Annotated in this window: 49 protein-coding genes (2 of these 49 cut by a window edge); 20 read left to right on the top strand and 29 right to left on the bottom strand. The window is 32.2% G+C overall.

The annotated features are described in order from the left end of the window. Window positions 1-2,484: the 5' portion of a hypothetical protein gene (locus ACXR6G_RS11570; protein WP_458361590.1), read on the bottom strand. Its footprint begins 567 nt before the window's first position; only the first 2,484 of its 3,051 coding nucleotides appear in the window; it begins with the start codon at window positions 2,482-2,484; its stop codon lies off the left edge, out of view. Window positions 2,485-3,437: 953 nt separating this feature from the next. Between ACXR6G_RS11570 and ACXR6G_RS11565 the strand changes: the two genes are divergently transcribed. Further along, window positions 3,438-3,767 carry a hypothetical protein gene (locus tag ACXR6G_RS11565; RefSeq protein WP_458361589.1) on the top strand — a complete coding sequence of 110 codons (330 nt, stop codon included), beginning with the start codon at window positions 3,438-3,440 and terminating at the stop codon, window positions 3,765-3,767. A 386-nt stretch (window positions 3,768-4,153) separates the two neighbouring features. Further along, a complete protein-coding gene (locus ACXR6G_RS11560; RefSeq protein ID WP_458361588.1) occupies window positions 4,154-5,437 on the top strand; it encodes a hypothetical protein in 1,284 nt (427 codons plus the stop codon). Between the two features lie 217 nt (window positions 5,438-5,654). Here ACXR6G_RS11560 and ACXR6G_RS11555 read toward each other — a convergent pair whose 3' ends face one another. The 5 genes from ACXR6G_RS11555 to ACXR6G_RS11535 form a co-directional block, all read right to left on the bottom strand. After that, the gene (locus tag ACXR6G_RS11555) at window positions 5,655-6,263 is read right to left on the bottom strand and encodes a hypothetical protein (RefSeq protein ID WP_458361587.1); all 609 of its coding nucleotides are present in this window, start codon (window positions 6,261-6,263) and stop codon (window positions 5,655-5,657) included. A 138-nt stretch (window positions 6,264-6,401) separates the two neighbouring features. Next, window positions 6,402-6,974: a hypothetical protein gene (locus ACXR6G_RS11550; RefSeq protein WP_458361586.1), complete on the bottom strand. Its 573-nt coding sequence runs from the start codon at window positions 6,972-6,974 to the stop codon at window positions 6,402-6,404. A 154-nt stretch (window positions 6,975-7,128) separates the two neighbouring features. Beyond that, entirely contained in the window at window positions 7,129-7,584 is a 456-nt protein-coding gene (locus ACXR6G_RS11545) for a hypothetical protein (protein ID WP_458361585.1), read from the bottom strand. An 85-nt stretch (window positions 7,585-7,669) separates the two neighbouring features. Then, complete coding sequence (locus ACXR6G_RS11540) at window positions 7,670-10,735, bottom strand: DEAD/DEAH box helicase (protein WP_458361584.1); 3,066 nt, start codon at window positions 10,733-10,735, stop codon at window positions 7,670-7,672. Window positions 10,736-11,671: 936 nt separating this feature from the next. Then, window positions 11,672-12,235 (bottom strand): tyrosine-type recombinase/integrase, encoded by a 564-nt coding sequence (locus tag ACXR6G_RS11535; protein WP_458361583.1) that lies wholly within the window; start codon window positions 12,233-12,235, stop codon window positions 11,672-11,674. A gap of 554 nt (window positions 12,236-12,789) precedes the next feature. Between ACXR6G_RS11535 and ACXR6G_RS11530 the strand changes: the two genes are divergently transcribed. The 5 genes from ACXR6G_RS11530 to ACXR6G_RS11510 all read left to right on the top strand — a co-directional run bounded on the left by ACXR6G_RS11530 (window position 12,790) and on the right by ACXR6G_RS11510 (window position 16,162). Then, window positions 12,790-13,158 (top strand): hypothetical protein, encoded by a 369-nt coding sequence (locus tag ACXR6G_RS11530; protein WP_458361582.1) that lies wholly within the window; start codon window positions 12,790-12,792, stop codon window positions 13,156-13,158. Window positions 13,159-13,550: 392 nt separating this feature from the next. Further along, entirely contained in the window at window positions 13,551-14,198 is a 648-nt protein-coding gene (locus tag ACXR6G_RS11525) for a hypothetical protein (RefSeq protein ID WP_458361581.1), read from the top strand. After that, window positions 14,179-14,964: a hypothetical protein gene (locus tag ACXR6G_RS11520; protein ID WP_458361580.1), complete on the top strand. Its 786-nt coding sequence runs from the start codon at window positions 14,179-14,181 to the stop codon at window positions 14,962-14,964. The genes ACXR6G_RS11525 and ACXR6G_RS11520 overlap by 20 nt, the downstream gene beginning before the upstream one ends. 55 nt (window positions 14,965-15,019) lie before the next feature. Further along, window positions 15,020-15,595, top strand: a complete 576-nt coding sequence (locus ACXR6G_RS11515) for a hypothetical protein (protein WP_458361579.1) — start codon at window positions 15,020-15,022, stop codon at window positions 15,593-15,595. Between the two features lie 69 nt (window positions 15,596-15,664). Then, window positions 15,665-16,162 carry a hypothetical protein gene (locus ACXR6G_RS11510; RefSeq protein WP_458361578.1) on the top strand — a complete coding sequence of 166 codons (498 nt, stop codon included), beginning with the start codon at window positions 15,665-15,667 and terminating at the stop codon, window positions 16,160-16,162. 169 nt (window positions 16,163-16,331) lie between these two features. On the opposite strand, the gene ACXR6G_RS11505 is transcribed toward ACXR6G_RS11510, so the two are convergent. From ACXR6G_RS11505 to ACXR6G_RS11470, 8 genes are all read right to left on the bottom strand, one after another. After that, window positions 16,332-16,808 (bottom strand): hypothetical protein, encoded by a 477-nt coding sequence (locus ACXR6G_RS11505; protein WP_458361577.1) that lies wholly within the window; start codon window positions 16,806-16,808, stop codon window positions 16,332-16,334. 617 nt (window positions 16,809-17,425) lie between these two features. Continuing rightward, entirely contained in the window at window positions 17,426-19,702 is a 2,277-nt protein-coding gene (locus tag ACXR6G_RS11500) for a ThiF family adenylyltransferase (protein WP_458361576.1), read from the bottom strand. Continuing rightward, window positions 19,692-20,861: a hypothetical protein gene (locus ACXR6G_RS11495; protein ID WP_458361575.1), complete on the bottom strand. Its 1,170-nt coding sequence runs from the start codon at window positions 20,859-20,861 to the stop codon at window positions 19,692-19,694. The genes ACXR6G_RS11500 and ACXR6G_RS11495 overlap by 11 nt, the downstream gene beginning before the upstream one ends. Window positions 20,862-21,763: 902 nt before the next feature. Beyond that, window positions 21,764-22,573, bottom strand: a complete 810-nt coding sequence (locus tag ACXR6G_RS11490; RefSeq protein WP_458361574.1) for a hypothetical protein — start codon at window positions 22,571-22,573, stop codon at window positions 21,764-21,766. A gap of 84 nt (window positions 22,574-22,657) precedes the next feature. Beyond that, window positions 22,658-24,790: a DEAD/DEAH box helicase gene (locus tag ACXR6G_RS11485; protein WP_458361573.1), complete on the bottom strand. Its 2,133-nt coding sequence runs from the start codon at window positions 24,788-24,790 to the stop codon at window positions 22,658-22,660. After that, window positions 24,790-26,103: an ATP-binding protein gene (locus ACXR6G_RS11480; RefSeq protein WP_458361572.1), complete on the bottom strand. Its 1,314-nt coding sequence runs from the start codon at window positions 26,101-26,103 to the stop codon at window positions 24,790-24,792. Before ACXR6G_RS11480 ends, ACXR6G_RS11485 begins: the two co-directional genes overlap by 1 nt. Before the next feature lie 11 nt (window positions 26,104-26,114). After that, window positions 26,115-28,691, bottom strand: a complete 2,577-nt coding sequence (locus tag ACXR6G_RS11475; RefSeq protein WP_458361571.1) for a tellurite resistance TerB C-terminal domain-containing protein — start codon at window positions 28,689-28,691, stop codon at window positions 26,115-26,117. A 522-nt stretch (window positions 28,692-29,213) separates the two neighbouring features. Beyond that, the gene (locus ACXR6G_RS11470) at window positions 29,214-30,773 is read right to left on the bottom strand and encodes a phage integrase SAM-like domain-containing protein (RefSeq protein ID WP_458361570.1); all 1,560 of its coding nucleotides are present in this window, start codon (window positions 30,771-30,773) and stop codon (window positions 29,214-29,216) included. A 267-nt stretch (window positions 30,774-31,040) separates the two neighbouring features. Here ACXR6G_RS11470 and ACXR6G_RS11465 point away from each other — a divergent pair, with 267 nt between their 5' ends. From ACXR6G_RS11465 to ACXR6G_RS11450, 4 genes are all read left to right on the top strand, one after another. Then, on the top strand, window positions 31,041-31,367 hold the full coding sequence (locus tag ACXR6G_RS11465) for an ArsR/SmtB family transcription factor (RefSeq protein WP_458361569.1): 327 nt from the start codon (window positions 31,041-31,043) through the stop codon (window positions 31,365-31,367). Between the two features lie 34 nt (window positions 31,368-31,401). Beyond that, window positions 31,402-31,824 (top strand): arsenate reductase ArsC, encoded by a 423-nt coding sequence (locus ACXR6G_RS11460; protein WP_458361568.1) that lies wholly within the window; start codon window positions 31,402-31,404, stop codon window positions 31,822-31,824. A 71-nt stretch (window positions 31,825-31,895) separates the two neighbouring features. Next, entirely contained in the window at window positions 31,896-32,975 is a 1,080-nt protein-coding gene (gene arsB, locus ACXR6G_RS11455) for an ACR3 family arsenite efflux transporter (protein ID WP_458361567.1), read from the top strand. 272 nt (window positions 32,976-33,247) lie between these two features. After that, window positions 33,248-33,778 carry an NADPH-dependent FMN reductase gene (locus ACXR6G_RS11450; protein WP_458361566.1) on the top strand — a complete coding sequence of 177 codons (531 nt, stop codon included), beginning with the start codon at window positions 33,248-33,250 and terminating at the stop codon, window positions 33,776-33,778. Between the two features lie 62 nt (window positions 33,779-33,840). On the opposite strand, the gene ACXR6G_RS11445 is transcribed toward ACXR6G_RS11450, so the two are convergent. Both ACXR6G_RS11445 and ACXR6G_RS11440 read right to left on the bottom strand, forming a co-directional pair. Continuing rightward, complete coding sequence (locus tag ACXR6G_RS11445) at window positions 33,841-35,262, bottom strand: flotillin family protein (protein WP_458361565.1); 1,422 nt, start codon at window positions 35,260-35,262, stop codon at window positions 33,841-33,843. Between the two features lie 23 nt (window positions 35,263-35,285). Continuing rightward, window positions 35,286-35,876, bottom strand: coding sequence for a hypothetical protein (locus ACXR6G_RS11440; RefSeq protein WP_458361564.1), 591 nt, complete (start codon window positions 35,874-35,876; stop codon window positions 35,286-35,288). Between the two features lie 471 nt (window positions 35,877-36,347). Between ACXR6G_RS11440 and ACXR6G_RS11435 the strand changes: the two genes are divergently transcribed. Further along, window positions 36,348-37,052: an SIMPL domain-containing protein gene (locus tag ACXR6G_RS11435; protein WP_458361563.1), complete on the top strand. Its 705-nt coding sequence runs from the start codon at window positions 36,348-36,350 to the stop codon at window positions 37,050-37,052. Between the two features lie 266 nt (window positions 37,053-37,318). Continuing rightward, window positions 37,319-38,593: a hypothetical protein gene (locus ACXR6G_RS11430; RefSeq protein WP_458361562.1), complete on the top strand. Its 1,275-nt coding sequence runs from the start codon at window positions 37,319-37,321 to the stop codon at window positions 38,591-38,593. A 113-nt stretch (window positions 38,594-38,706) separates the two neighbouring features. On the opposite strand, the gene ACXR6G_RS11425 is transcribed toward ACXR6G_RS11430, so the two are convergent. Then, window positions 38,707-38,850 (bottom strand): hypothetical protein, encoded by a 144-nt coding sequence (locus ACXR6G_RS11425; protein WP_458361561.1) that lies wholly within the window; start codon window positions 38,848-38,850, stop codon window positions 38,707-38,709. A 264-nt stretch (window positions 38,851-39,114) separates the two neighbouring features. Between ACXR6G_RS11425 and ACXR6G_RS11420 the strand changes: the two genes are divergently transcribed. The 3 genes from ACXR6G_RS11420 to ACXR6G_RS11410 all read left to right on the top strand — a co-directional run bounded on the left by ACXR6G_RS11420 (window position 39,115) and on the right by ACXR6G_RS11410 (window position 41,948). After that, a complete protein-coding gene (locus ACXR6G_RS11420; protein ID WP_458361560.1) occupies window positions 39,115-39,957 on the top strand; it encodes a hypothetical protein in 843 nt (280 codons plus the stop codon). 386 nt (window positions 39,958-40,343) lie between these two features. Further along, window positions 40,344-41,078: a lysophospholipid acyltransferase family protein gene (locus tag ACXR6G_RS11415; protein ID WP_458361559.1), complete on the top strand. Its 735-nt coding sequence runs from the start codon at window positions 40,344-40,346 to the stop codon at window positions 41,076-41,078. Window positions 41,079-41,090: 12 nt separating this feature from the next. Then, window positions 41,091-41,948, top strand: coding sequence for a patatin-like phospholipase family protein (locus tag ACXR6G_RS11410; RefSeq protein ID WP_458361558.1), 858 nt, complete (start codon window positions 41,091-41,093; stop codon window positions 41,946-41,948). A 60-nt stretch (window positions 41,949-42,008) separates the two neighbouring features. Here the strand turns inward: ACXR6G_RS11410 and rplS are convergent, their stop codons facing one another. From rplS to ACXR6G_RS11385, 5 genes are all read right to left on the bottom strand, one after another. Next, window positions 42,009-42,356, bottom strand: a complete 348-nt coding sequence (gene rplS / locus ACXR6G_RS11405) for a 50S ribosomal protein L19 (protein WP_458361557.1) — start codon at window positions 42,354-42,356, stop codon at window positions 42,009-42,011. 194 nt (window positions 42,357-42,550) lie between these two features. Continuing rightward, window positions 42,551-43,555 carry a dihydroorotate dehydrogenase-like protein gene (locus ACXR6G_RS11400; RefSeq protein ID WP_458361556.1) on the bottom strand — a complete coding sequence of 335 codons (1,005 nt, stop codon included), beginning with the start codon at window positions 43,553-43,555 and terminating at the stop codon, window positions 42,551-42,553. Window positions 43,556-43,693: 138 nt separating this feature from the next. Next, on the bottom strand, window positions 43,694-44,356 hold the full coding sequence (locus ACXR6G_RS11395; protein ID WP_458361555.1) for a YggS family pyridoxal phosphate-dependent enzyme: 663 nt from the start codon (window positions 44,354-44,356) through the stop codon (window positions 43,694-43,696). 147 nt (window positions 44,357-44,503) lie between these two features. Continuing rightward, window positions 44,504-45,205, bottom strand: a complete 702-nt coding sequence (locus ACXR6G_RS11390; RefSeq protein WP_458361554.1) for a response regulator transcription factor — start codon at window positions 45,203-45,205, stop codon at window positions 44,504-44,506. A gap of 4 nt (window positions 45,206-45,209) precedes the next feature. Then, window positions 45,210-46,442 carry a sensor histidine kinase gene (locus ACXR6G_RS11385; RefSeq protein WP_458361553.1) on the bottom strand — a complete coding sequence of 411 codons (1,233 nt, stop codon included), beginning with the start codon at window positions 46,440-46,442 and terminating at the stop codon, window positions 45,210-45,212. A 243-nt stretch (window positions 46,443-46,685) separates the two neighbouring features. Between ACXR6G_RS11385 and ACXR6G_RS11380 the strand changes: the two genes are divergently transcribed. Then, window positions 46,686-47,042: a hypothetical protein gene (locus ACXR6G_RS11380; protein WP_458361552.1), complete on the top strand. Its 357-nt coding sequence runs from the start codon at window positions 46,686-46,688 to the stop codon at window positions 47,040-47,042. Between the two features lie 75 nt (window positions 47,043-47,117). Here ACXR6G_RS11380 and ACXR6G_RS11375 read toward each other — a convergent pair whose 3' ends face one another. The 7 genes from ACXR6G_RS11375 to ACXR6G_RS11345 all read right to left on the bottom strand — a co-directional run bounded on the left by ACXR6G_RS11375 (window position 47,118) and on the right by ACXR6G_RS11345 (window position 53,745). Further along, window positions 47,118-47,738: a rhodanese-like domain-containing protein gene (locus ACXR6G_RS11375; protein WP_458361551.1), complete on the bottom strand. Its 621-nt coding sequence runs from the start codon at window positions 47,736-47,738 to the stop codon at window positions 47,118-47,120. A gap of 76 nt (window positions 47,739-47,814) precedes the next feature. Next, complete coding sequence (locus tag ACXR6G_RS11370) at window positions 47,815-48,405, bottom strand: YeeE/YedE thiosulfate transporter family protein (protein ID WP_458361550.1); 591 nt, start codon at window positions 48,403-48,405, stop codon at window positions 47,815-47,817. Between the two features lie 73 nt (window positions 48,406-48,478). Then, entirely contained in the window at window positions 48,479-49,000 is a 522-nt protein-coding gene (locus ACXR6G_RS11365; RefSeq protein WP_458361549.1) for a YeeE/YedE thiosulfate transporter family protein, read from the bottom strand. Window positions 49,001-49,065: 65 nt separating this feature from the next. Next, on the bottom strand, window positions 49,066-50,007 hold the full coding sequence (nrfD, locus tag ACXR6G_RS11360; RefSeq protein ID WP_458361548.1) for an NrfD/PsrC family molybdoenzyme membrane anchor subunit: 942 nt from the start codon (window positions 50,005-50,007) through the stop codon (window positions 49,066-49,068). A 20-nt stretch (window positions 50,008-50,027) separates the two neighbouring features. Continuing rightward, entirely contained in the window at window positions 50,028-50,561 is a 534-nt protein-coding gene (locus ACXR6G_RS11355) for a 4Fe-4S dicluster domain-containing protein (RefSeq protein ID WP_458361547.1), read from the bottom strand. A gap of 3 nt (window positions 50,562-50,564) precedes the next feature. Beyond that, window positions 50,565-52,799 carry a molybdopterin-containing oxidoreductase family protein gene (locus ACXR6G_RS11350; RefSeq protein WP_458361546.1) on the bottom strand — a complete coding sequence of 745 codons (2,235 nt, stop codon included), beginning with the start codon at window positions 52,797-52,799 and terminating at the stop codon, window positions 50,565-50,567. A gap of 370 nt (window positions 52,800-53,169) precedes the next feature. Then, window positions 53,170-53,745: a molybdenum cofactor guanylyltransferase gene (locus ACXR6G_RS11345; RefSeq protein WP_458361545.1), complete on the bottom strand. Its 576-nt coding sequence runs from the start codon at window positions 53,743-53,745 to the stop codon at window positions 53,170-53,172. 231 nt (window positions 53,746-53,976) lie between these two features. Between ACXR6G_RS11345 and msrA the strand changes: the two genes are divergently transcribed. From msrA to ACXR6G_RS11330, 3 genes are all read left to right on the top strand, one after another. Continuing rightward, window positions 53,977-54,591, top strand: coding sequence for a peptide-methionine (S)-S-oxide reductase MsrA (msrA, locus tag ACXR6G_RS11340; RefSeq protein WP_458361544.1), 615 nt, complete (start codon window positions 53,977-53,979; stop codon window positions 54,589-54,591). 157 nt (window positions 54,592-54,748) lie between these two features. Then, complete coding sequence (locus tag ACXR6G_RS11335; RefSeq protein ID WP_458361543.1) at window positions 54,749-55,327, top strand: tetratricopeptide repeat protein; 579 nt, start codon at window positions 54,749-54,751, stop codon at window positions 55,325-55,327. A 323-nt stretch (window positions 55,328-55,650) separates the two neighbouring features. Further along, window positions 55,651-57,671: the 5' portion of a Periplasmic ligand-binding sensor domain-containing protein gene (locus tag ACXR6G_RS11330; protein WP_458361542.1), read on the top strand. Its footprint extends 262 nt past the window's final position; the window shows 2,021 of its 2,283 coding nt (coding positions 1-2,021); the start codon lies at window positions 55,651-55,653; its stop codon lies beyond the right edge, outside the window.

Here is a 57,671-nt window from a genome sequence, read left to right as displayed (position 1 = left end):
ATGTGAAAAAAATAGTTGGTATTCCAATTCTTCGAAGGTTCGATTTGCAATATTCAGATTATATGACTGAGGATTGAATTCAGGGCTCGTAATTCGAGTTTGGTAATCTGTAAGCTTCAAGATATTGTATGAAAATTTAGGTCTTAAAAAGGTAGCGTGCTTACCTGATGACAAATTAAAGGGTAAAGTCACCGAATTTTCCCACTCCAGTTGTTTCCATTCTGTAATAAGGGGTAAAACATTTTCTTCTTCCGTATTGATATTTTCGCGTTTCCCAAAATAAGCAAATGAGGCTTTACCATATTCTAATTTCGAATTGAAGATAGGAAAGAAGCGCTGGTAGGATAAATTCAAATAGAACTGCCCATTATCAAAGCCTTCCTCCTTTTTATAGCCTACGGTCGTAAAAAAGGTATTCAGTAGATTCTGACTTGATGCTGAAATACCAATATCCATAGTTCCCTCGTCCGGAGAAACAAATAAGGGTGCCCATGAATGAAAATTAAAGGTATGTGCCAATCGTGAATAAGGTTCAACTTGCCACTGATCTAGCATAGTCGTATCAGGCTGTAGCTTTTCACCCAACTGATCAGATAATTGCTCAGCCAAAGTGAATTCAGCCTGCTTCCCTTCTTTCTCTTTCCACATACAGCTATTTAAATCGAGCTTTACAGGTTTATAACCATCTGAGGAATAGTCAGAATAATACAAATTGTTTTCAGATTGATGATAATAAGGATCTCTGGCTCCAAAACGTGAAGATGTCAATTGTGAAATCTGTTCACTCTCCCAGTCATAAGCAAAGACATTATCAATCCCCGTGTGTGATGAAGTAAAGAATACATGCTTATCACTAACTTTAGGTTGAGAAATATTTGTTTTACCTGCTTGATACAAGTCCCTTCTTTTTTCTGTTGCAAGATCGATCTCAACTAGTTTTTTTTCACCCTTAGCTTGTACGATCAACACAAGCGTCTGATCATTCTTTGCCCATTGTGGTGTCATGAAAAACTCATGTTCTTTCGCAGCAATTCTATGGATATGCTTACCGGTATCTTCATCAATAATCAGAAGGGCACTCTCCCCTTTTGAATCCACTTCAACAGTCAGTATTTTTTTCCCATCAGTAGAAAAAACAGGTGCAAAACAATTGTTCTTTAGCTTGTATTTTCTTTTGGTTCCTGATTGAAGGTTATATGTTACCAATACAGCCTTATTAGCGTGTTGCCAACGAATGTGTGCCTGAGATTCTGACCACAACAACTTATTGTTCTTATAATCAAAGCCTGTTCTGTAGTCAAAACCGGGAACAAAGATCTCTTTTTCTTCACCATTGGCATCAAGTTTTACAAAGCTCAAAGCATCCGCCAAGCCCCTTTTCATAAGCAATAAATCAGCGTGATTATCAAGATGAGGGAAACGATAATTTGTAAAGACAGCTTTCTTATCAATCAGAGATTCTGTCTGAGTTTTTTGATTCTTAGAATCCTGAACCTGCCATTCCCATTTCAATTCTGACATGACGTCGGCATAAAGCATTAGTTTGCCATCCTTATGCGTATTCAATTCTTTGACCTCACTCCAATCAAGATTTTCAACTTTATAGTCAGCCTTCAAATAAGCGTCCTGTTTTTTCTTCATTTCCTGAAAGAAAGCCTCCCTTTTATTCATCATTCCCAGTTTGATACCAGACGAAAAGCAATTGATTTTCATAGGTACTTCGCCAATCTTTTCCAGAGTCATATTCCATAAATCATCTCCATAGTGGACACGAGATTTTCCAACCAAATAGTAGCCTAAGGTGTATCTATTGGGAACAAAATCCTTATATGACCCTAGGGCAGCTTTATCGTAAGTATAAGCACCCTTTTCAAGCAGTTGAGCTCTCAATTCCTGTTCAAACTCAGCACTTCGACCTCTTCCCGATTCACTCAAAGCCGTTTCTGCACAAACTGCATCGCCCTCCATAAACCAGGGCGGCAAATACAAACCAAGAACCAAAGCTGTTCCCTGCTGGCCTAAAAAGGCATTCATCACGCGAGTAAAACCCCGTTCAAGTTTATCGATTTGGATGATATGACGGTATTCGTGCGTTGCCAAATGATCGAGCCAAGACTGCGTATCATCATTTTGAGGAGGTGTTGCATAAAGTTCCATGCGTTTAGGTGCCCAGGCCACCAAACCATTGGAAGTTGCAGATTGGGTATGAAGGATCACAGAAAATTTCTTAGGCGTATGATTTAAATCCTTTCCTCCTTTTTGTTTCAGATCCTGAAATAAAGCAGCTAAATACCTGGCCTTAACTTCATATCCTGCTGGAAAGACAATACGAAAATCAGCCGTATTAATCTGTTTCCACTTGGTACTTGCAGGATCTTGTCCGGTACTAAAATACTGAGCAAAAGAGGCTGATGCTAGTAACATCAGCAATATATATGAGAAAATACGTTTCATATCCAATCGATAAGATTTATTAAGAAGCATAAGATACTTGCTTTTCTTTAAATGACAATACGCTCCTTATCAGACATTGGCTCTTCAGCTTGGGAATTTCAACAATTAATAAAATTAACATTTCATTAAAAATTTACACATGCTTGCATACATGACTATCAAACTGTTAACAACTCCAAGATGTCCATTGTTAACAGCATTGTTAATAATTATATTGCGATTTAAGTCAAAATTAATAATTTAAAACAAAAAAAAAGAGAGCTTCTAAGACTCTCTTTTTTTCCTGATATATGAGAATACTAATCTTCTATTTAAGCTCATATAATTGGCTTTGAAGCTCAACTTTCCTATCTACTATTCTACCTTTCTCTATTTGTTTCACACCCTCAAAACCACGTTTAAAAGTTTGTTGACTAGCAACAACCTAAACAAAGTTTCATAAACTGTAGCAATACCTATATATCAACGCATTAACGTTAGGGATAAATGTTAAACACACATAACATAACAACATTGCTCACGCACTGCTCACGTTGTAAAATTAAAAAACACCCCATTTAGAGGTGTTTTTCCGAGAATATTAAAAAAAACAATCTTATAATCCTATTAATTTATTCTACAATTCCTCCATTCTCTGTTTAATTCTATCTTTTTCTTGTTCTGCTACAGTTGTAACACAGATTCAAAAGTTTATTAAAGCATTCTAGATTTCTATCACATACATCAACATTCTGGTCAAACTTGTAAGACAATGTGTTTTATGACTATTTATGAAAGCTGCTTTTTACGCTATTTATATATGCCGAATTACTTATCTTCTAGAAATGCTTTTAAATTTTCATTGTTTTCTATCCTTTCAGGTACTTTCTATTGATTCCTTAAAATAGCCAATTTTATTCCTTTTTCTTAATTGATTTAAATAATTATATAAAATACAACATGGTGTTTTATATTTATTTAGTTAAATTTGAAATAAAATGAATATGGAAGTAGAATACCTTTTAAGCGAAGATGATTTATACATCTATCGAGATGAAATCGGACAAGTAATAAGACAACATATGCAATATGTATATGGTGAACTCCTAAGCAACAAACTTAGATATAGAGATAGAAAAGAAATAAGGGTATGGAGAGGTTATATTATTGATAATACAAATATGTTTGCAGCATGCATTCTCAAACTCAAAAAAATGATTGAGAAATATCCTTTAATTAAAGAAGATTTACAAGACAGAATAGAACAAGTACGAGAATACATGCAAGATGAAAATAAAGCAGTAGAAGACATTGATAAATGTTGGTTTATTTAATTTTTTTTCAAATACCACTACAATTTCATATAACTAAAAAACAACTAACCTCAGCTTTTGCTGGGGTTTTGTATGTTATAAAGGAATGGTATCACACAGGTAGTTAATCTAACCATTCCAACGTGCTAGTTTGCGGGCAAGTATAGACAAGCTTTGCAATTATAGTGCAAGATGAGTGCATAAACTTTAAATTTTATCATTTACAATAAGATATTACCCTCCCCATTTTTAAGAATTCTACATTCAGTAGCAAATTGTTACAACACCTATCAAAACTTACCACATTTATATTAATTCTTGTTAAACCAACAACTTGACAAACTTGACAGTCTATATATCATATTTTAATAATTATATTTATCACCTCTAAACAATAAACTATAATTATGAAAAAACTGGTTTACCTATTACTATTTTCAATTTCACTTTTTAGTTGTAGTAAAAGTTCGAATAATGAACCGAAAGATGAACAACTCTTTGATGTGAGTTTTAATGTTTCAGCATTCAAACAGGATATCACTAATATGAAGAGTTTAGAACCTCTGAGTGAAGCTATTGAAATTTTGACATATTTTGTATTCAATGAAAATGATGAATTCTTATATTATAAAGAATTTCACTATTCGAATGAGAATTTTGGAAATATAAACGACAAGTTACCAGAAGGGACTTATAATATCATCTTTTTCGGTCATAATGGGTATTATATAAATGAAGATGATGATGATTTTTTCCAAGGTGATGACGAAAACCAACCAACTATAATATATGAAGATGGTTATTCTTTCAAAGATTCATTTCATAAAAAGATAACTATTAATATACCAGATGATAACATTGACATGTCAGTTTCTTTAGATAGGGTTGTTGGTAAGCTTGAAGTAGTTTTCACAGATAATATGCCTAGCGAAATAAAAAATTTGGAATATACACTTACAGGAACATATTTTGGGCTTGACCTTTATGATACTTCACCATTCCATCAAGAATCTAAGGTTGTTACTGAATATATTGGCGATGATGATAAAGGTAAGCCTAATTATAAGCTAGAACTTTATTCGTTTGTTGAAAGTTCAAATGCAATTAATTGTTCAATTACCATCAAGTGTTTTGATATAGACAATAATGTAATCGCAAGCAAGAACATTACTAATATTGATATTTTTCGAAATAAAATCACACGCTTAAGTGGAGAAATGTTTTCATCAACAAAGGATAATGAAAATAATTTCACTTTGACTGTAGATACAGATTGGTCAGAAATTATCGAGAAAGGATTCGAAAATGGTGAAGGTGGTAAAGACGAAACAGCACCTACTGTTACTTTTACTAGCCCAAGTACAAATGCTGCTTCACCTACTACGATTACAGCTGGTCAAACTATCACCTTTAGTGGTACGGTAAGTGATAATCAAACAATGAAATTAATTGCATTCAGTAATCTTGTACAGAAAACAAAGTCGGTAAGTGAATTTCTCCAAGATTTTAATGAAAAGCTAAATGCCAAGAAACCTAATTCTGCATCTGTTTTAGATAAGTCAGAATTAAATGTAGATTTCTCTATTGAAACTTTAGCAGGCTCACCTGCTGGTGAATACACTTTAACTTGCACTGTTATTGATAATTCAGATAATCCTACAACAAAGACATTTTATATCAAGGTTGAGTAGAACTAAAATACAATACTAACAATAACCATTCAAGCTTATCAATCACCTACCAAAAACATAACAACAAAGCCACTCAATATGAGTGGCTTTTATTATATTTTGAAATCACCCATACTTTCATCGAGGTTTTCTAATTGGGTAAATATTTAGAAACTTCTGACCAGAACTCTTGGAGTGACTTTTAATTTGGGTGTGGACTAGCTCATGAACAATGCAATCAAGAAATGTAAGAACGTATACGAGAACCTCTTATATGTTTTATTAAATTAACTAATAATCGCTCCTTCGTATTATCCGCCAAATTTTCCGTAAATCCTCTAATAAGACCAATAAACTCTTCCAAACCATCAATCTTATAATCAAACTCAACTGGATAATAAGCGAATCGAAGCCTTGCGATATCATCAAACATCAATATTTTAACACCATCAATTTCTCCATATTTAAATTTGCAATTCTTTTTTTCTTCTTCTACAGAATATTCTGGCTTCAACAAAATATCTAAGTGTTTTGTTTTAGATGAGACTTTCTCATAAATCAAATCTACAAGATAAAACTCCCCATTTTCTATAACCATATTAAAATTTAAACATTTACTATTAATATCAAAACCACCTTTTACCGTATGCCGAAATCGAACTTTAGCATCATTATAATCATCAACTTCCCTACCTAAACAATCAAACAAACCATCTAATTTTGAAATATAGTCAGTTATTGAATACCCTTTTAGCGAACAAGGTTCATTAGCTTTTACTTCTTTCCATTTCTTATCAATTTCTTTTTGTAATTGACCCTCATTTACTCTATCTACTTTAATCTTCATAATTTTCTTATTTTATTTATTTAAACATTTACCTACTTATATGATTTTAAAAGTGAAAAGTTTATTTTAAATTTCAGTTTTATATGAAAAAAGAGTAATTGGAATACCAATCACTCTCTAAAACAATCAAATACACTATTATTTATTTTTGAAATTCTCAAATTTTATTATCATATCTGTACAAGATGTTTCGTCACCACCCATATAAGGTATCAGCTCATCTTCAGACACACTTGTCTTTAATATTTCCAAATCGAGATTAAAGATGCATAACAACCAATCGAAATGAATTATGATGAATTCTATTTTTCCCCACAAAAATAAAAATCTAGCATCTTCAGAAAATTCTTCAACTATGGACATTGTATCATGATATTCCACATCACCAACAATAGCCTTAAAAAGAGTGTAAAGTGAATATTTAGTAACACCTAGATTCCTCAGCCTCCTTTGTATGAGTGATAAATAATCAATGGCAAAAAACTCTATAATTTGAAGCAAACTTATTGCTGTATCTTCATCATCACACTTTCCTCCCAGCCTCATAATGATATTTTCTAAATCAAGGAACATCTCTGTCCTCAACACCTCAACTATCTCATCTCGTGTCACATTCTCCAATATCCTCCTGTCAAATATTTTCTCAAGTATTGGAGTTCCCAATGTTTTATCTCCTGTTTCTATACTAAAACCAATCAAATCTTTATTCATAATATCTTTTCTCTTATATATAAATCTTACAAGTACCCATACTCGATTTTTAATAAAAAAACACGAAAAACCCACACTTTTAGTAGTGTGGGTTTTGTTCTAAATTATTATTCATTGGGAAGAATTATTTATACTTTATATTTCATTTATCACTTTAGATATTGAAGTATTTATTAAGCTTATATCTTCTCTCATCATACTTCTCTTTTATTCGCATCTTTAATGTTGCATTATCATTTTTTACAATTATTGGACTAAACTTGAAAATATCATAAAGCTGACTATCTGAGATATTAAAACAATAACCTTGGGATGATAAAATCTTAAATACATGATTAGTTGTATTTATACAGCATTGTTTCATATTAGAATCCCAATCTCTATCCATATTATCATCTAGTAAATAATTATTCAAATCAGCTAAAACATCCTTCAACAAGATGTCTATTGTAACTGTTTTCTTACTAATTGACCTACGACCATGACAACCATATTTACTCTCATATAACCTTCGCTCAATAGCTAAATCTGGTTTTAAAATGTAATTAACTTGGTATTCCTCCTCCTCATTTTTATCGTAATTTAAGTCTAATAAATTTTCATATTTCATTTCATTTATGTTGTTTTTTTATTCTAACGTGTACACTTCGTCTATATATTCTAAAGTAAAATAGAGGAAGTGTACATGTTAGATTTTAATTAAGTCTTTCAGAAAGATTAATTAATTCACTTACTCGAGTACTCACACCACAAACACTTTTTCGACACTTTTTAATATATCTTGGCATTTTAGACAAATACAAATCAACACTTCTACGCTCAACAGTCAACTCATAATCTTTAACCCCTAGATTCAGCTCTATCAACATTTTATTATTACTCTTTAAATATGACATAACTTCATCTGCATCAACACAGGCAAATACGCTCTTTTTATTTCTATGCTTGATGAATAGTTTATTCTGAATTACCATATTAATAAACTTCTCTTGCCTATTATACAACTCCAAGTCAAGCCCAGCCAGCTCAGTTCTATTAACACATGAGCCTATGTTTTGATATGATAAATTTTTAGTGATAAGCTTATATGCTGAATTTGTTGATGTAGCTTTATCCACGTCACCACCTAACTCGATTAACTCATTGTAACGCTTACATAGTAATACAAATTGACTATAATTATCTTCAATTACTTTAAAATCTTCATCACTTATACAATGTGGGTTAGATGAATGGTCTTCATTATTAAATAATGATGAAACTTCTTCATCAATATCAAATTGATTACGCTTTGTAAATTCTTTTTGCACACTATACATACTAGTAATTACGTCCCTATTAGCAATAAATATATTCTCTATTCGTTCGTCTTTGACAAATTTATCATGTTCTTCATCTTCTTTGATAAAACTCTTAAATAGCGTGAAGTAATATCCTAAAGAATAGTCAAATACATCGCTACAATTCATATAATATTGCTGAAAATATTTATTATAAGCATCAAGTTTAAACTTGTCATAATTAACAACGTAATCTCCACCATTATACTTTAATAGATATTCGTGTTTCATATAACTTCTATTGCTATTTGCCTTATGGTGTTTATTAACCCTAACACATAAGTTTTCAGCTTTATTCAATCTATCATCCTCAATGAGGTTCTGCAAACAATCATATTGTAATTCTCTATCTGATAAGCCATTTCTACCACGAGCAATAAGATAAATATTCAAACCTTTTACTTTTCTAAACCTGCATGATAGTTGATATAATTCAGAAGGTGACAAGGACTTGTCTTCCATAATTATCAAATCGTCCCATTTTTCATTATTAAAGTTTAGACCCTCTGATACATACCTAGTAACTAGATAATGGTTATCTTTCAAATATTGATTACGTAACACCTCTTTAGTTTCCTTCTTATTTTTAACTTGTCTGTTTAAATAAGAAAAATTAATATGAGGAAATGAAGCTGCAAAATTCTTACTTCTGCTCACATCATTCAGGAATATCATCTGCTTTCTATCTTTGTTAATCAACTCTTTTAGTGCTGCGGTTTGACTTTTGCGAATTATTATATTTAAGGTTTGTTTAACCTTATCCTCCTTTATCATATTAAGATAGTAATAGTCATGTTCTCCAATTAAGTAGGCTTCAGGTGTAGCACTTGTAAAGATTGTTTTAACACCTCTGAGTCTATTACTTATAATAGTATCAGAATAAAAAACCAAATTTTGAATCTCATCAATAATGACCAGCTCTACATCAGCACCATATCGCAACTTTGGGGTGCTTGATAATATTAGGACTTTATCATCTTTATTAAAGTTCTCTTTCTTATAAGTTTTACTATCATAATTAGAGACTATTTTAATGTCTTTAAATTCTTCAAGTTCTTCGATAATATATTTTTGCTGTTCTAATAAAGAATTCTTTGGTATCACAAAAGCAATTCTACTCAACCCATCCTTGAATTTATATGAGATGTATTTCTGGATTAAAGTTGTTTTTCCACTACCTGCATCACTTTTAAATACTACATTATCATGTTTATCAAATATGGTAAAAAGCTCTTCTTGTTGTTCTTCTTTACCAACAAACTCGTTATATTCAATTATTTCATCATATTCATTTTTGAAAAAATCACATTCAACTGTATCTATATCCACAGTAGGAACATAGCCATAACACTTTGAAAAGATTTGATGAAGAGGAACTACATAGTTATACCTCGTTTTATTTACATATTCTTTAAAGTTATCTAGACTAGTCTTCTCTTTCTTTCTACTATTACCACAATAATATTTCTTAAAAAGCTTATAATAACTCTTTAAATACTCTCTATCGAGGTGTTGTAAAGAAGGATATAAGTCATAGAGATAGTGACCCATAACTTCTTTAATAGCTTTTTCAAACTGCATCCATTCATCACCTCTTTCATTATGAATTTCAGTAATGTGTTTAAAGAACGCTTCAGAATATTTATTATTTAATTTTAAAACATCTTTATCATCACTATTTAAATAAGTTTTATTGCTGTTTTTATTGATTTCATTAAATACCAATTTCTCATCAAACTCCCCTCTGAGAACCTTAGCCATACTGTTGATATAGAAATGCGTACCATTGCTACTAAAAGTACCTTGTGTCAGCTTATTCCCACAGCCATCTAAGTAATCAATAGACTTATTGTCATAGAATTTGAGACCATATTTTTGTAAATACGATAAAAGAACTTTGAAATTCTGTTGATGTATACCCTCTGCTAGTAATGTGTTCACATCATCACCATCTAAATAATCCACATAGGTTTGAGACACAACAGAGAATATAGCTTTTAGTCCTGTACCACTTTGAGAATAATCAAGGTACAGACAGCATTCATCAGATTTTAATTGTTCATACACTTGTTTTAAAGCGTCATCTAACGTCTTAGCATTAGTATCCTTAAGCAATTGATTTTGAACATCAACAGCTTCTTTTTTAACATCTAAATCGAACATTATCGAGTTAGGTAAATAGAAGTATTCTTTTGATTTCCCAAGAATTCCATCTAATGATTTAATAGGATTTATCACTATTAAATTTCTCGTATTCTTATTTTCTTCACTTATATCTGACTGAATAATATAGTCTTCTAACTCTTCTAGTTTGAGAGTTTTAGTACAACTTTTATCAGTACAGTTCTTGTAATAATAAAAGTCTTGGTCTGCTCTGAACTGTTGTGTGAACAGCTCATCATTAATAATTTTGTATTGCATTCATAATTGTTATTTTTTTAGGGCAGATTTGTGAGAGCTGCTATTTTTATATATTATAAAAGGAGCCTTTTGTTTACGTTTTCATTAATTATTCTTATTAGATTTTATCTATTCATTATTATTCTTAATAGATTCTAACAATGGTCGACCATATGGTAATAAAAAAAGGCAGCTTATAAGGCTGCCTTTTTATTCACAAATTTTCCTAAAAAAATAACAAAACCAATGTCTTGTTAATCGGTATAGCATGCTTGCATTTTCAAGCAACTTATCTAAAAATATTATATAAACTATCGAGTGTGGTTTTAGTACAGTTTCGATATACTATATATTAAAATCGGGGTGTGTAGTTTATGCAATTGGTAAGTTTTTTTTAATAAAATATCAGATATAATTGTCTATGAATAATCCTAACATGTACACTTCGTCTATATATTCTAAAGTAAAATAGAGGAAGTGTACACGTTAGAGTAAATGATGAACTTAAAGAAAACAAGAATCTTAATAATATAATATTTAGAGCTTTCAAACTTTTCAAAAACATGCCACATAATGATATATAGAATTAAAGTTTTTAAGTAATTCATATTTTTTAAAATTAAAAACTAATATTAAATTATTAAAATGACCTGCTTCTAGAAGGCAGGTCTAATATTTTAAAATCCTTAATTATTATTAGAAATATTAATAAACATTCCTAAATATCCAAAGTAGATTTTAATTGGGTTTCATTAGTTTCTAGGAGAATTAGCAAATTGTGTTTATCTGTGGTCAATAGTTATATTGAATCTACCAATAAACATTATAAGAACATTATCAAAGGATTTTCATGTTGATGAAATTAACCTGTCGACTATGATAAACGAATTGAATAACAATATTAAGTATTTATATTTCATTTAGTAAATTGAAACTTTACTTGTTCAGCAAACTCATTTATAGAGTTAGATATACGTTTGATATTTCTTCTTGACGAATACCTAGATAACGCCTTGTAATTGCTGTAGATGAATGATTTAGTATATCACTCAACAAAACCAAACTAGCTTCACTCTCATTGTTATTTTGATAGACACGTCTAGAGAACGTCTTCCTTAAAGATGTTGAACTTATATTAAGCTTTTTTGATTTGAATATTTGTTTTAGTAATACGTTTATACTTTGTAATTTAAAAACGCAGCCTTTTTGGGATACGAAAATATAGTTATCACTTTTGACCCCTCTATTATTAGTAATTTCTAATAATTTTGAATATGCTTTAGTTACATTTTCATTCAGGGTTATAATTCTTTTCTTGCCAGTTTTCTGCTCATTTAACACAAGCTCACCCATCTGAATAGCTGAGTGTTTAATCGATAATAAATCGCCACCTCTTAAACCAACGTTGATGGATGCTATAATGAAAAAAGCGATTACACATTTGTTACTATCTGGTGATAATAACTTCTTGCCAACATTTAGAGCTTGGTCGAATTCTAAATAATCTGATGTTATATTCATATCTAATTCCTTTTTGATTTAAATCAAACTTACACCAAATCATCTTCAATAACCAGGCTATCAGAACGTTAATGAAGATTATTTAAAAAGAAACATGATTAAACTAATCGTATAGTCCTCATATTTAGCACCATTCGTAATAAATCTTCAATAATGTTATTATTGAAGATTTTAGGTTTTATCCAATTCCGAAGAGTTAGATGAACTAATTAAGTATGAATAGAATATTTTAAATTATTAAACACACTAAAATTCGACTTAAACAGACATGAATAAATTTTACTTCACACATATTTTAATTTAGAATCACTAAAAGAAGTGTAATTATTATTTATGTTATTAATAATTTAACTTTTCTCTAAAAAATAACACTCAGATTTTAAACAGCTTAAGCTTCAAGCTTTATTTAGATTAGTTCTTAAGAAGCTAACTTGAATAACAATTTTTAAATTATTAAAAGCTTCACAAGACACTTACTTGCAATTCATTACAAATATCCTTTACTTTACATAGCAATTAACAAAAATTTCAAAATAAAATTAGATTAACATATTATGATACAAAAAGGTTTCTTGAAATTAATAACAAGAACTTATTTCGATGCTGGGAAAATAAGTTTTGAGGAATTCAACAAAAACATTGCTGATAAAGTTAAGAAAACAGACCCATTTTGGAATCAAAGAGATATTTTTGATGATTCGCAGGTACATATCTTTATCCATGAAATTATTACAACAACCAATTTCACATTAAAAGATATTAACAATGATGCTTATTTATATGGAACAAAAGTGGTTAAAGAGAAAATTGAATGTCTCCATAATAATTATGAATATAAATATCTATTAAAACACTTAGAACCATGTGATAGAAGAAAAAATAAACTATTAAATAATTTACCTGAATTAGAATCAGAAAAATAACTTAGATATGATAGAAACAATAATTGGGTCTCTATGATTGAAGCAGATAAAGAGATTCCAAATACTACGAAAAATTGAATATTACGATTAACTTATTGCAAAAATCAATCACTAACAATCTCCTCTAGCATTCTCCTCTAGCATTCTCTCATAAATGAAAAAACCTATCAAAATAATTTTGATGGGTTTTTTTTGTACATAATTGTGGGTCGGTTATAACATATAGACACCCACTTTTACATTATTGACATCCCTCCCATCCTCAATTCCAATAGATAAATCACTCAAACAGTATTCTCACTTAATATTTTGTGAAAAAAGTCAATCTTCAGCTTCCAGAAGTAATTTATCAATCTTACTTTTAAGTCAAATTAATAACCATAACTTAATATATGAAGAGATTTAATTTATCTGGGCTAATTGCTTTGGGTGGTGCAAAAGGTATTGGAAAAACTCGATTCTTATTAAAACTAGCTAATAGTATAGCGAACAATGAGAAGGTACTTTTCCTAAGCTGGCAAGATTGTGAAGAAAACTTATCAAACATCCTTCACTCCATAGATGGAAGTATCCATCCCAATTTCGATATCAATACCTCTTTAAATTATTTAAACGTTGGTACTTTCTTAGAAATATTAAAAATCATCCAAAAGGGTAAATACACTACTATTTTCGTTGATGATATTGAAAATTTCACTCAAAATGATTATCAGGATTTCTTTTGTGATGAAAAAGACAATGCAATAGAAGCCCTTAAGTATATCGCTAATTTAATCAACACAACAATTGTTTTTGCCACAACCATTGGTTCTGAAGAAGATATTAGCATCTCGAAATTCAATTGGTCAAGAAGAATTATAAATGATTGTGACCAAATCATAGCAATTTCAAGACCTAGTCACTTTGGTTACATTGAAGATGCTGAAGGTGTATCTCTTTTGGATAACATTGAAATATCATTTCTAAAGAATAATTTACAATCATTTACTCTAAACAATAAAGAACTTAACATTTACAATAATGAAAGAAACTCTATTTAAAAAGCTATTAGACTCATTAAAAAAGGAACATACTACTGTCAAAGAAGAATATAAATACATCGGCACTGGGAATCCTTTATCTGAAATTCTAATCATTGGAAAAGAAGCAGGATTATCAATAGAAGCAGACCAATACAGATATGAAATTGTTGAAAATTTCAATTTCTGGAATAACAATGACAATTATGATGCAGAACAAATTGAAGAAAGAAGTAATTACTATAGTCCACTATATCCTTATAAAGGACAAATCTTGAGAAAGGATGATAGACAAGGGAATTGGGGAACTAGCACTACTTGGATGAATTATCAGAAGCTGTATAATTATATTTTTGACACAGAAGAAAACAATAAGATTAACTTTCACGAACAGACATTTATTACTGAAGTAAACTCTACTCCCAGTAAGAAAACGATAGATGCTAATACAAGCTCAATCGAATTCAGAAAGAAACATCTCTTAGCATCTAAGTATATTAAAAACTACCCAGTAGTTATTATATCTGGTGTAGGATATTTCAATGCTAAAAAAGAGGAAAATGAAATTGAAAAAATATTTGAGGTTACATTTAGTGAAAAAAGGTTTGCAGGAAACAAGAAGAGTCAACCGTATTGGATACATTGGAACGATGATAAAACAAAGCTTGTTATTAACACATATCAATTGAGTATTAGCATAGCAGATGATTTATTAAGAGAAGTTGCTGAAGTAATTAGACATAGTAAACTAATAAATAATCTACCCATAACTACATCCCAATATTAAATCATTATTCTATAGAATAGCTGGAGAATAAGTTAATTTCAAATTAAGTAGATAAATGAAAAATCTAAAAATTGATAACATACTACTTGCTTATAATTCAATCGAAATCAATAAGGATGATACTTATTTAAAGACTTATAATGACTTCATTGAATTTTTCGCTAGTAAACCTACAATTACAAAAAATGATTTTGTAATCGGTTCTCATTTAGTATATGGTTGGATGCCAACAATCATTAGCTTCAATTTCGATAACATCGAAAATAATGTGAAATATTTAAATGATGTAAAAAATGGTAAACTATTATCCGAGTCTGAATTAGAGTCACTTAAAAAAGCAGTAAATAACTCCATTGTTGGAGTTTCAAAATTATTACATTTTATCTCTCCTGAAAATTATGCAATCTGGGATAGTAGAATACATCGGTTTGTAACTGGTAAAAAATCAAGCTATGGTGTCAACACTATAAGCTCATTTATGAAATATCAAGCTGGTCTTCGTGAGTTGGCAAAACATCCTATTACAATCACACTCCAGTCTAACATTCAAAAAATTATCGGTTATAACATCTCAAAACTTAGAACCCTTGAAATGGTTATGTTTGAATTCGATAAAAATGGTGGTTCGTAAACTATAGTAAATGTTATTATTGATTTACTTAAATCTTATGAGGAAACAACAACCAAATCACATGACAATATGAATTTCAATGATATTAAAGGATTAGAAGAACATGGTTTTAGAGGTTTTAAGACAATAGAAGAATTGTGGGACAATAGAAGTTCAATCCCGAAAGAAAAAGGTGTATATCTTGTTATTGACCCAAATTATAAAAACACCGAATATATACCTACAGGCGTTGGAGGATTTTTTAAAGGTAAAAATCCAAACGTATCAATAAGCGAACTTAAGTGCAATTTCGTACCTAATTCATTAGTAGTTTACATTGGGAAAGCTGGGAGTCTAACAGGGAAAGCAACATTAAATTCAAGGCTTGGGCAGTATTTAAGATTTGGTCAAACAAAAAATGTTGGTCATTGGGGTGGAAGATACATCTGGCAAATTAAAAATCATTCAGACCTAATTTTTTGTTGGAAAACTATACCTACCGAAGAACCCCGAGAAATTGAAAAACTATTACTAGAGCAATATGCTACATCTTTTAATAAAAGACCATTTGCCAATCTAACAGGATGAGACAATAGCATTAGTTCATATTAACTTCAATAGTTGAACTATATTCAAGTTTAGGCATAGATTAAATCATAAGTGCCTAATAATCACCAATAAAAAAAGTTCAACTCTTATACAAAGTTGAACTTTTTCATCATTAGGATTCTATTTCCTTTAAAATGTAAATTGAATTTCAACTCATACTTGATTTAAAACTATTTATTCTTTCTATATCCTCTTCTGTAAATTTAGTCCATAGTCCAGCATTTTTAGAATATTTCTCATCCTCAATAGTTTGTCCGTATCTATCCTCCATAAAAGCAATCAAATCAAATACTGAACTACAATCATTTAATGAATTATCTGTAACAGCTAAATTATCATACTCCATGAATAGACTTTGGGGATATTTCCGATACATTGATTCTGATTCTACATCCATAACACCAACAACAAATTCGCCAATATTACCACATTTCATTATCGTTGCTCTGCTTTCATTTTTCATATTAGCAAGCTCTGCTATTAATTGTGATACCACTATTTTATTTCCTTCTAATAATTTTATCACACCAATTATGAAAGGTATTGTCAAACCATTATGGATGTAGTTCATTTTTTCAAAAAACTGAATCAAACTACTCCAATTATATGTAATCTTTTTATTCATCTCTATTATTTACCTCAAGTGGTTATTTATATAAAACCTTAATATTTTAAAACGTCTCCTACCAATACACCAGCCATAAAATTAGCACTTCCTTCCAAATATTTCAATTATGGATTTGACTGGCTAGATTCTACTCTTTTAGTTATATAATTTGTTTGTTTTCTATATGAAAAAACAAATAATACCAATAATACCACTATTAAAAAAGTTGAACCATAATCTCTAAAAAAAGACATGCTAGACAAAAAAGACTCGTACACCTTTACCAACATTAACAGAAGAAGTAATGAGCTTAGTGTTCTGTACATATTATTTATCTCTGAAAATAAATCAATCTTCGAATCAACCTTTGACGCAGAAACAAATTTATTGTAGCTAGAAAATTTCAGGAACTTAATCCATTTTAGAAATGGTTCAATAAACAAGGAACCTATTCTACTAATAATAAGACCAATAAAATAATATAGAAACGAGCCTGTTATTACGTCCTTTTGAATTAAATCATATTCACTTACTTTGCTTAATATTACTACAAAAACGACTCCTGGGAATAAGTAATTAAAAATATTATATGATGATAACTTATCTAATAGTTCTTTCATTCTAGCGGTGATTAATTAAAAAACAAAAGGTAAATATTTTTCTTTAGATAATATGGAAATAAAAGTTGGTATTGGATATCTATCATTCAAAGGTTTTAGTTCTTCAACAGCAGCCATATCAACACCACTTAAAGAATCAAGCCCCATTGGATGAGTATGCCATTCACCAATATAGCCTATCATCCCTCCCGTCAATTCTTTGATGTGTTTAACTTGTTCGGGCAAATTATGAATCCCTCTAAAAAAATAAACAGAAGAATGTTTACTATCAGGTGGTGCCATTATTGTATCAAAAACATGTATTGTCTTTGTTTTATAGTTACAAATTCCAATAAAAATCCCACCAGTTTCGTTCCGTTTAAATCTTTTTGCTTCTAATTTCATTCTAACCAAAACAGAACCTATGATTCGAATTTCCCAGCCTGAATTGTTACAACATTTATAAACATCTAATGGGGGAAGTAAGATATTATCCGAATTAATATCAATACCGTTCTCTGATATATAAGATGTATTTATAAATCCATTTTCTTTGATTTTTTTTCGTTCAAATTCATGATTCAATATTTTTGAAAAGATAGATGCATGGAACGACATTGAATCATTTGCCATTATAACAGTAGGAGAATTACATCCAATCCCAATATCAACAATATCATAATCATTTCCTTCTTTTTTCTTATTTTCCTCTATCAGCCATTCTGATATAATGTCACTTTTTATACCTATAAAATATACATAGTTGACTAAATCATCTAACCTAGGATTCTGATTATGCCCTTCAATATACAGAAAGCCTAATTTTCCTTTGTAGGCAACCTCTGCCCTAGCTCTATTAGGAATACTATCAAGTTCACTGTTTACAAGCCAATTCTGTACATTTAAAGATGCACTTGTATCAATCAGCCATTTATATCCTTCTAGAAGATGTTTATCGTAGTTGAAGATACTACCTTCATGAAATTCAAGTGAACCACCACCTAGGAAAGCTTTTATTTTTTCAATAACTGCTTTAGCTTTATTCTGACCTGAGCTTTCCATGAACAAATCATGTCTAACTACATTATGAGGACTAAAACTATCATTATCTATAGCTTTTAAGTTAAAATTCCCACTTCTGGCATAATGAAACAATAGTTTTGAACCTAAAGCACCAGCACCAATAAAAACAGTTTTCTCCTGATTATTACTTACACTTAATTTTTGAGCTAAATTGCTACTTATTGGTTCACGATGAGATTGAAAGAATACTTTAGTTTCAGCTATAATTGAATTTTCAACAATTGATTCTTTGGTTACATTTATTATAAAATGAAAAAACTCAATATCAGATTCAAAACCAATCAATTTTCTTGGTCTTTTTAATCCAATCACAATCGGAATGTATGATGTTAGATTATTTAGAAATAGATTGCTTTTAATATATTCATTAAGAGGTTCTTTAATAGAAATTGAATATTGCTCTGCAAATTCCTCTAGTTCTCCATAAGTTTTAGGTAATGAAGTTGAGTAAGTACCGATTGGTTCCATAATATTGCTCCAAACTAGTAACCCAAATAGAGGTAAATCAATATCATTATTCTTGACCTTAATAGCTTCTAAGTTAATTCTCTTAATTAAATCATAAAATCCAGTTAAGTTAGCTGAATTAATATCGAAGTCAATTTGCTCAAAAGAAGGGTTTCCTGCATTTTTCAATTTTGTTGATAAAAGCAAATAACAGAATGGATATTCCTTCAAATGTCTGTTATTATTGAAAATATGGTGATATAATTTTAAATGTTTATAAATAGAATAACCACAATACCCCTCTAATCTAACAGGTTCAAATTCATCTGCATCTTCCGATAGTAGCCCATTGGCTGCCTTTGAAAGCCACTGTTTCGCTACAAATATTAAATCACTAATTCTTCTATTTGCAAACCATTCATCTAAATTCTCTCTTACTAAGCATAAAGTTGGAGGTTCACCAATTGTTACAGCATATAAATGAGATAAATTTTCAGCGGGGAAATCCTTTCTATCAGATTTAATCCTTGGAGAAGTTGTAGGGTAATTTCGGATATTAAAGGATATTAATATTTGCTCGAAATTCCTGACATCAATATTTTCATGTGTTCCCTTTGATGGTATATTGACCTCAATCTTTACGGGAATTACAATATTAAAATCATTAAAACTTAAAATTTCAAGTTCCTCAACACCTAACATTTGCTCAATTTCACGAATTGCTTCCTGTATAGCATGAGGTAGTTCCTCTGAATATTTTTTTAATTCTGTACTATATAGCATCGTTTCCATTTTTCACAACTGTACTAGCTGCGCCTACAGCCCCACCTGACGTAATTGCAACTTTTGCCTTTTCTGTTGATTTAGTCACACCATTGTTAGTAACAATAAATTCAATAGGTTCAGGGGATTTTTCTTTAGGTATAACAGCTAATTCGAAAAAGTCATCTTTTGAACTTAAAGCCTTTATATATTCATCCTTAGCTGGTTTATGAGGTGGGTTTGGTTTTTCTTTTACAATCTTTTTACTTGAACTAATTATCTTCCCATTAAGTTCTTTATAATCATTTATCAGTTTTAGAGAGTAATCTTTGGGGGTTTGGTTCTCCTTTATATCATAGGATACATTATTAAAGAATGTCCAAGAACAATGGTGAGGAGCAAGAAATAAATCCCATTTTAAATATTTCTCATTATCATTGTTTTCAGAAATTTCAATAATCTTTTGCCATATATAGTGGTCAGAATCTCCTCCAAAAAGGGCATAAGTAAGATGGTCGGCATCTGTGTCTTTGTCTTTGAATCGTGCCTGAACTACAATACTTGATGAGTTTCTATCAGCAGTTGCTCTACTCTTTATTAAATCTTTCTTAAAAGGAGCATGAATAAAAAATGAAAAATTGGTATACGTTTTATCATTTATAGTATTGATTTCATCTCCTGGAACATAAGTAGTTACGTTCTCAAGCTTTTTATCTTCATCATATCCGATTAATCTCAATCTATTTCCTCTATTATCTTTCTCTGAACCAGTTAACCTCTTCCTCCTATTTACTTCGTTCCTAATTGCATTTGCATCATTTGATTGTTCTGTAGTAAATAACATTGAGGTTACCCAAATTTCATCAACTATTATCTCTTCATTCTTTCGATTGGTTTCAGAATATTTTGTTGGGTCGCCTGTATAAAAATTCTTCTTAAACCCACGACAATGGTCTTCGTCTGGATGAGAAAGAACAAATAGGTCTAAATAAGGATTATTGTTTCTTTTTTGGATGCTTTTAACTAAGTCTTCTTTTACATTGTAAATATCATTGTCGTTTATATCCTTGTCACCTTCACGAATATTACAATCTATCAATATAGTAGTATTATCTTTTACTGTAATTAAAGACATATCCCCGTTATTAACAGGGTAATATTTAATCTTATTATTTGCCATAATATTTTGATTTAAATTAATAATTACATCAGCAAAATTGATTTACAATCACTTATATGAACCTGCAAAATAGTTTACAACAACAAGTTTGTGACTACTCATCTAATATCATTATAAGAACATTGCATTCAAGGCTTATAAAGAAAACAACATCACCTAATCAATATATCGTAATTATAATGAATCATAAATTTACAATTAAGAACAATATTACTATGCAATCATAATAAAAATACAAGAACCACTTGGAATATAGAACTAATCTAAACAAGGTGTAAAGTATAATCCTTGTAGACAAATAAAACCTTGTCCTAGGAATATATTCTCAAGCAGAATTAAATTGTAGATAATTATTACAAAATAATTGGTGAAACTAAAATCTTCTATACTTACTCCATTGATGTATTGTATAAAAAAGCCTCACCAAAAAATGGTAAGGCTTAAATATATTTTATTAATAAGCTATCTTTTTGTTGGAAACCTACACCTACCGAAGACCCCAGAGAAATTGAAAAACTATTACTTAAGCATTATATTACATCTTTTAATAAAAGACCTTTTGCTAATTTGACAGGATGAGACTTGGGTAATAATAATGTGTCGGTATAGATATTAAATCCCACAACTTTTCGCCCATATAACTAGAAGACAAATAAAAAAACCTACAACAAAGTATCCATAAATGTGATTGTATGGGTCAGGTCTATTTTCATCCTCATTTCTATTTTCTTGCTCATCTTCGTAATACATAGTAATATGTCATTTAAAATTATGATATAATTAGATTCTATTCTTAATCTTATGCAAGTGAGTTATTTGTTAGTCAACATAAATTCTAAAGTAATTTTACTATTCCAGAGGAAGGTTTATTCGAATAAAAACGAACAACATAGAATCTAATTTTAATTAATATTTAACTCTTCAGAAATCGTATTAACAAAACTCTTTGTATCGTCTAATAATTTATCAATCTGAGAATCATCAATTTCGACTTCTATCCCTTCTTTATTCTTCCCATTCCTATGAACTAAATGATGACGAATAAAAACATGATGCTTCATTTCTTCAATAGAAGGAAATTCTATATCAAAAGTCTTTTCAAACATATTTCTAACCGACCAAAGGTTATGAAATATTGTATCTAGTATTGTTTTTTTAACAGTAGATTCAAGCTCATTTTGTTGTTTAAAAATATCTCTAAGCTCAAATTTCCTTGTTCTATAATCAGGATGAGTTTCAACAAATGACTGAAAATACTGATGGTCATTAAAAATCAGTTTCAAGAAAACCTCAGATAAATAACTCTCCATTGCCCCAATAATACTAATGAAAATTTGACGATTAAGAATCTTTTTCAGTTTATCTCCATTAGCCTGAAGCTGACTTAGCTCCTTTAGATTATCAAGCTCCTTATTAAAAGACATATGGGTAAAACGACTTTCAGTAATTACATCAAACTGGTCATTTATATAATCATACCCTGCATTATATTCCCAAGACTCTATTCTTACGTGATAATCATCATCAAGTCTATCAATCTTTGAAAGTATTTCAGCTGGAGAGTTCTTATCAAACTCTATATAATAGTAATAAATTAAACCATCTTCACTTTCATCAGTTTCTATATTCCAATCTAATTCAATTAAATCTTCGTAACTAATCCCCAAAATCTTTGCTAGATGCCTATCTTCAGCTGTTTCTTGAAGTTCCATCATATATTCTTTTACCCTACCCATCTTCGTGAAATAATGATTAATTATTTTTCTTTAAATATTTCGTAAATCCCAACCCTAATATCAATTTTGCTCAACAAGTTTAATTCCATTCAACAAATCAATTGCAGATTCAAAATCAAAATATCTTTCTTTTATAATCTCGCATTGATACTTTATTGGTAAGTATGCACCCCACTTAGAAAATCCAAGTAGAGATTCATTCTTTTCCAGCTCTATCTCTAAATAGCTATTGATTTTGGAATAAACTTCATTGATATTTTTAACTAATCCTTTGAAGTCAGATAAATTTATTAAAAGTTCAAGAGAACTAGAATGGTCATCAAGAGATACTTCATGCCCAGTTAGACTCATTAAAAAACTCAGGCTTTTATTAATTTTTGTTCCTGTGAAAGTATAAAGAATCAATTTATTCTCTTTAACTATTATTGGACGGTCAAATTCAAAATTATTTATTTGATATCCTTTAAAATCATGTCTTAGTTCTTCAATTATGGACTTACTATTATCATCAAGTTCAGAATAGTATTCATTATTTTTTAAAACTCTTAACATCTCCTCTCTTATTCTAGGATGAATACTACCAGCACCACCGAAGAACTTTGGTTTCTTTCCATCTCTTGCTGGTATTACGATAATTTTATCTCCTTCAAAATCAATATCCTTAATTTTCCATATTTTTGCAGCAAGCAATATATTTTCATCAACTTTTACTTGCGGTGAAAATGGTATATCTCCAATCTTCTTTCCAGAATGAATCACTTTAAAGTTTGGTTCTGTCTTGAACACACTGTAAAACTCTCTTGAATTAACAATATTTTCTCCTTCTATGCCAAGTATAACCTCCCGTTGAATCACCTCTAGATAATCAGACTTAATTGCTTCTTCAATAATTGAATTAATCTCCTGTTCATCTATCAATTTAAAAGCAAAATTGATTTTAAGCCTGTTTAATAATTCATTTCTAGAACAACCTGATAATTGCTTTACAATTGAAAGTAATTGATGTAACAAGATATCAAACGGTTTAGCAGCTGTCTTAATAGGTTCTAAAAACTCTGACTTATATAAAAGCCAACATGCTAACGACTGCAATAAACTCCATTTATCTGTGGCGTAAATATTAACAATACTACTCTCACCTTCCCTACGCCCACTTCGCCCTATTCTTTGGACTAATGATGCAACAGAATGCGTTGAATCAATTTGAACAATTTTATCTACTGTACCAATATCTATACCAAGCTCCAGTGTTGATGTACATGATATACAAAAATTGAATCGCTCATTATTCTTAGCAAAATGCTCGATACTTTCCCTAATTTCTTTATCTACTGACGAATGATGTGAGTAATAAAATTTGTGTCCATTTACCTTATCCGAAATTTTCCGAAGCTTTACAGCAACCTCCTCCGTTCTACCTCTACTATTAGGAAAAACAAGAACTTTATTTGAACGGGTCTCAATGTATAGGTCTTTTAAAAAATCTAGAGATAATTCAGATGTACTATTTTTAAAAAATTTAAATTTCGCTTCGGTTTCCTTCTTAGTTCTATCTAATAAAACTTTAGTATCAACAATATCACCTGTTAACCTTTTAGCCTCAATATAGTTATCATCACCAATAGTAGCAGATAAACCGATTATTGATATTTTTAATTTATTTACCTGCTGAATTCTTGATAGCAAGGACATTAATTGAATCCCCCTATCAACACCCAAAAACGAATGAATTTCATCAATTACAATATATTTCAAGTTTCCAAACAGAACCGAAACATTATACGGAGCATTAACAAACATCGCCTCTAGCGATTCTGGAGTAATTAAAACAACACCATTCGGGTCTTTAATTAAACCCGTTTTTAAAGATTTCTTTGCTTCACCATGCCATTTGGTTACCTTAATCTCAAGGTCTCTACACAAATCTTCCACCCTATAAAACTGGTCGTTGATTAATGCTATCAATGGTGATATATACAGAACCTGAACTCCTATTTGGTTAAAATCAGTCTTAGAAAGTATTGGTAAAAATGCTGCCTCAGTTTTTCCTGAAGCAGTTCTTGAAGCTAGTATATAGTTATTGTCAGATGATATAATTTTCGAGATTGCAGCAGCTTGAATTGGTCGTAATGATTCCCAACGTTTATCTCGGATGTATTTCCTTATTGGTTCAGATAATAGTTTATAGGACATTATAGCTCTTCTATTGAATTAAGTATACTCTCCTCAGGTCTTTCATCAGAAATTTGAATATCCGATATTAAATCAGCTTTATTAACCTCTGGGTTCTGTCGTAAAATGCTTAGAATATTTAAGAAATCTCTAATAACATCACGTGGTGTTAAAAACTCATCAGCACCTGGTTTATTAAACATTTCCTCCATAAACGATTGAATATCTTCTTTATTAATATTCACAACAGTGGCAAAATTTAATTCAAAAATTTCCTTCAACTTATTAAGCAAAACAAATATCTCACTATGAGTAAGGGGTTTAAGCTTAATAACAGGCTGAGCAAAATCACGATACTCTATCGTTTCAAACTTATTTGTTTCAAGTCTTGTTTTCAAAGCATCATAACTAAACAACCCTCTTCTCTCGTTTTCAAGAAATTCTCTAGTTCCAGCAAAATTTATAAATAGATTTGATACTTTCCCTTGAAAACAATCATTATAAATGGTTAAAATTTTTTCGTAATTTTTAGCTCTGGCTGTCGAAGTTGAAATTTTATAAAGATTAATTGCTTCATCAAGATTTATCATGAAACCACTATATCCCATGCTTACGAATAATCGACTGAAGTTCTTAAGCATGTTATAATAATTTAAATCATTAATGATTTCTCGGACTCCTAAATCTTGACGTGCTTCAGTTTTTGTCCTATACTCACCTTTTAGCCATTTCAGTGCATTACGTCTAAGATGCTCATCATCTTTTATGTACCCCTCGTAATATTTTATTACCACTACTCCAAAATCAAAACCTCCAGTATCAGTAACTTCATTTACAGTCTCCATAATATTTTCCTGAATAAGATTAAAGTAACACTCATCTCTTATCTCAGTGATTGGAATATTATTTAGCTGTGCTGTTTTAGTTACGACTTGCTCAATCCATTTATCAAGCAAAGTTGGCAAAGCTCCACCTTCAGGTTTAGTTTGAATTGCTACATTATCCATAATGGCACTATACAAAGCAACAGCCTTTCCATCATTCGAGTACAACCTATTATCTGGTGTAAAATCAGCATTTGCTACTACAAACTTTTGCTTTGTTGCAACTGTATTTAATAAATGAAGCATAAAAGATTTTCCTGAACCAAATTCACCAATCCAAAATTTGACCATACTATGACCATTTTTCACATCATCCAGAGCCGAAGTAAAAGCTTCAATTTCAAGCTTTCTTCCCACGGTTATATGTTGTACTCCAATTCTTGGAACAACCCCACCTGATAAAGAATTAATAATTGCTGTTGACTCCTTTGCTTTTAATTTTAATGCCATATCTAATTTTATTACAATGCTATTTCTTTGAAATAAGATGCCTCAATTATATAATTTTCATCGTCTTCCTCTATCAATACTTCTCCATCTAAACACTCTTCACAAGCTTCATTAATACTATCAATAAGTTGATTTTTAAACATTCCGTTTTCTGAAGCAAATTTATCAACTTCATCCTGATGAATTTCAAATGAATTCGCAACAATATTTCGTACTAATTGCTCCTGCACCTTATCCACAGATATCTCTGGGATAAATATTGAGTTAGCAATACCAGTATGTGGGACTAGTTTACTCTCTACATCAGGCAATTTATTTTCTACTACGACATCTTCTTCCTCACTCTCTAAATATTCATTCAACAGCTCAACCGTACCATCATGTTTCCGTTCTACATCAATTATTTCAGACTTATCTAGTATAATTTTCTTCCTTTTCTGAATATATATTTTGGCTATTTCATCTAAAGCTAATTGTAAATCATTTGTAGAAATCAAACTAGAAATAATCTTCTTAAAATCATTAAATTGTTCCTCTGTATTAAATAATATTTTTTGAACTGACTTAGTTAATTCCTTACTATCAACTTTTTTAGATTTTAAATCATAGTAAATATATTTAGCGTAGTATCTTAAAGATTCTACTTTATCAAACTTTGCAATAAATTTTGATGCATCAAAGAAAATATTCTCTATGTTCGGATTCTCTTGATTAGCCTCCTCTAGTGTTATTATTGCGTTTACAAATTGTTCTTGTTTTTCTTTCTTAAAATCATCTTTCAAAACGGTGAACTCAATTTTCCAGCGATTCACATTTTGTGCATTTAAAGCTATTTGAGTATCTAAGTCAGGTTCATTTAACCCTTGAATTTTATCGGCTATTAAATCCTGTATAAGGTTACCAATCGTCTCATCTATATATGATGTTGATTTAGTATATGGATGATACTTTTCAAATGACAATTTTCTTTTATGACCATAATTTTCTCTAACCAGATTCTCTATAGCTTTATAGTAAGCAATAAAAATTACTTCGTGAAATCGTTTAATTGCCCAATATGGTTTTTGACCTTTATAATAGTCACTAAATGTCAGGTTCTCTATGTCGCATACTTTGTCGAATATTTTGTCTAATTCCAAATCAATATCAGAACCAATGCCTGAAAGCTGTATGTTTAATTCTTTGAAAACTGCCAAATAAACATTTATAACGACTATAGCGCAGCCCTCAATCGAAGTAAAAACATTTGATGGATTATAAAACTTATTTAATAAATCAATTTCTTGTTTTGTTAGTCCAAGCTTTTCTTTAAACTGATTTCCCAATTTATATAAATCAGGGTTGTAGTCAGAATAACCATTTTCAAACTGAAAGTTTGGTTCTTGTAAGTTGTTTAACAATTCCTCTGAATAAGAATCTGTTCTTTTTCTTAACAAATCCTGCAATGATATTAAAGAATAGCTCTTCGTTTTGGGACAAATCTGTCCTAAGAATTTGAATTGTTCTTCAAGTAATTTTATATCCTGATGATTTTCAAACTCCCTTAACAAATCAAAATAAAGAATAAATCCATAGTTAGTATATCCCTGAATATCTACATATATATAATTAAGGAATTGGTTCTTTAGATAAAAGAAAAAAATCTTCTGAGATTTAGAGGCTGATTTGATTTCATTATAAGAATATACATAAGTCGGTTCCCAATATGGAGGTTCTAAAGCAACTTCATTATTATGATTTGACTTCTCAACAGTCAAATCATAATCTACCATATTAACATCAATGATGGATGAATCAACAGACTCACTCTTATTAGCTGGTAAATCCACCTGCACATCAGAATATAATTTCTTAGAAGAGGATTCACTCACAACAGATTGGATGTTCTTTTTATTTATTGTTTTTGAATCTTGTTTAACTTCCTGTTGAGTATAGTGCTTTTCAATAATATTTGGTTTTATTTTCTGTTTTTTAGTTTCTTCAAATTCCATCTTATTACGAAACTTACCTAGGTTATACTTATTATTAAAAACAACCTCACTCATTAGAGAAAATTTGAAAGTTTCAAACAGTCCAATAATTAAAGGAATAAAAGTCCAGCAAAAAAGAATTGAGAAAACACCTTGAGATTTTTGTCCTAAATAAAATCGTTGAAACCCCAAAAAACCAAAAAAGAGAGAAAGGAATGACGTAAATGACTTGCTCCTATATTTATTCCCACGGACAGTTAAACCAACTGTGCTTACTGCAAAAAAAACAATCCAAAACAATAATGATGGAAAGGTATCACTCTCTTCGGTTTTCGTGATTTCATCAATCTTAATTACTTCTAAATATTGCTTGGAAGAGTAACCTATTTTATCTTTCTTTTGAATCTTTACCCAATCAGAATTAATGACCTCAATTAATTTCACAGTATCACCTTTAGTAAGGACTTCTATAGATTTAAATGAAGAACCTGCTCCACTTCTCATATTTAGTTCAGAAGTTGTAACGTAATGGTCAGAAGCCTGAGCATTAATTGAATTTACTGTGAACACAAAGAATAATACAAGCTTAATACTACCACTGAATGATGGTAATACCATATCAGAAAATTTATTTTTTAAACAACTCATGAAGAATATAAAAAAGGTGGTGTTTATAATTCATTATTCAATCTTGGAGGATGATACTCATCGTCTTAATTGACAATAAAATTAATTATTCCAAAATACAAAGTCATAACAATAATAGAAAATAACACATAGATTCATTATAAATAATTCCATGTAAGATTCATAAATTAAACAGCATGAGAATAAACGAAGATAACTTTCAAGCATTAAAGTCATTATTCGGAACTCAATGGTAAAACCTCAAGCTATTTCGTGGCTTCAGAAGGGTTAATTTAATTATATATTTCAACCAATTATAATTCATATCTGAAAACGCAAAGAATCCCGAATTTATCTTTACAGGTGTGGGAGGATTCTTTAAAGCTAAAAATCCCAATGTGTCAATTATAGTGGCACACAATGGAGCGATTTATCCACAAACCCTCTCAGATTCCATATAAGGATTTCTAAGAGGGTTTTTATATTGGTAGTTTGTCAGTTGTGCAAATACACCTATAAAGTTGTAAGAGCAGGTCTTATAACATGTGAAATTGATTCTCCCCCCATATCAGAAATATAATTCTCAGTGGTTTGAAGCGATTGGTGACCCATTGCCGACTTGAGAGCATAAATATCAATTGGAGTGCCTGTCTCTTCTGCACTGAGCATCAACAACATAGCGAACGTATGACGAGCTTCATGGGGCTTTGAGTATGGAATATTATGTATTTTACAAGTCTTTTTTAATGAATCACCATACGCATTACTCCAATTATTTCTTAAGCTCATTTTCTTTTTTTCTGTAGCTGTTTCATATTCATCTGTAGCATGACCTGTTAGATATCTATCCTTACTCTTATCCTTATCAGCACGTTTAACCTGTCTGATAAATAGACTCTTAGCAAATTTAATCTTTTCAGTTTCATCAAGCGATATTAAAGCTCCTGTTTCTTCTAATTTTATATCATTATTAAACGTAAAACTTCTTCGGAATTCGTCATTACCCTGTATCTCGTACATTATTCTCAAATTATTGAATGATATATCATCTTTCCAAACTTCTTTGCTTATACCACCTGCTAACCATCCAAGGATAGCATTATCAAACTTTTTATAATATTCGATTTGTAAATCTTTATCCAAAAAATAAATAAGATACTTGTAACTTGCATCATTCAAATCCCATTGCATCGTTGTGTCCCTATTCTTCAACATGGTATAAGTACATTCTACATCATTTCGTTTTATCTTCTTAAATAAATCTTGCTCTTCATCTATACAAACATCAGTGTAAGAAAATTTACTCTTAAAATTACTAAGCTTCATCAGTGCCAAATCTGAATTCCTGATGCCTAAAAAGCTTATACTAAGCATATAACGAGCCATAAAAAGATAATTCTTCTTATTTATTTTCCTTGCCCAATTAATATTAAACAAAACTTCTTTATAATAATCTAGGTACTTATTATATTGAGGGTTCTTTTTAGGTGTTTCACCCAAATTCTTAGCAAATTTTATTTCAATATCCATCTTCTTCTTAACATTCACCCATTTAATAAAACCTAAGAATGAAAAGAAATAAGAATGAATGGTATTGACACTGTATTTTTTACCTACTTTATTTTTATCAGATAAAAATTCATGGAATTCAGTTATAAAATCTCTGTCAATTTTGTTAATATTAGTTACAACATCATCAAGGTATTTTAGAACAAAATGATAAACATATGTGTTAGTGGTGAAGCAAGAATAAGTAAACTTTTCTTTTTTATATTTTAAATATTGTTCATAATAATTTTGGATAGTATTATTCTTGTTTGTTAAATTTGATAATTTAGATACATCAATTTCACCACCCTTCATCAAACGAGCTTCTTCTTCCTCAAAAGCAATTTGAATTTTCTTATAATCTTTACAACTTCGTTTAACATCTTTATTAGCATTACTCCATTGATTTTTCGTAATAGAAAATCCTAGATTGATGTAGGTAAGTTTTTTATTATTATCTACGATTCTAATCTTAAGTGGGTACTTTTTTATTTTATCTTTAGAAGCTATTTCTCTGCTCCACATTATTAAACTAATTTTAGCCATAATTACAAGAATGAAAGTGTTAATATCCCTGTTGATAATGTTAACATTAATTGTTAACAAAAACAATTTCCTGTTAATTTTTTGACCTAAGATTAATAATTTACAATTTGGTTAATTATGATAATACTTTAACGCTCAGCATCTTCCGCAATACAATCAAAAATAATATATTTTAAATTTTTAACAATTCATTAATGTGCAATCCCAAAACAATGTCGTATGTTTGCGTCATTAAACATTGTGAGTATGAAAAAACTAAATCTTTTTAATGATGAGCAGCAAGCCCTGGCCAATTTAGCTAAAGCGCTGTCGCATCCAGCACGAATTGCCATCTTGCAATATCTAGCATCTTGCAACACCTGTATTTCAGGTGATATATCTGACCACCTGCCCCTTAGCCGGACAACCGTTTCACAACATTTAAAGGAATTGAAAGCCATAGGGCTAATAAAAGGTGAAGTTGAAGGTTTAAAGATGAGGTATTGCCTCGATAAGCTTGCTATAGAAAGTCTGGGTTCAACATTCAATGCTTTCTTTGGAGCGATTCAACCTCAAAACGAAGAATGTTGTTAAAACTCAAAAACAATCAAATTTTAAATACAGATAGATGAAAGTACTTATTTTATGCACTGGCAACTCTTGCCGTAGCCAAATGGGTGAAGCCATTTTAAGAGATATCAACCCAGAACTAACGGTCGTTTCGGCTGGAACCAAAATTGCCAATGAAGTACATCCTAAAGCCGTTAAGGCGATGGCCGAGATTGGTATAGACATCAGTGACTTGAGACCTAAAATGGTTGATGTATTCCTTGAGGAAGGTGTTGACTTTTTAATTTCAGTTTGTGGTGGAGCAAAAGATGCATGTCCTGCCTTTACAGGACCCGTTGGGAAACGCTTACACATTGGTTTCGACGATCCTGCATACGCTCCAGGTAACGAAGAAGAAGTTATGAATGTTTTCAGAAGAGTTCGAGATGAAATTCGTCGTGATTTTGCCAAGTTTAACGAAGAATATATCATTAATAAATAAAAAGTCGAAGAGTCAAAAATTGATAATTGACAACAGACAAGCCTTAACCAAAATTTAACCACATAAATATAATGGGAAGCTTAACTAAAAAATTATCATTCCTGGATAGGTATTTAACCCTCTGGATTTTTGTCGCCATGGCCGTTGGGGTTGCATCGGGATTCTTATTTCCTAACATCGCCAATTTCTGGAATTCAATGTCCTACGGAAGTACCAATATTCCGATTGCAATTGGCTTGATCATCATGATGTATCCCCCACTTGCAAAAGTAAAATATGAGGAGTTGAAAGATGTTTTTAAAAACCGAAAAATCCTTCTTCTATCTTTAGTTCAAAATTGGGTTCTGGGACCTACTTTGATGTTTGGTCTGGCTATTCTATTTCTAAGAGATTACCCTGAGTATATGACAGGTCTTATTCTAATTGGCTTGGCACGATGTATTGCCATGGTAATTGTATGGAATGATTTGGCTAAAGGCGATACGGAATACGCTGCAGGCCTGGTAGCCTTCAACAGTATCTTTCAGGTCTTTTTCTTTTCCATCTATGCCTATGTTTTCATCACCTTACTACCCCAATATTTTGGTTTAGAAGGCTCTGTTGTCAACATTACAATGAGTGAAGTAGCCGAATCTGTATTCATCTACCTCGGAATTCCTTTTCTGGCGGGTATGCTGACACGTTACCTGCTTTTAAAGAGAAAGAGCAAGCAATGGTATCAGGAAAAGTTTATTCCTAAGATTAGTCCACTAACTCTAGTGGCACTTTTATTTACCATTTTTGTAATGTTTTCACTTAAGGGTGAGCATATTGTCCAACTGCCTTTCGATGTGGTTAGAATCGCCATCCCCTTACTGATCTATTTTGTGATCATGTTCCTGGTTTCATTCTTTATGGGGAAAAAGATGAATGCTGGCTATGCTAAAACAGCGACTCTATCGTTCACAGCTGCCAGTAACAATTTCGAATTAGCCATTGCGGTTGCCATTGCAGTCTTTGGTATCGATTCAGGCGTTGCCTTTGCTGCCGTTATTGGTCCCTTGGTTGAAGTGCCTGTTTTGATTGCCCTTGTCAACTTATCACTACGCTTTAAGAAGAAATATTTCGGAGATAAAGCTCCTGAAGTGAAGTGTGCAAATGATATAAACTAGAATAGCATATTACTTATTTTATTGAACGTTTACTTACAACTAAACCAAGATTAATATGCTTAAAGCCATCCTGCAAAGGGTGGCTTTTTTTCTTTCATTTGATTATTAAAAATCTGAAATCGTCATTTCTTAAACTACTTTAATTTTAATGATCCGATAATTGCAGAGATTTGTAATAGTAAGAAAAAGAGAGGTAGCAGTCGTATCTGCTATAAAGAGTTAAACGTACTTACTCTCATATTTAATAAAACTATTAAAATAAAATTATACAGATGAAAAAAATTGCAGGAATCTCAACCAGTAGCAGTTCTAAATCAATCAACAGGGAACTATTATCAAATGCATTAAATCAGATTGATCAGAGCAATACAAGCGTAATAGACTTAAATCAGAACTTACCTATTTATAGTATCGATATTGAAGAGCAACACGGGATTCCGAATGAAATTCAGGAATTGTTTACTAAACTACAATCCTATGATGCTTATATCATTGCTATTCCAGAGCATAATGGATCAATAACTGCCCTATTCAAAAACACACTGGATTGGCTATCACGAATTGATCAAAACATCTTTGGAAAGAAGGATATCTTATTACTCAGTACTTCTCCAGGACCCAATGGAGGGAAATATGCCATTGCTCATGTAAAAATCTTTATTCCTTTTTTAGGTGGCAATGTGGTTTCTGACTTTAGTTTAGGGAGTTTTTACGATAACTACCAAAACGAAACCATTACAGACAAACAAATGAATTTAGAATATACAGAAGCCTTAAATCATTTTAGAACCGTTTTAGTTTAAACAGATAGGGCTGTTGAAAACAAATTTCCAACAGCCCTATTCAATATATAATAGCCTATAGCTTAATCTTCAACTTGCTTACTATCATCATTAGAAACATCTTCGAAAGCAACGGCCTCTGAGTCTTCAACTTTTTTACCCAAGTAAGTTGGTAGTTCCATTCCCGCCATTTTGAAAAGCTCTTCCATTGGAGGTATAGATCCCATCATTCCTTGCATAAAGTTAGCGGTAGATGTCTTACCATCTTTTCCGCCACCATTTTCCCAAACAGTTACCTTATCGATCTTGATATTCTTAATAGCGTCAACCTGAGTTTTAACCAATTCTGGTAATTTATCAGCAATCATTAACATGACAGCATCCTTAGCATCGCTACCTGCAGCGTTCACAATTTTATCGAAACCTTCAGCTTGCTTACTCAAAATCTCATAGATACCTTTCGCTTCAGCTTCCATTTTCATGAAAATTGCATCAGCCTCACCTTTAGCATGACGACGAGTTTGCTCGGCAATCGCCTCAGCAGCAATTTCAATTTTCTGCTTATCAATTTCAGCAGGAATCACAATATCGGCAGTTTGAGATGCCTTATCACGAGTCGCACGGGCATCTTCAGCATTTTGCTCTGCAGCATAGGCCTCTTCTAGAGCACGCGCCTGAGTTACTTTCTCAGCAGCAGAAGCTAAACGCTCAGCTTCAGCTTCCCTCTCTCTTCTGATTGCATCAGAGTTGGCAATGGTAATTTTAGCGGTATTCTCACCCTCAACAGCACTCGCATCAGCTTTAGCAACCTTTACACGTTGATCCTGATGTGCATTTGCCGCACCAATAGAACCATCACGATTCTTCTCAGCTACAGATTGCTTGGCATCATTTATCGCCTTAGCAGCAGCTTCCTTACCCAATGCTTCAATATAACCTGACTCATCGTTGATGTCAGTGACATTCACATTGATCAGTTTCAAACCAATCTTTTTCAGTTCAGCTTCCACGTTAGAAGAAACTGCAGCCAAAAACTTATCACGGTTACAGTTGATCTCTTCAATATCCATAGTAGCCACAACCAAACGCAACTGTCCAAAAATGATATCTTTGGCCAAATTACTAATATTCTCTTGTGATAAACCCAATAAACGTTCAGCGGCATTGGTCATAACGCCCGATTCAGTTGAGACACCGACAGTAAAACGAGATGGAACATCCACACGAATATTCTGCTTACTTAGGGCATTGGTCAGATTGATTTCAATGGAAATAGGCGTTAAGTCAAGAAATGAATAATCTTGAATAATTGGCCAGATAAAGGCCGCACCCCCATGAATACACTTAGCCGAACGCGATTCGGTCTCTACACCCTTACCAACTTTACCATAAACGACTAAAATTCGGTCAGAAGGACATCTCTTATATCGCTTAATTAGCGAAACAATTAAGATGAAAATAAACAATGCCACAGCGGCAAACAAAAATAAAATATACTCTCCCATTTTTTATTATTATAATTTAGTGATTAAACACTTGGTTTAACGATTAATATTTGATCATTTAAAACATCGACTACCTCAACCAGTGCACCAGTAGTAATATCCTGATCGGAGTCGGTATAAGCATCCAAAGTTTGAAGCCCTTGAACTTGAATTTGTACTTGTCCCATGCCAGCTCTTTTTGCAGGAATCGGAAGATAAACCGTCCCTGATTTGCCTATGGCATTTTTCAATCTCAGACTGCCATCTTCTGTCAATTTACCCATAAAATACATGATCGAAGCCATAATTAGCATCATGATCAATCCGGCAAGTGTGGCTATCAATGTCGACACAAGTGGGCTCAGATTTGAACCGACACAAATAATTCCAGTCCATCCGAAAATGGTGAAAAATGCCACGAGATTCTTTAATGAAAAGAATTGGAAATCGATTCCCGTATCCCCTTCCACAGAAATATCCGCGTCGCCTTCGGCACTCATACCATCGACATCACCACCTACAAAACTGGAGATTAGTTGTAGAATAAATAAAACCGAAAAGATGATGGCAATTCCCCAGAAAAATTGTTCAATTAAGCTCAACGAAGCCCAATCATTTAGAATAAATAGCGTCATAGTTATATAGTTTAGGGTTATGAAAGTAATTATAATTATTGATAACCAAACAAAATTAATACTTCCTTATGTAAATTTTAGTTGTACTTTATGTCTCTCAGGTTTTTATTAGCCTTTGCAAGGATAAAAATGTAATTCACAAATCTGAATTTTGAATTGAATTTAAAAAGAAGAGTCTTAAAAAGTTTGCCTGCAAGCCCAAGAATGTCTCATAAGCTAAAAGAAAATGGCACAGTAATTGTGTAGGATAAATCTCAAAACACAAATAAAATATTGGAAATTTATAAGCACGACGCAACCAATCTGTAGTTTTGGTATCATAATAAGAATTAACTAAAAACATATAAGCATGAAACGAGCCATTAGCAAGTCTTTCCAAACAAAAAAGTACGGCTTTAGCCCTCTTGAGTTTGCGAAACATGACTATTTAGGCGACTTCCATGTGACAATTTAAAATTAAATTATAGACACATGAAACAATTTATTCTATTGGGCTTTGCCCTTTTAATCACACAATTCTCTTCCGCACAGTCAGGAACAAAGAATTTTATAGATCAGAATTATATTGAAGTGAATGGTAATGCCAAGATGGAAATTGTTCCTGATGAGATTTACCTAAATATCAACCTAAGTGAACGCGATACAAAAAATAAGGAAAGCGTTGATCAGTTGGAAAAAAAAATGTTTAAGACTTTAAAGCAAATTGGTCTAGACCTTGAAAAACAGGTTTCTGTTCAAGATTTCACCAGTAACTTTAAAACTTACTTTCTAAAGAAAAAAGACATCATGAAATCGAAAGATTTTCAAGTGATTGTACACGATACAAAAACGCTTTCGAGCTTATTTTCTTCTTTGGAAAAAATTGGCATATCGAATATTCAAATCGAAAAGGTTGATCATTCAAAAATTGAAGAATTCAAACTTGAAGTTAAGGTAAAAGCGATTAAGGATGCTAAAACCAAAGCAAAAGCTTTAACAGCAGCACTAGATCAAGAAATTGGGAAAGCCATTTATATTAACGAAGGCTCATATAATATGTACAACTCTCGACCACAAGAAAAAAGAATGATGATAAGAGGTATGGCTGACATGGCAATGGAGGATGCAGCTCCACAAATCGAATTTCAGAAAATTGAATTAGAAAACAGAATTATGGTTCGTTTTAGCCTGAAATAAAAAAAACAAAAATTGATAGATGCATGAACCACTCCGAAAAAGTGGCATATATAAAATAGCTAAGCCCTCGCCTAATTTAAGGTGAGGGCTTTTGGTATGACATAAAACGCGTTTGCTGTTCATAATATTTGCGTTTATCAAAATTATCAACTTAACTGATTTGACAGTAGGAACAAAAATCTATTATTCATAATTTCGCCGCCTTAATTATCATACTTATCTCGTATTATGATAATACTAGATAGTCATCTTAAAAACTAAGCAAATTGAAAAAAATATTATTGGTATTCGTATTGGCTATTACAATGTTTACTGCATGTAATAAAGCATATGATGACTCAGCATTAACTGAGCGTATTGAAAACCTGGAAGGCGCGATGGCTGAATTAATTAATAATATGACTATTAAGCTAGAGGTTTTACAAGATCAAATTACAGATTTAGAGTCTTTACGAGCTAAACTTGACGAATTAGAACAATTAAAAGTTAAAATTGCTGAATTAGAAAAATTAAAAGATAAAGTTGCTGAGTTGGAAGCTTTACAAGCTAAAATTGCTGAATTGGAAAAATTAACAGATAAAGTTACTGAATTAGAAGTTTTACGAGCTAAAGTTGTTGAATTAGAAAAATTAAAAGACAAAGTAGCTGAATTGGAAGCTTTACAAACTAAAGTTGCTGAATTAGAATCAACTATTGAATCTTTATCATCACTTAGTACTAAGATCTTAGCTATTGAAACTAAGTTGGCAGAGTTGATTGATATGAATGCTGCAATTACAGAAGATGCAGATCAATCTAATGAAACTATTGAAGCATTACAAGACTTAATCGAAGACTTGAAAATACAGTTAACTGAACTAAAGAAGAATGTCTATGTTGGGCCTAATAAGTTTATCGGTAAAAGGTATTATAAGATCACCACTAATCCTGAACTAAACTTAGAAAGCATCTATAATAGCTACAGCAAGCAAATTGATGCTGATGCAATTAGATTTACAGAAAATGTTTTCATAAAAAGTTCTGGAGAGGAGTATTCATATATTTTCTTGGCGGATGATATGTTCTTACTTAGTAATGATAATGCAAAGTTAATAACTATCTCTACCATATTTGACTATTTAGTCGTTTTCACATCAGGTGAGCAGAAAAATACCACAGTATATGTATTAGCTGAGGATTTAGAACGTTTTGAGACAGACAGATTAGCTTATTTAGCAGCTTTACCTGCATTTAAAGAGTCAACGATATCTACTGATGTTAATATGAATACTACTTTGACAAGTGGCGGTAAGCTTTATTGTAAACAATTTATCATTGAAAATAATTCTGGGAGATTAATAAAAATAACTAATATAGAAATAAAAGACACCCATACAAATACAGTCGTGCCAATAGAAAAAAATGATTTCCCATCTACTCTAGGAACAGGAAATAAGCAAACATACACATTATCTAAAAGTAATGATTTTGATAGATATAAGTATAGTATAAATTGGACGTATGAAGTAGATGGTCATACATATACTTCATACAGTAATTAATTTAAGTAAAGGCTGGTTAAACTAGTTCATTTATATAGATAGTCTGTAGGACACTTTCCCGCAAACTGTGTAAGTTAAATATGAATCTATATCAAGAAACTTACAAGCCTTTTCTATTCTTGAAAATTATTATCGTTTTTAGGGAGTTCTTTTATAGTTCTAAAAAGAATGATGATTAGAGACATGCCCAGCATGGCAATGGAAGATGCAGCTCCACAAATCGAATTCCAGAAAATTGAATTAGAAAATAGATTCATGGTTCGTTTTGTCCTTAAAAAAAAAATCAGGAATTGATAGACGCATAAACCACTCCTAAAAAGTGGGATATATAAAAATAGATAAGCCCTCGCCTAATTTAAGGTGGGGGCTTTTGGTATGTAATCTAGTCATTTTGATTGTTCATAACAATTACGTTTGCTGAACTTGACAGATTTGACAGTAGGAATGGAAATGTAAAATTCATAATTTAGTCATTGTAATTATTATCTATATCCTAATTAATCATATTAAAATCAAACAAATTGAAAAAAATATTATTCCTTTTAAGCACAATTGTATTATTAGCTTCATGTTCAAAAGACAAAGATGCTGAAGTAAAGCCAGAGATAAAGTTAAACAAAGTTAGTTTTACAACTAATACATTATCTAGTAATATAACAGAAACAAAATCTGGCGTAGTATTACCAATCTATGAATATTTATTATTTAAAAAAGATGGTACATTTGTTAAAACAATTCAGTTTACTACAGCAATAGCTGATGAATTACCAGCAGGTGACTATACTGTCACATTAATAGGACATGACTTGACAGATAGAGCAGCAATGAGTGTAGGTAATGAATATATTAATTGTTCTTGGGAAATGAATGGAGCGCAGGCTTCAAGCACAGGATTCTTCAAAGGTAAAGTTGACTTCACGATAACTGATAATTTAATAAATACTGTAACTGTTGATTTAAAGCGTATATCTTCTGCAATAGCTTATAATTTTACAGATATAGAAGGAACTAGAGCCTTATGTATTGAAATTCAAAATATGCCTACTACATATTGGATGGGAACACGTGCTGCTGATGGTGCAGCTGTTTACAATAGTTTCCCATCATCAAATAAAACATCACAACTATTAGTACCCAATATAGTAAATGATGCACCTTATTTAGCAACAGTTAAAGTTTCAGTGTATAATGCAGAATCAAATACTATTATAAAAATAAGAACAATAAATGATGTACCACTAGCTCCTAATTGTACAACAACTATTTCAGGTGAGATATTAAAAGATGAGACAACAACTAAAAACACTCCATTCAACATAACGCTAGATGAAACTTGGGAAAATCCTATTACAGTGAATTTTTAAATTCAAGTAAAGCTCAAATATTTAGATACTTTCCTTCAAACAATCTCAGCAAAAAACACATAGGGGAGTAATCATACTCCTCTATGCATTTATATTCTTGCTAAAACTTTGTATTCCTTTCTTTAGGGTGTCAATTTCAGTAACATTGTACTTCATCAATGTACTGAGATAATATATTGAGAGATAAGAAAACACATATATAGTAAGTAATCGAAGGATATTTAAAAACGATAGTTGGTAATCAACTATCGTTTTTTATTTTTGTGGTGTTTTAAATCAATAGATCATTAAAATCATTAATAGTCCAAGCCATTATTAATGATACGTGAAACTGATATCAATTGTGAGAGTGTTAAATGAACTATTGAAAAATTTAATTTCCCCCTATGAAAAAGATACTATCTTATATTACTACACCCTTATTTTATTTCCTATTCATCCTTGCTTTGGTTATCTTTCATCCTATTCAAGTGATTTGCAAAACACTTTTCGGATATCAGGCTCATAAAGTATCAGTTGACATTCTAAACTATATTCTCATGCGCTTGGTATGGGTTATTGGTTTTAGAGTAAAATTCACCAATAAAGCTAAATTACCTACTGATCGTCCAATTATTGTGGTTTCGAATCATCAAGGAGCATATGATATTCCTCCTATTGCTTGGCTGTTCAGAAAACACCATCCTAAGTTTATATCTAAAATTGAATTAGCTAAAAACATACCAAGTATTTCTTATAATCTTCGTCATTCTGGCGCAGCCTTAATTATGAGGAAGAATAGAGCTCAAGCTTTAGGAGAAATTCGTAAATTGGGTAAACTCATTTTTGAAAAAAACTATTGTGCTTGTGTTTTTGCAGAAGGAACTCGAAGTAAAACTGGCACAATTAGACAATTTAAATCAGGTGGTCTTGCTACTTTATTGGAAGAAGCGCCTAATTCGCTGATTGTTCCTTTCGTAGTTGATGGTAATTATAAAATTGAGCGCAAGGGTTCCTTTCCTCTTTCATTCGGAGAAAAAGGAAGCTATTCTATTTTAGAAGCCATTGAACCCAAAGATTACACAGCTGATGAACTATGCTTAAAAATTGAAAATTTGATTCGTATCGAGTTGGGACAATAATAGATAAATCATATGGCAGAAAAAACAGCATTAGTGATTGAAGGCGGTGCCATGCGTGGCATCTTTTCTGCTGGTATTATGGACCAATTTCTTGAAGATGCTTTCAATCCCTTTGATATGGTTATTGGTGTTTCTGCAGGATCGATAAATGCAGCAGCATATCTTGCCGACCATATGGGGCGGAATTTTGAGGTATATACTAAATACTCGCTACATCCTGATTATATTAGTCTTCGGAATTTTCTTAAAGGCAATCACTACATCGACCTTGATTGGCTTTGGGATGTCACAGAAAAGGACCTTCCCATAAATACAGATCTACTTTTTGAGAAAAATATCGATTTTGAAATTGGCTTCACTCGAAATGACAATGGCGAAGCTTTCTTTCTTAATCCAAATGCCCAAAACCTAAGTCACTACTTAAAAGCCTCCTGTACTATTCCTCTTTTCTATCGGAATTTTCTAAAAATTGAAGGACATGTTGTATCTGACGGTGGTGTTGCTGCACCTATTCCAGTTGAGCGAGCTTACGAAAAAGGAGCAACACGTATCATGGTTTTACGATCTCGTCCAGAATCATACAGAATGAACAATGGACTGGAATTCAAAATGGCAAACTTCATCTTTTCAAAACACAAGGGACTCCTAAAAGCCATTAAAAATCGCTACAAGGTCTATAATCAATCTATCGATTTCATTCACAATCCCCCCAAAGGTGTCGAGATTATTGAAATATGTCCTCCCGATTATTTCAAAACCAATCGATTTACGCAGGACTATCAAATATTGCTTGATGATTATAAAACGGGGAAAGAAATGGGAAAAATTGCCATTGAGAAATACAAAGAGCTAAACTCAAAATCAGTTTAGAATAGAGCATAAAAAAAGCCTTCCAAATGGAAGGCTTTTTTCAATATTCTTAAAAGCTGATTAAAATCTTCTTTCTTTGATTCTAGCTTTCTTACCAGTAAGAGCACGTAAATAGTAAATTCTAGCTCTACGTACACGACCTCTTTTGTTCACTTCAATCTTATCGATTAATGGAGAAAACATTGGGATGATTCTCTCAACACCAACGTTACCAGACATTTTACGAATAGTAAAAGTTTTAGTTGTACCAGTACCTTTAACCTGAATAACAACACCTCTAAAGATCTGAATTCTTTCTTTAGCACCCTCTTTAATCTTGTAAGAAACACTAATTGTGTCACCTGCTCCAAAAACAGGAAGCTCAACGTTAACAGCAAAAGCTTGCTCAGCAACTTTAATTAAATCCATCGTAATGATTTTTTTTTAGATTCACGAACGCAATATAAACATATAACTATCTTGATGCCAGAGATTACGCACGAATTAGCCGCAAATGTAAGAATTATTTCTCAATCCACAAGCAGAATATTTATGCAAATAAGGAGAAATCATAAAAAAAGCCCGAATCGTAATTCGGACTTAAATATTTTTGAATTGAAGTTCTATTGTAAAACTTCTTTCTGATTATTTGAAAAATACTTCATAAACTGAGCTCTTTCGTACATAGCTGAATCTTCAACCTGACCATAACTCAATTTACCTCTGAATTCATCAACAGTTTTAAATTCCTTCTTCTCCATCCACTTTGTGATATCAGCTAAGATATCAGTCACTCTATCAAAACCATTTTCATAGATTGTAGAACAAAGTTGAACTGTTTTAGCACCAGCTAACAATTGCTTAATGGCCGCTTCCCCATCGTGAATTCCTGTAGATGCAGAAATATCGATACCGCGAATTTTATCACTAATCATTCCAACAAAACGCAAGGATTTACGAATATCAGCAGGAGAACTTAATACTTCCGCAGAAGTCATTTCCATCTTATCGATATCAATATCTGGTTCGTAAAAACGGTTAAACAAGACTAATGCATCTGCTCCATCGGCATTTAAACGATTAGCAACTGCCATCATATTCGTAAAGTAGATTCCTAATTTCATTGCAATAGGAATATTCACTTGTTTCTTCACAGCCGAAAATACATCGTAATAAAGCTTTTCGTATGCTTCTGAAGATTTATTCTTATCATTAGGTACAATGAAAACATTCAACTCGATAGCATCAGCTCCGGCTTTCTCGATTTCCTTTGCAAAAGAGGTCCAATCTTTAGATGAGACACAGTTTATACTAGCAATTACAGGAATAGAAACAGCTTTTTTAGCCTCACGAATTAGCTCAAGATAATTCGAAATTGAATTGCCTTTCACATAATTCACAATATAATCTTCAGCTTCAGGATAAGCTGTATTCTTAGGGTCAGACGAAATTAGATGAGACGCTTCATTTGTGATTTGCTCCTCGAATAGAGACTTCAAAACAACAGCGCCAGCACCTTTTTCTTCTAATATTTTAATTTTACGAACAGAGTTGGTTAAACCAGAACTGCTAACTACAACGGGATTTTTTAAAGTCAATCCCATATAGGTGGTTTCAAGATTTATCATGCTAGTATTCTTTGATTTTATTTTGACTGAAACAAATATAATTAATTAGAGGAATCAATTAACATTTAAAGTAACTTATTAATAATTCAAGAGACTTATTTGCTTTGACTATTAATCGTCTATTACTTTATAAAAAAACTATCGGGAACCGAAAATAGAACTTCCTACCCGAACCATTGTACTTCCCTCTTCAATTGCCAACTCATAATCGCCCGACATCCCCATAGAGATCTCAGCAAAGTCGGTATTATCCTGAAAAAATCCTGATTTTAAAACATCATAATTCCCCTTAAGCTGCTTAAACTCAGCTCGAACTTGATCTTGATTATCCGTAAAAGTTGCCATACCCATAACACCAACAATATTAATCCCTTCAAGGCTCTTAAATTCATCAGAATTCAACATTTCCTTCGCTTCAGTTAAATCATAACCAAATTTACTTTCTTCCTGTGCGATGTGAAATTGTAATAAACAATTGATAACACGATTGTGTTTCAAAGCCTGCTTATTAATTTCCTGCAAAAGTTTCATACTATCCACAGCGTGAATAAGCTGAACAAAACCTGCAATATATTTGACCTTATTCGTCTGAAGATGACCAATAAAATGCCATTCAATATCCCCTGGAAGTGCTTCGAATTTCTGTTTTAATTCTTGAGGTTTATTCTCCCCAAAAATCTTATAGCCACCCTCATAAGCTTCAATAATATCTTCTTGAGGTTTGGTTTTAGAAACAGCAATTAGCTTAACGTTTTCAGGTATACTTTTTAATACCTTATCTATATTTTGTGAAATACTCATCAGTTATATTTTAAAAATCCTTTCCAAAATTACAATTTTAGAAAGGATATCGAAACTTAGTTAAGAATAATTAGAATTTCATTTATCCATAACTGGATAGAATTTATTTAATAAAAGTAGAATCCATGTATAAAGGATAGAAACGCCCTACTTCTTTCCGTCAGTCAGAATAAATCCAACACCATGTACATTCTCAATTTTAATTGCAGAATCTGGCCTCAAATGCTTTCTTAATTTGGTAATGAACACATCCAGACTACGTCCCATAAAATAATCATTTTCACCCCAAACCTTCAGTAGAATTTCTTCTCTTTTAACCAGCGAATTTCGGCTATTACAAAGTAATATCAAGACGTCGGCCTCTTTCTTTGTAATACGTGTAAGTTCTCCGTTAAATGAAAGTTCAAGATTTGAATGATCAAAATCAAACATCCCGATCTTACATTTACAATCTGTTTCTTCAATAAGTTTAAAGGAACGTTTTAGAATGGCATTAATCCGTCTTACTAACTCATCCTCATCAAAGGGTTTTGTTATATAATCATCTCCTCCTAAATCGAACCCATTCAATTTATCTTCCTTAAGAGACTTAGCAGTCAGAAATATAATCGGAATATCCTCGTTCTTTTTTCTAATCTTTTTAGCCAAAGTAAAACCATCCATCAATGGCATCATGACATCTAAGATACAAAGATTAAAATGACCAGAAGTATAAGAAGAAAGTCCTTCAACACCATCTTTTGCAAGCGTCACATCAAAACCTTCCATTCCAAGGAAATCTTTCATTAACATACCCAAACTCGGGTCATCTTCAACCAGAAGAATTTTTGGTGATTTTCCAGTACTCATATATTTAGCTTAAAGGTAATACTACTGTAAATGTACTACCAATATTCTTCTTACTCCAAACTTTAATACTGCCTTTGTGGGCATCAATAATCATCTTACAATACGATAAACCAATACCAAAGCCCTTTACGTTGTGAATATCACCAGTATGAGCTCTGTAATAACGATCGAAAATATATTTTTGTTCATCTCTTGTCATTCCAATACCTTGATCACTTATTGAAATGCAGAGTTCATTATTCCTGGTTTCTGTACTTATTTTAATTTTTGGTTGATCAGAGGAATATTTAAGAGCATTATCAATCAAATTTTTGAAAACATTCTGTAATAAATCTTCATCAACATTCACCTTATCATGAGTCGCTTTTAGATCAAATTCGATAGTTCCCTTTTTCTCTTTAAGTTGAATATCTAAACAAGAGGCACATTCTGATAATAATGAATGTATTGAAAGCTCGTCAGCATTTAACTTCAATTCCCCTCGTTCAATGCAAGCTAATTTTAATAACTGCTCAACTTGTTGACGTAGTCTGTTATTCTCAGTATAAATAATATCAGAATAATGAGATACATTTTTAGGTTCGGAAAGAACTTTCTCTCTCTTTAGCATGCCACAGGCAAGAGCAATACTTGCCATAGGAGTTTTAAATTCGTGAGCTATATTATTAATCAAATCAGTTGTTCTACCCAATATTTTTTTATCTCTGAGTAGTGATAAAACAGTGATTCCGAATAGAGAAAATAAAATAATAATGGCAACTAATGATGCAATAAACATAGTACCCATACTGTCGAGTATATTTTTTTCACGTTTATCGAAATAAACATTTAACATGGCCTTATCATCACTTAAAGCCTGCTGCATACTATAATAAAAACATCGACTTCTGGCTTGTTTATCAGCTTTTGAAAGAACTTCAATGGTATAATTTGAGTTAATTTGATGCTGCTTAAACTTATTCTCAATAATTAAATTTAAACGCTTGATCTCAGATTTTAATCTGGCACTATCCGTCTTAGATTTGAGTTTTTTCATACATTCACTCATCTCATAGCAGGACTGCTGATCTTCCATGAATTCGCTTACCGATTCGTGCAAAGCCAGTCCCACCAAATGTCTAAATTGTTCTTCATTTAATTTACGAGCTTTATTAATCCACTGAACTTGAATCATTAAAAGAATGATCAGAACTAAAATTGATACACCAATAAATATTTGTGATTTATATCGAGTCATATATGTTATACAGGTTTTTATTTAAAATGCTTGAGAGTAATAATAAAAAAACAAGAAATCACTTATATTTTTAATCTATCTAAAGCTCTTTTACTCATGTTAATTACAGTTCAAAAATAAGCTTTATTTATTAATAGTTTGAACCGTTAACAATTCATTAACAGAAGACTCTTTCATCTTTTTATTATCTTTAGACAACATTTTGAACTAGAAACGTATTTTTAAACATTTAATTTAATAGTTATGAAAAAATTAGTATTCGGACTTCTGTTTGTTTTCTCAATGAGTTTAGTAAGTGTAGCAGCTAACCAAGTTATTACTGCTGATTCAGATATCACTATAACTCAGGAACAAGATCAGAAAAAAGACACAAAGAAAACTGCTAAGAAAGCATGTTGCACAAAAGATGTAAAAAAAGCTTGTTCAAAAGCTGATAAGAAAGCTTGCTCTAAAACAGATAAGAAAGCATGTTGTTCAAAAACTGCTAAAAAAGAGTGTTCTAAGGCTGATGCTAAAAAAGCTTGTTGCACAAAAGAAGTGAAAAAAGCTTGTAAAGCTGATTGCACAAAAACTTGTTGTACAAAAGAAGCTAAGAAATAAGCTTGAAAAATTACAAAAAAAAAAGTGCTTATCGATCGATAAGCACTTTTTTTATATCTGAAAAACAAAAGAGAATTAACACCCTCCTGCGGCACGTTTCTTTTTCTTTCTTCTCTTAATAACTGGCTTAGAAGAACTCTTCTTAGTTGAATTTGTACTGCTAATAGCACCACCACCTAAAGCCATGCTTGCTCCTTTACGGAAATCATACTTAGCAATTTCATCATCAGGACTCGTTGATGCTGGTGCTTTAGGATCCATGATTGTTTCCGCCCAGTAGTTAAGTCCACCTTGCATCACATAATTATTTTCAAAACCCAACTGACGTGTAATCATCCAAGCCTCGTTTGATTTTAAATTTCCATTCGAATAGAAAACATTCATTTTCACATCCTGATCCAAGACATCAGCCCAATCATCTGATAAAATATCAGTTAAAGGAATGTTAATGGCATTTGGTAAATGAAATTTTTCAAATTCATTCTGAGCTCTCACATCAATTAATTGAAATGATGGATCTTTTTGTACGAGCATATCAGCAATTTCGTCAGTACTCATAAACTGAGCACCTTCCTGAGCTTCTACAAGTAACTCCGATGCGGTTAACTTATAAACCTTTGTTGTATTTTCGGGTACAGCCGCAATGATTAATCCTAAAGGAAGAAAAACAGCTGCTAATTTTAATCTTATATTCATGATAGTAGAATTACAAATTTTAAATTACGAATTACGAATTTATTACAAAATCATAATTCGTAATTCCTAATTGATTTTAATACTCTTCTCTTGGGAATTTCTTTTCAGCCCAATCGCCAACCCAAAACATACCAAAAGCAGCCGCAATCATACCTAAAGAGAAAAGGCCTCTTGGTAAGTTAAAAAATTCATTAATGGTAGGCGTTCCCATAAACTCAGCTTTATAAAGCTCTTCGAACAATGGATACCCTTCGGTAAAAGCAAGGATTCCTAAAAATAAGCCACCGATAAAAGCTAAAGCATCAAGCTTACCAATTGAAATAGCACAGAAAGCTGTTCCTGGGCAAAAACCACCCATAATAAAACCAACACCCATGATAACACCGCCAACTATTGCAGAATGAAGGTAAGTCGGGTTAATATAAATAAGGCTTAAATCTACCCATCCAAACAGGCTCCCGAATAACATGCCTAACAATGCGGTAATTGCAGCCGTAAAGAATACTTTCAATACAGTTGTGTCGTAGCCATAAAACATACCAGCCAATTTTCTGCTAGATGAAAAGCCACTTGATTCTAATACAAATCCGAAACCAATACCTATTAAGAAGGCTAAGAACAAATTGGTGTCTGGAGAAATTATTTCATTTACAATTAATGGTCCCATAATATTTTTAATTTTTTAGATTTTAGAATTGAGTTTTTATGACTCAAAACTTAAACACTTGAAAAAATAGTTTTTAAATCCAGTTTTTACGGAAGAAATACGCTAAGCCGAAGGCCGTTCCGAAAATACAAGCCATTGTAATAAATCCACCTAGGGATAAAACGGCCATTCCACTTAAAGCAGAACCAGAGGTACAACCTCGTCCTAACTGGGAACCAAATCCAAAAAAGGCACCACCTAAAAGAGCAAAAATCAATCTTCTCTTAGATGAAATTTTAGGAGAATGTTCAACCTTAAATTTTAATCTTTTAGCGAATGTTCCTGATAAGAATCCACCAACTAAAACACCAAAAACCTGAAAAACCAACCATGATTTCATTGGGTTCTCATGAGTTTCGTTATAATTCTTATAAAATGTTGCATTCTCTGCATGATCAGGAGCAACTGTATTCACTGTGCTTACGACAACAGATTTTAGAGCTCCACTAGCTCCTAAGCCTCTACCTGAAATAAAATTGGCAGACAATAGGACTAAACCCAACATGATACCTCCGATATATGGGTTCCAATATTTAGTTTTCTTTACTTCGTTCATATGATTTATATTTTACCATCTCAATCTGACTTGAGAAATGATTATAAATTCTTGATTTGTTTTATTTAATAAAGCCAACGACTAGCTTGGCCTGCATAAGAGATAATGAAACGTAACATTAAACTACCAAATAGAACCAAGACTACAGGAATGGCTACAGGTATTTTAAATTTCTTCAATTCCATGATCTCCAATATTGCAGGAACAATCATTCCCAGAATAACAACAAAAATCCAGAATGGAGCGGTATAAGCACCACCTAAAAATAAGTTGGCTGCATCGATCTGAACTTGAGTACTGGCCAAAAATCCCATAAACATATGGATGATCAGAAACAGTTCAACTCCAATTATCATTAAATCGAGTTGTGCAAAACGCTTTTTCTCGGCATGGTCTTTCGATAACCAAATGGTAATGGCTGAACCAGCAGATAAACCTGAAGCTAGGAATAAAGGTCCTAAAATTGATGTATTCCAAAGAGGACGTGCATTAAATGCCGAGAATAGAATCCCTGTATAAATACCTAAGACTGCTGATGAAATCAACATGATCCAGGCTAAAACTTTCTTATTCTTTTCGAAGAAAGCTAACACGTCTTTTATAATATCAAACTTCCAATCCCATTTTGGGAAAAGCTCTTTGATATGTAGAGCACACCACAACATAGATAATGGCGTCACTAACATTAAGGTCCAAGCACCCCACGACATGGGTGAATCCAATCTAATAGTCGTATATAATCTCCAAAAATAGAGTTTGTGATGCAAATCTAAAAACAGAGCAATCAAACCAATAACAAGTGCAATAGGTGCTACAAAAGGAGCAATCTTTACAGCTGTTCGGTAATCATTCTCTTTGTTTCTGATCGTATATAAAGCAGCAAAAAACAAAACACCAGCTGCCAATCCTCCTAAAAAAAGGTACAAGGGAATCTCCCAGTGCCAAATATGAAGCTGAGGATCGATAAGCGGGTTGTTTCTACCACTAACAATTATTTCTTCACGCATGATAGTATATCGTTATAGGGTTAGATTAAAAAGTATAGGTGTGGTTTTGTTCCTGCTTCTGGAATTAGAGTTTTCCATTTCCTCTTTTTAAGAATCATAGAAACTTCTGATCTAGGATCATCTAAATCGCCAAAATACATACACTTAGTTGGGCAAACAGCAACACAGGCAGGCTGCATACCTTTCTTAACACGATGTAAGCAGAACGTACACTTATCAACATATCCTTCTGGATGAACAAAACGAGCATCGTAAGGACAAGATGTGATACAAGCACTACAACCTATACACTTATTTTTTTCAACCAAAACAATACCACCTTCGTCATAATGACTGGCACCTGTAGGGCAACAACGTACACATGGAGAATTCTCACAGTGGTTGCATCGCTCCGAACGAATTTCCAACTCAAGTTGAGGATAGGTTCCGTCCATTACTTCTACTACCCAATCGCGGCAGTAGCCAATAGGCACATCATTTTCAGTTTGACAAGCCACCACACAGTCGCTGCAGCCTACACACTTTTTGGTATCGATAGCCATTGCATATCTCATAGTTTAGGCCTCCTTTTTATTATCAAATCTAAATGTCACAAAATTCCCTCTCATTCCGGTACCACCCATAATTGGGTCCATCATTACATTAGTAATAAGTTGCGTATCACTAGCACCTTTACCGAAACAACGCTTCAAACGCTTATCTGTATGTCCAAAACCATGAACCATATAAACTGAATCGAATCGGATACGTTCTGTGACTCTTACCTTAATAGAGAAATCGGAAACAATGCCATCTTGATTTTCCAGATAAACATATTGATCATTCTTCAAATCCCACTCCTTAGCAACTTTCGGATTAACCCAAACAGTATTCTCATCCATCAAGTCTGTTAAGTTTGGATTATTAGCTGTACGGCTAAAAGTATGCATGGGTGCACGTCCGTATATCAAACGGTAGAAACCTTCCTGAGGCTCTGGATGCTGGACAAATACTGGCATTGGCTCAAAGCCTTCATCAGCAAGCGAAGTCGAATAAAGCTCAATTTTACCTGTATTGGTATTGAATTCAACATCTTCATCCTCCCCAAAATACAAGTCATCAACTTCACGCTTGATGCGCTTTACACCGATTCGTTGCATCTCTTCTAAAGAAGTACCTACTTGCTGTAGTTCCCAATCAATCTCATCTTCAAGTTTTTCAAATGGGAAATAATCTAGCAAGTCAAGCCTTTTGGCTATTTCTCTAGCCATCCAATAAGCTGGCTTTGTATTATATTTAGGCTCAACAGCTGGCATTCTAAGTGCAATACTTGGCTCTCTTCCCTGTGATACTCTTAGAGAATCGTAACGCTCTAAATAAGTACACTCTGGTAAAACAACATCAGCATAACCTGTGATTTCCATTGGCATGGTATCAACCACAGCAATTAAATCAAGTGCTTGAATAGCTGCAAGTGTCTTGGCCTGATCAGGAAGGGTATTTATTAGATTCGTACCGTTAACAATCCAGGCTTTAATTTGGTGCCCCAACTCATGAGTTGGCATAGATGCATCACAAAGGCCCGAAGCCAATGCCAAGTCAGCTAAATTATATTTGCCACCTAAAGCTTCACGCCACGATTTATTTGGCTTAGGAAACTTTGGAATCTTATAATGAGGAACACTTGCCTTTTCAGGATTGTAATAGCCTCCGCGTCGTCCCCAAGAACCTAATAAGGCATTAAGAATGGCAACGGCTCTCAATCGCTGTGTATCGTCACCATACCAGGTTACATGTCGTCCTGGGTGTACAATAACAGCAGGAGCAGCATTAGCCATAGCACGAGCTGTTTCTCTAATCTGTTGAGGTTTTAGTGTCGTTACACCGTAAGCCCACTCTGGGGTATATTGTTGAACATGCTCTTTTAATTGATCGAAACCATAGCAATATTTCTCAACATATTTTTTATCGTAAAGCTCTTCGTTGATGATTACATTCATCCAAGTCAGAAGCAAAGCCATATCAGTAGCAGGCTTAATTGGCAACCAAAATTGTGATTTACTTGCCGCTGTAGAAAAACGAGGATCAACAGTAATAATGGTAGCACCTTTATCAATTGCATCAGACATTTCCTGAACCTGACCATTGTGCATGTTTTCACCAATATGAGAACCGATTAAAACCAAACACTTGGTATCTCTAATATCCGTATTCTCTGGTGAATTAATCCCTTGTCCATAAGTTGCAATGAAAGCAACCTCGCGGGGACCTCTACACTGTGCATAGGACGGAGCTGTAATATTATTAGAGCCTAAGCCCTTTAATACTTTGCCAAAATATTTCCCTCCTGATCCATGAGAAAATAGAGCTAATGATTCTGGACCATGCTCTTCTTTAACCTTTTTCAGTTTTTTAGCAATGTAGTCGAAAGCCTCATCCCATGTTGCTTCACGGAAAGTTTGCTTTCCTCTCTCCTCAGTTCTAATGAGAGGTGTCTTTAGTCTATCCTCATCATTATACATACCAACACCGCCGGTACCACGAGGACAAAAACGTCCATTACAGTTAGGGTCATCATTGTTTCCAATAATTTTCTTTATGCGACCAGTCTCATCCTTATAGACCCAACCTGCACACTTCCAGAAACATACTTCACAGTAAGTTGGTGTGCGAGTAAAATCAAAAGGACCTTTAAAAAGAGATGGGTTGGTTTTTACCAGATTTTCGGCGAATGCATTAAAAATGCCTCCTCCAAAGATTACTCCGGCAGCGCTTAAAGAACTAATTTTTAAAAATTGTCTTCTGCTGTTCATATGATACTAATTTTCATATTTAGGTCGTATGCAACTTTCAGTAAAAAAGTAATAATCTCAGATTGAGTCAGAACTATTTTTTCGTGAAGGTTTCATATAATTAGGTTTTATTTTCTTGTATTCCTCTCTTTCAAAATCCTTTTCAGATATTTTAAGAGGCTATAAATATTAATATCTCTACACATCAACACATCTAGAAACTTACATTTATGCATGTAAACATATATAAAAACACCAATCCAAAAAATGTTTTAAAATACCTTGTTTCTTTTTAGATCAATTCTAAAGAATAAAATACGTCAATCACCTTGAAACCAACACAAAACAAGACTATTTAGATTTCAAATAAATAGAATTAAATTCATACCTTTTAGTCTGATATATCTCCCATACTGTTCATGTTCGAAAAGAGATTTAATTGGTAATAATCAAGAGTTGGAGATGGCTTATAATAAAGGGGATCCATTTTTGAAAGAAGGCTCATCATTTTCAAATGACCTGATTTGAGAGCCTCATGAAAGAAGCTTGAAGCCGATGAAGAATAACAGGCAGCAAGGGGTTGCTTACGTCCTGTTTCATCAATAGGAATTATAGCATTGCCTTTAAGTTGCGCAATTAAATCAGTGAACAATTCGGTAGGAAGGTGTGGTGTATCACAGGAAATGACGAGGTATACGTCAGCCTCCACTGCTTTCATGCAAGTACTAATACCCCCTATTGGACCACAATCAGGGATTTCATCTGCAATCATAGGTAAAGCAAGGTAAGAATAGTCATCATTCGAAGTACTAATCACCAATTCATGACAAAGAGGTTTTAAAGTTTCAATTGCATATTCGATTAAAGCTTTACCTTGATATTTAACCAAGCCTTTCTCCTGCCCCATTCTCCTGCTTTTTCCTCCAGACAAAACGATTCCTACAATCTTTACTTCCTTTTTTTGCATGTTTAAATCTAAATAAAAATTCAATTCATTTATTAATTTTATTGAACAATTTATATAGAAAACACAAGATCAGTTCAAAAACTGAACTCTTTTTCACAATCAGATTTTAACCAGATATTAACATCTTTTTATTTTTATTTTACTGCTCGAGCGCGTATCTTTAGAATGATTTCAAATAAGCGCTTTATGTATTTCTACGTGAAATTCAATTAGCATTCAAAAATTGATCTTATGAAACTAAAACTACTAATATTTGGACTACTCATATCTACCGTTGTTCAAGCAAATCAAGCTAAAAAAATGGATAAGAATAATAAAGAAATTGCGACACTAGGATCAGGTTGCTTTTGGTGTACAGAAGCTATATTTCAGGAATTAGAAGGTGTTGAAAAGGTGGAATCGGGTTATATGGGAGGACAAACTCTCAATCCTACTTACAAAGATATTTGCACTGGAGAAACAGGGCATGCCGAAGTTTGCCAAATTACATTTAATCCTGAAGTCATCAGTTTTACAGATCTACTTGAAGTTTTTTGGCTAGTACACAATCCAACGACTTTAAATAGACAAGGAGCTGATGTGGGAACACAATACCGTTCGGTGATTTTTTATCACAGCAAAGAGCAAAAACAAACTGCTGAAAATCTAATTACTGAACTTGATAAAGCAGGTGCCTGGGACGATCCTATTGTCACTGAAATTGCAACAGCGGAGAAATTCTATAAGGCTGAAAATTATCACCAAAACTATTTCAATCAAAATAAGAGTCAGCCCTACTGTAGCTTTGTTATAAAACCAAAGCAAGAAAAATTCAGAAAAGCTTTTAAGAACAAACTGAAAAAGTAATACCTTGATGTGGTGATTTGATGATGAGTTAATCTGAAGATATTTTGATTTGAGGATCAATGAAAGAAATTGTATATTATAAAATAGACAATGGCACAATACTTGCTAAAATCTGTACGGACAATTCAATTAGCAAAATGATCTAAAACAGAACATCATGAACAAACTTATCACCCTAGTCATTCTCTTGACACTATCCCTTGCTTCTGTAAAAGCACAAAATGTTGAGCGTTACAAAGATTATCACGACAAGGGCAGAATGCTGATTCTGGAAGGTAAATACCAGGAAGCCATTGCTCAATTGGATACAGCTATTCAAATTATGCCGTATTACGCTCGAATATTTCAAGACAGAGGTTATGCGTATATGCAGCTTAATAATTACAAGCTAGCTATCCGTGATTTTGATCATGTCTTAAAAAAGCAGCCTTACTTGAATGAGGTAAAATTACAAAGAGGCATGGCTCTATATCATTTAAACTATCTGGATGATGCTGAAAGAGATCTTTTGAGTATTAGAAAAGCAAGACCTGATAAAAATTTCGAAGCGGAATATTACCTGGAGAGTATCAATAAAGAAAAAGAATTATTACGCTATAAAGAGCAAGAGAGCATTAATATCTTGAGATATCAAGCTGAATCTCGCAGACTAGAAAGAGCCAGACACAGAGAAGATGTCATTTGGAATACAGTAGTTCCATTAGCTTTTTGGACTTCCGTCTTTTTAACCTGGTAGATCGAGAAGATTAAACAGCACTAAAAATTATTATGAAGTTTTACTCAAGAGTCTATATTAAACAGACTTTAGAGTAAAACTTCATTTTTTTTTACCACCACCTAGCTCACCTTTTGGTTAGATTTAACCAATTCATAAGGTTTAAAGCCTCTTAAGATAAAAAAGATCGTATCACATTTTGCTTAATCAGCAAAAGTAAGAATTTCACAGGTTTCAATCGTTCATTTATATTAGGATCAAAAATCTAAGTTCTATTTCAGATGAATTGTATTAACAATAAAATATAATATCTTTAAAAATCTAACAGAAAACCTGATATTATTATGAAAAGATCTTTACTCACGTTTACTATTCTATTAAGTTGTTTATTCAACACTTTAGCTCAAGACCAATGGATCAATGTTGATTATGCCACCACCAATACCGGTGAAAATGGATTAATTGGAAAATATGTTTATGCCATTTTTGAAGACAGCAAACAAAATTTATGGTTTGGGACAGAATCTGGTATTAGCATATTAAAAAATGATGAGTGGACATCTATTACTACAAACGATGGTTTGCAGGATAATGAGATCGGGAGTATCGTGGAAGATAATGAAGGTAATATTTGGGTTAGTTATGGTTCTTACGCTTCAGGTGTAGGCCGATTCAATGGAGAAGAATGGCAAAATATCAGAGAAGCTGATGGTCTTATTAACGACAAGGTTAATTCGATTTACAAGGATAAAGCAGGAAATATTTGGTTTGCTACTATGGAAGGTGTTAGTAAATATGATGGTAACACATGGACGAATTTCACAACAGAAAATGGTCTATCGGATAATTACATCACTACAATTATTCAAGATAGTAAAGGGAGCATGTGGTTTGGATCCTCAAGTAAAGGAATAAGCATTTTTGATGGTCAAGATTGGGATTATCGAATTCTTTTTGATGGAAGTTCTGATAATTATATCACTTCAATTTTTGAAGATACAAATGGTCGTATTTGGACGAATGGTTATGGTATTAATAGATATGACGGAGAAAACTGGACAAAACTCAACACAAACGATGGCTTAGTTAATTCAAATACTCGTGTAATTTCACAAGATAAATCAGGTTTAATATGGATTGGTACCGGGTCGGGTTTGTCAGCTTATGATGGTAGTGGTTTTACAAATTATACCGTAGATGATCATTTACCTTCTGCTGATATACTTAGTATTCTTCAAGACAGTAATGGCGTTATTTGGGTTGGTACAGATAATGGTTTGGCTCGATTCGATGGCGAAAACTGGGAGACTGTAAACTCTAACTCAGGTTTAATTCATAATGATGTTCGTAAAATATTTCAAGAAACAAATGGTTCACTATGGTTTTGCACGCTCGAAGGAATCAGTCATCTAAAAGATGATACATGGACAAGCCATGAAATGAAGCTAGGAAAAGAAATCAAGTGGGTTTCTTCTGGTCTACAGGATAGTAAGGGTAAATTATGGTTTGGTGGCGTTACAGGCTTATTTGGCTATAAAGATGAAACATGGGAGCATTACGATATTACAAACGGCCTTTCCGATTATTGGGTTCACGACCTTTGTGAAGATAATGAAGGAAAGCTTTGGATTGCTACTTCAGAAGGTCTTAATATTTTTTCTGATGGAAAATTTGAATCATTAACAACTAGTGATGGTTTAATTCAGAACTGGGTTCAATGTATATTCCAAGATCTTGATGGTACAATGTGGTTTGGAACACAAGGTGGATTAAGTCATCATAATTCAGAAGGCTGGCAAAACTACACAATAGCTGACGGACTTCCTTCTAATACGATTTACAGTATTACCCAATCATCTGATGGGAAAATTTGGGTAGGTACTCCTGCTGGAATAGTAACGTTCAAAGACAACAAATGGTACCAAGAAGAAAATTATCCACAAGTATGGGTACTTGATATTTTTGAAGATGACAATCAAGTTATGTGGTTTGCAAGCACTGTTGGCTTGTTTAGATATGATGGAGATCACTGGTCCAATTATGACTCAAGTAATGAACTGATTGGAGACATTGTCAATTGTATTTATCGTGAAAAAAATGGTGATTTTTGGTTTGGGACCGATAATGGCATATCTGAATTGATTCCAGATATTGAGGTTGAAAATGTAGCGGTTAACGAGGGTGAAACAAAGAGTACTTCCGGTGACATTCATATTTCAACAAAGGGGATCACAAGACCGTTCCAGTTTTCAATTGATAATGGAAAGACTTTTGTAAAGAATGATGGTATGTTCACAAATTTGGATGGAGGAACATACGAGGTTTTGATTACAAATGCCTATGATACATTAAAGGTCAAAAATAT

The sequence above is a fragment of the Ancylomarina sp. YFZ004 genome (assembly GCF_054254355.1).
Note: the sequence above shows the minus strand (reverse complement) of the source record. Positions and strands in the feature narration are given on the sequence as shown.

Coding starts and splice junctions, on each gene's coding strand:
- ACXR6G_RS11435 (WP_458361563.1), top strand. CDS start 36,348: ATGAAACAATTTATTCTATTGGGCTTTGCCCTTTTAATCACACAATTC.
- ACXR6G_RS11565 (WP_458361589.1), top strand. CDS start 3,438: ATGGAAGTAGAATACCTTTTAAGCGAAGATGATTTATACATCTATCGA.
- ACXR6G_RS11535 (WP_458361583.1), bottom strand. CDS start 12,235: ATGAATATAACATCAGATTATTTAGAATTCGACCAAGCTCTAAATGTT.
- ACXR6G_RS11445 (WP_458361565.1), bottom strand. CDS start 35,262: ATGGGAGAGTATATTTTATTTTTGTTTGCCGCTGTGGCATTGTTTATT.
- ACXR6G_RS11460 (WP_458361568.1), top strand. CDS start 31,402: ATGAAAGTACTTATTTTATGCACTGGCAACTCTTGCCGTAGCCAAATG.
- ACXR6G_RS11540 (WP_458361584.1), bottom strand. CDS start 10,735: ATGCAATACAAAATTATTAATGATGAGCTGTTCACACAACAGTTCAGA.
- ACXR6G_RS11400 (WP_458361556.1), bottom strand. CDS start 43,555: ATGATAAATCTTGAAACCACCTATATGGGATTGACTTTAAAAAATCCC.
- ACXR6G_RS11390 (WP_458361554.1), bottom strand. CDS start 45,205: ATGAGTACTGGAAAATCACCAAAAATTCTTCTGGTTGAAGATGACCCG.
- ACXR6G_RS11450 (WP_458361566.1), top strand. CDS start 33,248: ATGAAAAAAATTGCAGGAATCTCAACCAGTAGCAGTTCTAAATCAATC.
- rplS (WP_458361557.1), bottom strand. CDS start 42,356: ATGGATTTAATTAAAGTTGCTGAGCAAGCTTTTGCTGTTAACGTTGAG.
- ACXR6G_RS11410 (WP_458361558.1), top strand. CDS start 41,091: ATGGCAGAAAAAACAGCATTAGTGATTGAAGGCGGTGCCATGCGTGGC.
- ACXR6G_RS11365 (WP_458361549.1), bottom strand. CDS start 49,000: ATGAACGAAGTAAAGAAAACTAAATATTGGAACCCATATATCGGAGGT.
- ACXR6G_RS11545 (WP_458361585.1), bottom strand. CDS start 7,584: ATGAAATATGAAAATTTATTAGACTTAAATTACGATAAAAATGAGGAG.
- ACXR6G_RS11525 (WP_458361581.1), top strand. CDS start 13,551: ATGAAGAGATTTAATTTATCTGGGCTAATTGCTTTGGGTGGTGCAAAA.
- ACXR6G_RS11355 (WP_458361547.1), bottom strand. CDS start 50,561: ATGAGATATGCAATGGCTATCGATACCAAAAAGTGTGTAGGCTGCAGC.
- ACXR6G_RS11485 (WP_458361573.1), bottom strand. CDS start 24,790: ATGTCCTATAAACTATTATCTGAACCAATAAGGAAATACATCCGAGAT.
- ACXR6G_RS11550 (WP_458361586.1), bottom strand. CDS start 6,974: ATGAATAAAGATTTGATTGGTTTTAGTATAGAAACAGGAGATAAAACA.
- ACXR6G_RS11500 (WP_458361576.1), bottom strand. CDS start 19,702: ATGCTATATAGTACAGAATTAAAAAAATATTCAGAGGAACTACCTCAT.
- nrfD (WP_458361548.1), bottom strand. CDS start 50,007: ATGCGTGAAGAAATAATTGTTAGTGGTAGAAACAACCCGCTTATCGAT.
- ACXR6G_RS11440 (WP_458361564.1), bottom strand. CDS start 35,876: ATGACGCTATTTATTCTAAATGATTGGGCTTCGTTGAGCTTAATTGAA.
- ACXR6G_RS11490 (WP_458361574.1), bottom strand. CDS start 22,573: ATGGAACTTCAAGAAACAGCTGAAGATAGGCATCTAGCAAAGATTTTG.
- ACXR6G_RS11425 (WP_458361561.1), bottom strand. CDS start 38,850: ATGAATCTATTTTCTAATTCAATTTTCTGGAATTCGATTTGTGGAGCT.
- ACXR6G_RS11555 (WP_458361587.1), bottom strand. CDS start 6,263: ATGAAGATTAAAGTAGATAGAGTAAATGAGGGTCAATTACAAAAAGAA.
- msrA (WP_458361544.1), top strand. CDS start 53,977: ATGAAACTAAAACTACTAATATTTGGACTACTCATATCTACCGTTGTT.
- ACXR6G_RS11520 (WP_458361580.1), top strand. CDS start 14,179: ATGAAAGAAACTCTATTTAAAAAGCTATTAGACTCATTAAAAAAGGAA.
- ACXR6G_RS11530 (WP_458361582.1), top strand. CDS start 12,790: ATGATACAAAAAGGTTTCTTGAAATTAATAACAAGAACTTATTTCGAT.
- ACXR6G_RS11505 (WP_458361577.1), bottom strand. CDS start 16,808: ATGAATAAAAAGATTACATATAATTGGAGTAGTTTGATTCAGTTTTTT.
- ACXR6G_RS11465 (WP_458361569.1), top strand. CDS start 31,041: ATGAAAAAACTAAATCTTTTTAATGATGAGCAGCAAGCCCTGGCCAAT.
- ACXR6G_RS11415 (WP_458361559.1), top strand. CDS start 40,344: ATGAAAAAGATACTATCTTATATTACTACACCCTTATTTTATTTCCTA.
- ACXR6G_RS11475 (WP_458361571.1), bottom strand. CDS start 28,691: ATGGTATTACCATCATTCAGTGGTAGTATTAAGCTTGTATTATTCTTT.
- ACXR6G_RS11480 (WP_458361572.1), bottom strand. CDS start 26,103: ATGGCATTAAAATTAAAAGCAAAGGAGTCAACAGCAATTATTAATTCT.
- ACXR6G_RS11385 (WP_458361553.1), bottom strand. CDS start 46,442: ATGACTCGATATAAATCACAAATATTTATTGGTGTATCAATTTTAGTT.
- ACXR6G_RS11375 (WP_458361551.1), bottom strand. CDS start 47,738: ATGAATATAAGATTAAAATTAGCAGCTGTTTTTCTTCCTTTAGGATTA.
- ACXR6G_RS11345 (WP_458361545.1), bottom strand. CDS start 53,745: ATGCAAAAAAAGGAAGTAAAGATTGTAGGAATCGTTTTGTCTGGAGGA.
- ACXR6G_RS11515 (WP_458361579.1), top strand. CDS start 15,020: ATGAAAAATCTAAAAATTGATAACATACTACTTGCTTATAATTCAATC.
- ACXR6G_RS11510 (WP_458361578.1), top strand. CDS start 15,665: ATGAATTTCAATGATATTAAAGGATTAGAAGAACATGGTTTTAGAGGT.
- arsB (WP_458361567.1), top strand. CDS start 31,896: ATGGGAAGCTTAACTAAAAAATTATCATTCCTGGATAGGTATTTAACC.
- ACXR6G_RS11370 (WP_458361550.1), bottom strand. CDS start 48,405: ATGGGACCATTAATTGTAAATGAAATAATTTCTCCAGACACCAATTTG.
- ACXR6G_RS11380 (WP_458361552.1), top strand. CDS start 46,686: ATGAAAAAATTAGTATTCGGACTTCTGTTTGTTTTCTCAATGAGTTTA.
- ACXR6G_RS11335 (WP_458361543.1), top strand. CDS start 54,749: ATGAACAAACTTATCACCCTAGTCATTCTCTTGACACTATCCCTTGCT.
- ACXR6G_RS11395 (WP_458361555.1), bottom strand. CDS start 44,356: ATGAGTATTTCACAAAATATAGATAAGGTATTAAAAAGTATACCTGAA.
- ACXR6G_RS11495 (WP_458361575.1), bottom strand. CDS start 20,861: ATGGCAAATAATAAGATTAAATATTACCCTGTTAATAACGGGGATATG.
- ACXR6G_RS11470 (WP_458361570.1), bottom strand. CDS start 30,773: ATGTGGAGCAGAGAAATAGCTTCTAAAGATAAAATAAAAAAGTACCCA.
- ACXR6G_RS11560 (WP_458361588.1), top strand. CDS start 4,154: ATGAAAAAACTGGTTTACCTATTACTATTTTCAATTTCACTTTTTAGT.
- ACXR6G_RS11350 (WP_458361546.1), bottom strand. CDS start 52,799: ATGAACAGCAGAAGACAATTTTTAAAAATTAGTTCTTTAAGCGCTGCC.